General features: G+C 52.1%; 57 protein-coding genes, 8 tRNA genes, 1 rRNA gene and 1 pseudogene (2 of these 67 cut by a window edge). 59 read left to right on the top strand and 8 right to left on the bottom strand.

Annotation, left to right across the window (positions count from 1 at the left end; all coding sequences use genetic code 11):
- The 28 genes from JNUCC32_RS24420 to trxB all read left to right on the top strand — a co-directional run.
- Positions 1-122, top strand: a 23S ribosomal RNA gene (locus JNUCC32_RS24420) (it extends 2,806 nt beyond the left edge of the window).
- 82 nt (positions 123-204) lie between these two features.
- A tRNA-Ser gene (locus JNUCC32_RS24415) sits at positions 205-296 on the top strand.
- Between the two features lie 32 nt (positions 297-328).
- A tRNA-Met gene (locus JNUCC32_RS24410) sits at positions 329-405 on the top strand.
- Between the two features lie 9 nt (positions 406-414).
- Positions 415-490 (top strand) — tRNA-Val (locus JNUCC32_RS24405).
- Positions 491-514: 24 nt separating this feature from the next.
- Positions 515-590: transfer RNA gene (locus tag JNUCC32_RS24400), tRNA-Thr, on the top strand.
- A gap of 13 nt (positions 591-603) precedes the next feature.
- Positions 604-680 (top strand) — tRNA-Asp (locus JNUCC32_RS24395).
- Positions 681-886: 206 nt separating this feature from the next.
- Positions 887-959, top strand: a tRNA-Phe gene (locus JNUCC32_RS24390).
- A 12-nt stretch (positions 960-971) separates the two neighbouring features.
- Positions 972-1,057 (top strand) — tRNA-Tyr (locus tag JNUCC32_RS24385).
- 7 nt (positions 1,058-1,064) lie between these two features.
- Positions 1,065-1,137 (top strand) — tRNA-Lys (locus JNUCC32_RS24380).
- A gap of 152 nt (positions 1,138-1,289) precedes the next feature.
- Positions 1,290-2,504, top strand: coding sequence for a PucR family transcriptional regulator (locus JNUCC32_RS24375; RefSeq protein ID WP_192570117.1), 1,215 nt, complete (start codon positions 1,290-1,292; stop codon positions 2,502-2,504).
- A 108-nt stretch (positions 2,505-2,612) separates the two neighbouring features.
- Positions 2,613-3,737 (top strand): ABC transporter ATP-binding protein, encoded by a 1,125-nt coding sequence (locus tag JNUCC32_RS24370; RefSeq protein WP_012818391.1) that lies wholly within the window; start codon positions 2,613-2,615, stop codon positions 3,735-3,737.
- 524 nt (positions 3,738-4,261) lie between these two features.
- A complete protein-coding gene (gene hprK / locus JNUCC32_RS24365) occupies positions 4,262-5,200 on the top strand; it encodes an HPr(Ser) kinase/phosphatase (RefSeq protein ID WP_009595669.1) in 939 nt (312 codons plus the stop codon).
- A 21-nt stretch (positions 5,201-5,221) separates the two neighbouring features.
- Positions 5,222-6,361 carry a prolipoprotein diacylglyceryl transferase gene (lgt, locus tag JNUCC32_RS24360; RefSeq protein WP_192572724.1) on the top strand — a complete coding sequence of 380 codons (1,140 nt, stop codon included), beginning with the start codon at positions 5,222-5,224 and terminating at the stop codon, positions 6,359-6,361.
- 7 nt (positions 6,362-6,368) lie between these two features.
- Positions 6,369-7,019 carry a pyrophosphatase PpaX gene (ppaX, locus tag JNUCC32_RS24355; RefSeq protein ID WP_036663929.1) on the top strand — a complete coding sequence of 217 codons (651 nt, stop codon included), beginning with the start codon at positions 6,369-6,371 and terminating at the stop codon, positions 7,017-7,019.
- A gap of 13 nt (positions 7,020-7,032) precedes the next feature.
- Positions 7,033-7,539, top strand: coding sequence for an acyltransferase (locus tag JNUCC32_RS24350; protein ID WP_096777118.1), 507 nt, complete (start codon positions 7,033-7,035; stop codon positions 7,537-7,539).
- A 180-nt stretch (positions 7,540-7,719) separates the two neighbouring features.
- Positions 7,720-8,946: an acyltransferase gene (locus JNUCC32_RS24345; protein WP_012818395.1), complete on the top strand. Its 1,227-nt coding sequence runs from the start codon at positions 7,720-7,722 to the stop codon at positions 8,944-8,946.
- Positions 8,947-9,293: 347 nt separating this feature from the next.
- Entirely contained in the window at positions 9,294-10,487 is a 1,194-nt protein-coding gene (locus JNUCC32_RS24340; RefSeq protein ID WP_192570116.1) for an ATP phosphoribosyltransferase regulatory subunit, read from the top strand.
- 52 nt (positions 10,488-10,539) lie between these two features.
- Entirely contained in the window at positions 10,540-11,181 is a 642-nt protein-coding gene (hisG, locus tag JNUCC32_RS24335; RefSeq protein WP_012818397.1) for an ATP phosphoribosyltransferase, read from the top strand.
- 114 nt (positions 11,182-11,295) lie between these two features.
- Positions 11,296-12,579: a histidinol dehydrogenase gene (gene hisD, locus JNUCC32_RS24330; RefSeq protein ID WP_192570115.1), complete on the top strand. Its 1,284-nt coding sequence runs from the start codon at positions 11,296-11,298 to the stop codon at positions 12,577-12,579.
- A gap of 65 nt (positions 12,580-12,644) precedes the next feature.
- Positions 12,645-13,250: an imidazoleglycerol-phosphate dehydratase HisB gene (hisB, locus tag JNUCC32_RS24325; RefSeq protein ID WP_009595657.1), complete on the top strand. Its 606-nt coding sequence runs from the start codon at positions 12,645-12,647 to the stop codon at positions 13,248-13,250.
- Positions 13,251-13,253: 3 nt separating this feature from the next.
- Positions 13,254-13,862 (top strand): imidazole glycerol phosphate synthase subunit HisH, encoded by a 609-nt coding sequence (gene hisH, locus JNUCC32_RS24320; RefSeq protein ID WP_192570114.1) that lies wholly within the window; start codon positions 13,254-13,256, stop codon positions 13,860-13,862.
- A gap of 37 nt (positions 13,863-13,899) precedes the next feature.
- Positions 13,900-14,631, top strand: a complete 732-nt coding sequence (gene hisA, locus JNUCC32_RS24315) for a 1-(5-phosphoribosyl)-5-[(5-phosphoribosylamino)methylideneamino]imidazole-4-carboxamide isomerase (RefSeq protein ID WP_175320827.1) — start codon at positions 13,900-13,902, stop codon at positions 14,629-14,631.
- A 70-nt stretch (positions 14,632-14,701) separates the two neighbouring features.
- Entirely contained in the window at positions 14,702-15,460 is a 759-nt protein-coding gene (gene hisF, locus JNUCC32_RS24310; protein ID WP_096777122.1) for an imidazole glycerol phosphate synthase subunit HisF, read from the top strand.
- Positions 15,457-16,158 carry a bifunctional phosphoribosyl-AMP cyclohydrolase/phosphoribosyl-ATP diphosphatase HisIE gene (hisIE, locus tag JNUCC32_RS24305; RefSeq protein ID WP_192570113.1) on the top strand — a complete coding sequence of 234 codons (702 nt, stop codon included), beginning with the start codon at positions 15,457-15,459 and terminating at the stop codon, positions 16,156-16,158. The genes hisF and hisIE overlap by 4 nt, the downstream gene beginning before the upstream one ends.
- Before the next feature lie 12 nt (positions 16,159-16,170).
- Positions 16,171-17,010, top strand: coding sequence for a histidinol-phosphatase HisJ (gene hisJ / locus JNUCC32_RS24300; RefSeq protein WP_192570112.1), 840 nt, complete (start codon positions 16,171-16,173; stop codon positions 17,008-17,010).
- A 201-nt stretch (positions 17,011-17,211) separates the two neighbouring features.
- Positions 17,212-18,162 (top strand): ribose-phosphate diphosphokinase, encoded by a 951-nt coding sequence (locus tag JNUCC32_RS24295; RefSeq protein ID WP_012818404.1) that lies wholly within the window; start codon positions 17,212-17,214, stop codon positions 18,160-18,162.
- 89 nt (positions 18,163-18,251) lie between these two features.
- The gene (locus JNUCC32_RS24290) at positions 18,252-19,988 is read left to right on the top strand and encodes a tetratricopeptide repeat protein (RefSeq protein WP_430623444.1); all 1,737 of its coding nucleotides are present in this window, start codon (positions 18,252-18,254) and stop codon (positions 19,986-19,988) included.
- 123 nt (positions 19,989-20,111) lie between these two features.
- Complete coding sequence (gene trxB / locus JNUCC32_RS24285; RefSeq protein ID WP_192570110.1) at positions 20,112-21,065, top strand: thioredoxin-disulfide reductase; 954 nt, start codon at positions 20,112-20,114, stop codon at positions 21,063-21,065.
- Between the two features lie 121 nt (positions 21,066-21,186).
- Here the strand turns inward: trxB and JNUCC32_RS24280 are convergent.
- Together JNUCC32_RS24280 and JNUCC32_RS24275 are read right to left on the bottom strand one after the other, a co-directional pair.
- Positions 21,187-21,669: pseudogene (locus JNUCC32_RS24280) on the bottom strand (spore coat protein).
- A gap of 85 nt (positions 21,670-21,754) precedes the next feature.
- Positions 21,755-22,210 (bottom strand): GNAT family N-acetyltransferase, encoded by a 456-nt coding sequence (locus tag JNUCC32_RS24275; RefSeq protein WP_012818408.1) that lies wholly within the window; start codon positions 22,208-22,210, stop codon positions 21,755-21,757.
- Positions 22,211-22,397: 187 nt separating this feature from the next.
- Between JNUCC32_RS24275 and JNUCC32_RS24270 the strand changes: the two genes are divergently transcribed.
- The 16 genes from JNUCC32_RS24270 to JNUCC32_RS24195 all read left to right on the top strand — a co-directional run bounded on the left by JNUCC32_RS24270 (position 22,398) and on the right by JNUCC32_RS24195 (position 35,576).
- Complete coding sequence (locus JNUCC32_RS24270; protein ID WP_192570109.1) at positions 22,398-23,216, top strand: methyltransferase domain-containing protein; 819 nt, start codon at positions 22,398-22,400, stop codon at positions 23,214-23,216.
- A 123-nt stretch (positions 23,217-23,339) separates the two neighbouring features.
- Complete coding sequence (locus JNUCC32_RS24265) at positions 23,340-23,681, top strand: DUF2642 domain-containing protein (RefSeq protein ID WP_012818411.1); 342 nt, start codon at positions 23,340-23,342, stop codon at positions 23,679-23,681.
- Between the two features lie 278 nt (positions 23,682-23,959).
- Positions 23,960-24,454, top strand: coding sequence for a GNAT family N-acetyltransferase (locus JNUCC32_RS24260; RefSeq protein WP_036662817.1), 495 nt, complete (start codon positions 23,960-23,962; stop codon positions 24,452-24,454).
- A gap of 44 nt (positions 24,455-24,498) precedes the next feature.
- Positions 24,499-25,068 (top strand): GNAT family N-acetyltransferase, encoded by a 570-nt coding sequence (locus JNUCC32_RS24255; RefSeq protein WP_192570108.1) that lies wholly within the window; start codon positions 24,499-24,501, stop codon positions 25,066-25,068.
- 120 nt (positions 25,069-25,188) lie between these two features.
- Positions 25,189-25,602, top strand: coding sequence for a hypothetical protein (locus tag JNUCC32_RS24250; protein WP_192570107.1), 414 nt, complete (start codon positions 25,189-25,191; stop codon positions 25,600-25,602).
- A gap of 279 nt (positions 25,603-25,881) precedes the next feature.
- Complete coding sequence (locus JNUCC32_RS24245; protein WP_228468817.1) at positions 25,882-26,991, top strand: VanZ family protein; 1,110 nt, start codon at positions 25,882-25,884, stop codon at positions 26,989-26,991.
- Positions 26,992-27,036: 45 nt separating this feature from the next.
- Entirely contained in the window at positions 27,037-27,723 is a 687-nt protein-coding gene (locus JNUCC32_RS24240) for a cytochrome c oxidase subunit 3 family protein (protein WP_192570106.1), read from the top strand.
- A gap of 48 nt (positions 27,724-27,771) precedes the next feature.
- On the top strand, positions 27,772-28,248 hold the full coding sequence (locus tag JNUCC32_RS24235) for a hypothetical protein (protein WP_012818418.1): 477 nt from the start codon (positions 27,772-27,774) through the stop codon (positions 28,246-28,248).
- 184 nt (positions 28,249-28,432) lie between these two features.
- Positions 28,433-28,894, top strand: coding sequence for an NUDIX domain-containing protein (locus JNUCC32_RS24230; protein WP_012818419.1), 462 nt, complete (start codon positions 28,433-28,435; stop codon positions 28,892-28,894).
- Between the two features lie 70 nt (positions 28,895-28,964).
- Positions 28,965-29,168 carry a DUF4177 domain-containing protein gene (locus JNUCC32_RS24225; protein ID WP_009595662.1) on the top strand — a complete coding sequence of 68 codons (204 nt, stop codon included), beginning with the start codon at positions 28,965-28,967 and terminating at the stop codon, positions 29,166-29,168.
- A 25-nt stretch (positions 29,169-29,193) separates the two neighbouring features.
- Positions 29,194-29,943 carry a DUF3891 family protein gene (locus JNUCC32_RS24220; RefSeq protein ID WP_192570105.1) on the top strand — a complete coding sequence of 250 codons (750 nt, stop codon included), beginning with the start codon at positions 29,194-29,196 and terminating at the stop codon, positions 29,941-29,943.
- 103 nt (positions 29,944-30,046) lie between these two features.
- Positions 30,047-30,223, top strand: a complete 177-nt coding sequence (locus JNUCC32_RS24215; protein ID WP_009595674.1) for a hypothetical protein — start codon at positions 30,047-30,049, stop codon at positions 30,221-30,223.
- A gap of 317 nt (positions 30,224-30,540) precedes the next feature.
- Entirely contained in the window at positions 30,541-30,738 is a 198-nt protein-coding gene (locus JNUCC32_RS24210; RefSeq protein ID WP_012818421.1) for a hypothetical protein, read from the top strand.
- Between the two features lie 218 nt (positions 30,739-30,956).
- Positions 30,957-34,037, top strand: a complete 3,081-nt coding sequence (locus tag JNUCC32_RS24205) for a hybrid sensor histidine kinase/response regulator (protein WP_192570104.1) — start codon at positions 30,957-30,959, stop codon at positions 34,035-34,037.
- Positions 34,038-34,073: 36 nt separating this feature from the next.
- Positions 34,074-34,442, top strand: coding sequence for a LytR/AlgR family response regulator transcription factor (locus tag JNUCC32_RS24200; RefSeq protein ID WP_192570103.1), 369 nt, complete (start codon positions 34,074-34,076; stop codon positions 34,440-34,442).
- A gap of 120 nt (positions 34,443-34,562) precedes the next feature.
- The gene (locus JNUCC32_RS24195; protein ID WP_192570102.1) at positions 34,563-35,576 is read left to right on the top strand and encodes a serine hydrolase domain-containing protein; all 1,014 of its coding nucleotides are present in this window, start codon (positions 34,563-34,565) and stop codon (positions 35,574-35,576) included.
- 125 nt (positions 35,577-35,701) lie between these two features.
- Here JNUCC32_RS24195 and JNUCC32_RS24190 read toward each other — a convergent pair whose 3' ends face one another.
- From JNUCC32_RS24190 to JNUCC32_RS24175, 4 genes are read right to left on the bottom strand one after another with little or no spacing between them, the layout of a single operon-like run.
- Positions 35,702-36,313 carry a response regulator transcription factor gene (locus JNUCC32_RS24190; RefSeq protein ID WP_051425405.1) on the bottom strand — a complete coding sequence of 204 codons (612 nt, stop codon included), beginning with the start codon at positions 36,311-36,313 and terminating at the stop codon, positions 35,702-35,704.
- On the bottom strand, positions 36,246-37,472 hold the full coding sequence (locus JNUCC32_RS24185; RefSeq protein WP_192570101.1) for a sensor histidine kinase: 1,227 nt from the start codon (positions 37,470-37,472) through the stop codon (positions 36,246-36,248). Before JNUCC32_RS24185 ends, JNUCC32_RS24190 begins: the two co-directional genes overlap by 68 nt.
- A 20-nt stretch (positions 37,473-37,492) precedes the next feature.
- Positions 37,493-38,239 (bottom strand): ABC transporter permease, encoded by a 747-nt coding sequence (locus JNUCC32_RS24180; protein ID WP_012818425.1) that lies wholly within the window; start codon positions 38,237-38,239, stop codon positions 37,493-37,495.
- A 2-nt stretch (positions 38,240-38,241) separates the two neighbouring features.
- Positions 38,242-39,165 carry an ABC transporter ATP-binding protein gene (locus JNUCC32_RS24175; protein WP_192570100.1) on the bottom strand — a complete coding sequence of 308 codons (924 nt, stop codon included), beginning with the start codon at positions 39,163-39,165 and terminating at the stop codon, positions 38,242-38,244.
- Positions 39,166-39,477: 312 nt separating this feature from the next.
- On the opposite strand from JNUCC32_RS24175, the gene JNUCC32_RS24170 reads away from it, so the two are divergent.
- The 8 genes from JNUCC32_RS24170 to JNUCC32_RS24135 all read left to right on the top strand — a co-directional run bounded on the left by JNUCC32_RS24170 (position 39,478) and on the right by JNUCC32_RS24135 (position 47,609).
- Positions 39,478-40,428 (top strand): ROK family glucokinase, encoded by a 951-nt coding sequence (locus tag JNUCC32_RS24170; protein WP_009593637.1) that lies wholly within the window; start codon positions 39,478-39,480, stop codon positions 40,426-40,428.
- A gap of 51 nt (positions 40,429-40,479) precedes the next feature.
- Positions 40,480-41,388 carry an RNase adapter RapZ gene (gene rapZ / locus JNUCC32_RS24165; protein ID WP_009593644.1) on the top strand — a complete coding sequence of 303 codons (909 nt, stop codon included), beginning with the start codon at positions 40,480-40,482 and terminating at the stop codon, positions 41,386-41,388.
- 57 nt (positions 41,389-41,445) lie between these two features.
- Positions 41,446-42,387 (top strand): gluconeogenesis factor YvcK family protein, encoded by a 942-nt coding sequence (locus JNUCC32_RS24160; protein ID WP_175320789.1) that lies wholly within the window; start codon positions 41,446-41,448, stop codon positions 42,385-42,387.
- 5 nt (positions 42,388-42,392) lie between these two features.
- A complete protein-coding gene (gene whiA / locus JNUCC32_RS24155) occupies positions 42,393-43,322 on the top strand; it encodes a DNA-binding protein WhiA (RefSeq protein ID WP_009593666.1) in 930 nt (309 codons plus the stop codon).
- 101 nt (positions 43,323-43,423) lie between these two features.
- Entirely contained in the window at positions 43,424-43,693 is a 270-nt protein-coding gene (locus tag JNUCC32_RS24150) for an HPr family phosphocarrier protein (protein ID WP_006207570.1), read from the top strand.
- A 321-nt stretch (positions 43,694-44,014) separates the two neighbouring features.
- Complete coding sequence (locus JNUCC32_RS24145; RefSeq protein ID WP_192570099.1) at positions 44,015-45,811, top strand: ABC transporter ATP-binding protein; 1,797 nt, start codon at positions 44,015-44,017, stop codon at positions 45,809-45,811.
- 38 nt (positions 45,812-45,849) lie between these two features.
- Complete coding sequence (locus JNUCC32_RS24140; RefSeq protein WP_192570098.1) at positions 45,850-46,530, top strand: response regulator transcription factor; 681 nt, start codon at positions 45,850-45,852, stop codon at positions 46,528-46,530.
- Complete coding sequence (locus tag JNUCC32_RS24135; protein ID WP_192570097.1) at positions 46,530-47,609, top strand: sensor histidine kinase; 1,080 nt, start codon at positions 46,530-46,532, stop codon at positions 47,607-47,609. The genes JNUCC32_RS24140 and JNUCC32_RS24135 overlap by 1 nt, the downstream gene beginning before the upstream one ends.
- Positions 47,610-49,041: 1,432 nt before the next feature.
- Here JNUCC32_RS24135 and JNUCC32_RS24130 read toward each other — a convergent pair.
- Complete coding sequence (locus JNUCC32_RS24130) at positions 49,042-49,770, bottom strand: amino acid ABC transporter ATP-binding protein (RefSeq protein WP_192570096.1); 729 nt, start codon at positions 49,768-49,770, stop codon at positions 49,042-49,044.
- The gene (locus JNUCC32_RS24125) at positions 49,763-51,202 is read right to left on the bottom strand and encodes an amino acid ABC transporter substrate-binding protein/permease (RefSeq protein ID WP_430623471.1); all 1,440 of its coding nucleotides are present in this window, start codon (positions 51,200-51,202) and stop codon (positions 49,763-49,765) included. Before JNUCC32_RS24125 ends, JNUCC32_RS24130 begins: the two co-directional genes overlap by 8 nt.
- A gap of 272 nt (positions 51,203-51,474) precedes the next feature.
- Here JNUCC32_RS24125 and JNUCC32_RS24120 point away from each other — a divergent pair, with 272 nt between their 5' ends.
- The 7 genes from JNUCC32_RS24120 to JNUCC32_RS24090 all read left to right on the top strand — a co-directional run.
- Positions 51,475-52,236, top strand: a complete 762-nt coding sequence (locus JNUCC32_RS24120; RefSeq protein WP_096777142.1) for an SIMPL domain-containing protein — start codon at positions 51,475-51,477, stop codon at positions 52,234-52,236.
- A 406-nt stretch (positions 52,237-52,642) separates the two neighbouring features.
- The gene (locus tag JNUCC32_RS24115) at positions 52,643-53,614 is read left to right on the top strand and encodes an ABC transporter ATP-binding protein (RefSeq protein ID WP_009593655.1); all 972 of its coding nucleotides are present in this window, start codon (positions 52,643-52,645) and stop codon (positions 53,612-53,614) included.
- The gene (locus JNUCC32_RS24110) at positions 53,611-54,459 is read left to right on the top strand and encodes an ABC transporter permease (protein ID WP_192570095.1); all 849 of its coding nucleotides are present in this window, start codon (positions 53,611-53,613) and stop codon (positions 54,457-54,459) included. The genes JNUCC32_RS24115 and JNUCC32_RS24110 overlap by 4 nt, the downstream gene beginning before the upstream one ends.
- Complete coding sequence (locus JNUCC32_RS24105) at positions 54,460-55,266, top strand: ABC transporter permease (protein WP_096777144.1); 807 nt, start codon at positions 54,460-54,462, stop codon at positions 55,264-55,266.
- A 65-nt stretch (positions 55,267-55,331) separates the two neighbouring features.
- Positions 55,332-56,384, top strand: a complete 1,053-nt coding sequence (locus JNUCC32_RS24100) for an ABC transporter substrate-binding protein (protein ID WP_009593633.1) — start codon at positions 55,332-55,334, stop codon at positions 56,382-56,384.
- A 234-nt stretch (positions 56,385-56,618) separates the two neighbouring features.
- Positions 56,619-56,873, top strand: coding sequence for a hypothetical protein (locus JNUCC32_RS24095; RefSeq protein WP_192570094.1), 255 nt, complete (start codon positions 56,619-56,621; stop codon positions 56,871-56,873).
- 139 nt (positions 56,874-57,012) lie between these two features.
- Positions 57,013-57,671: the 5' portion of a PdaC/SigV domain-containing protein gene (locus JNUCC32_RS24090; protein ID WP_192570093.1), read on the top strand. It continues 415 nt past the right edge of the window; only the first 659 of its 1,074 coding nucleotides appear in the window; it begins with the start codon at positions 57,013-57,015; the stop codon falls past the right edge of the window.

Here is a 57,671-nt window from a genome sequence, read left to right as displayed (position 1 = left end):
CCCTCAAGATGAGATTTCCCAATTAGTAAGACCCCTTGAAGACGACGAGGTAGATAGGTTGGAGGTGGAAGTGCAGCAATGCATGGAGCTGACCAATACTAATCGGTCGAGGGCTTATCCAAAATATATTTCAATGTGCTGCAAATATCGTTTCGTATCTAGTTTTCAGGGAATCAATCTCTGTAACTGCATACAAGTTATGATGGAGAGATACCCAAGTGGCTATAAGGGGACCCTCTGCTAAGGGGTTAGACTGCGTAAGCGGTGCGAGGGTTCGAATCCCTCTCTCTCCGCCATTTGAATAACTTGGATGCAATAAGGTTTATATGGCGGTGTAGCTCAGCTGGCTAGAGCGTACGGTTCATACCCGTGAGGTCGGGGGTTCGATCCCCTCCGCCGCTACCATACATACCTGGAGGCTTAGCTCAGCTGGGAGAGCATCTGCCTTACAAGCAGAGGGTCGGGGGTTCGATCCCCTCAGCCTCCACCATGTATATTTTTATTACCTTGCCATGCCGGTGTAGCTCAATTGGTAGAGCAACTGACTTGTAATCAGTAGGTTGGGGGTTCAAGTCCTCTCGCCGGCACCATCTTTAATAATGCGGAACTGTGGTGTAGAGGCCTAACATGCCTGCCTGTCACGCAGGAGATCGCGGGTTCGAATCCCGTCAGTTCCGCCATTATTTACAAGCTTCAGGGATGAGAATCCATAACCGGGTTCGTCGGAGCATTTCCTCGTTAGCACAGACTTCGCAGTCTCGAACGAAGAGAGAGTATCCCGTCAGTTCCGCCATTATTACTCTTAAGGAATAAAAATGGTCGGTTTTCCACAGATTAAAGTGGGAAGTGTTGCACTCCGCACTTTATTTTAATGTTATTCATGTTTGGCTCGGTAGCTCAGTCGGTAGAGCAGAGGACTGAAAATCCTCGTGTCGGCGGTTCGATTCCGTCCCGAGCCACCTTTATATTTTGGAGGATTAGCGAAGTGGCCAAACGCAGCAGACTGTAAATCTGTTCTCGTCCGAGTTCGGTGGTTCGAATCCATCATCCTCCACCAGTAATAAGAGCCATTAGCTCAGTTGGTAGAGCACCTGACTTTTAATCAGGGTGTCGAAGGTTCGAGTCCTTCATGGCTCATCCGAAAGGGTCGTCAACGTTGTTGACGGCTCTTTTTGTGTTGTTTTTACTGAACTATTTCCCAAGGCACACGGACTTAAAGAGAAGGAATTGTCGTTTGTGCAGGATGATATGCTAAAATAAGAAAAAACGATAAAGTGGTGGAGTCATCAATGGTGGAGATGGAGCATATCGTTCAGAAACTGGAGCAGACCTTGGGTACCTCACTCGGCTTAAAAACATTGAATGAGCAGGAATCGCTATGGCTCACGGAATCGATGGCGATCACCTCGCGATTCGGTGACCGATTAGGTCGAGAAGAAAGTGCTGCAAGTTCAAATCGCCATGGGGAAAAAGCAAGCTCAAACACAACACGAATGGTTGATGGTGCTTATGTGCATAAGGAGCTTGGTGAGATTTGGTTTCCCGTTAATCAACAGGATCTGAGCCGAGTACTCGTGGCGGATTCCAATGCTTTGACGGAGTCGGAGATTGGGCTTGTCGCTCTTTTATTGGCGAACCTTCAGGAAGCGCCTTCAGGCGCGATGTCAAAGAATGCAGCCAAGGTTGAAGAAGAACGGCGCGCCCAGCAGTTGGGCGGTTGGTTGAAAGAGCGCCTTCAAGCCGGCGAGCTGCTTGCTGAACTGCCGGATGAGATGCTGATTCGGACAAGCTTGACGGAGGAAATGGTCCCCTTTCTACTCATTCATGAGAGCGAGCATGCTCCCACGCCAAGTTATAAAGCGTTGCTGCGGTTGTTGCGCAGTTATTTTGACGGGGATATCGTTCTTGTGCCGCTGCTGGATAAGGAATGGATTATCCTTGCCAATCAAGAGCTGTTGGGCGGCATAACGACGGATGATAAAGAGGAAGCATCCTCGGAAGCCGATCAGGATTTGCTGTCCTTATTCTGTATGGGGCTGTACGAGCTCATTTCAACGGAATGGGTGGGCGATTTTCATATTTCGGCGATCCCGGCAGTCAATGCGCTTCATGCTTTGCCGCAGACGGTTGGCATGCTGCGAGAGACCATGACCATCGGGCGTACTTTTCAGGTCAAGGAGCATATTCATCTGTCGACCGGTCTTCATCTGGAACGTCTGGTCTACAGCATTCCTGAGTATCAACGGAATCAATTCCTGCGGGAGTACGCTGCCGGACATACCGACTTATTCGAGGACAGTGAGACTTTGTCGACGCTGGAGTCTTTTTTTGAATTGGACTGCAATGTGAGCGAGACGGCCAAACACCTGTATATTCACCGAAATACGCTGCTGTACCGACTGGATAAGATCAAACAGGAGACGGGGCTTGACGTTCGCAGCTTCAGTGACGCGGTATTGGTGAAAATAACGCTTCTATTGTATAAAGTGACGAAAAGGAAATAGGTTTTTTGTGCAGATTGTGTATAGCAAGTCAGGTGCCTATGGGGTAATATAAGATTATAAATTAATTGTATTCGATTTCATAACATTCATATGAGGGGGCAAATGCACATGGCTGGTGTACGCTTAGAGCATATTTACAAAAAGTATGCAGGTGCGGATAAAGCAACTGTAATTGACGTTAATTTGGATATTAAAGATAAAGAATTCTTGGTATTGGTAGGTCCTTCCGGTTGCGGTAAGTCTACGACACTTCGTATGATCGCAGGTCTTGAGGAAATATCCGAGGGTAAACTTTACATTGGCGACCGCGTTGTTAACGATGTAGCACCTAAAGATCGTGACATCGCGATGGTATTCCAATCCTACGCCTTGTATCCGCATATGAACGTATATCAGAACATGGCATTCGGTTTGAAACTCCGTAAAGTGAAGAAAGACGAAATCGATAAGCGTGTACGTGAAGCAGCGAAAATCCTGGATATCGAGCATTTGCTCGAGCGTAAACCGAAAGCTCTTTCCGGTGGTCAGCGTCAGCGTGTCGCCTTGGGCCGTGCGATTGTCCGTGATCCACAAGTCTTCTTGATGGATGAGCCGCTTTCCAACTTGGATGCGAAACTCCGCGGTCAGATGCGTGCTGAAATTACTAAGCTGGTGAAGCGTCTTGAAACCACTTGTATCTATGTAACGCATGACCAAACAGAAGCTATGACGATGGGTGACCGTATCGTTGTTATGCAGGATGGCATCATTCAACAAGCGGATTCTCCAGAGCAGCTGTACAATAATCCGAACAACCTGTTCGTTGCTGGTTTCATTGGTTCCCCAACCATGAACTTCATCAACGGTAAATTGTCCGAGCAAAACGGTGGCGTATACTTCACTTCCCAGGGCTTGAACGTTCAAGTTCCAGGCGGTAAGGCACAATTGCTCAAAAATAAATCCATGATTGGCAAAGAAGTAATCATGGGTGTTCGTCCGGAAGATATTCATGAAGAGCCAGTATTCCTGGAAGCTTCCCCGAACACAATCTTCACAGCGAAAGTGGACGTAACCGAGAACCTTGGTCACGAAATGCTCTTGTACCTCAGCGGCTTGGGCACCGACACAGTTATCGGCCGTGTAGACGGACGTTCGACTACTCGCGAAGGCGACAATGTGAAATTGGCACTCGACATGAACAAAGTTCATATCTTTGATAAAGAGTCTGAATTGAACGTATTGCTCGAAGATTAATCTTCAGCAATCGAGATCTCTTGAAAACCGCCCCTCAAGGGGCGGTTTTTTTAGGAGAAAAAGACATAAAACTAGGCAGTTTCTGCCCTTATCCGAAGGGTTCAGGCAATTCTAGCAGACGGTAGAAGTGGTCCTAGTAAAAGTGTGTAAAGCAGACAACCAATTGTCGATATAGAAAGAGAGTTATCTTTAGTAATAGAACATCTGTTTTTTAGTCGCAGTATGCCATAGCAGCGTAGCTTCACTCCTGGATAAGTCCAATGTCCTGCTATCGGATAGCCGGTTAGAATTGCATTCATTGGCTTTTTTCGATAAGATAAGCACAAAGCAAGGCATACATAAGCATTGAACGTATGGGTTGTTGGGGCGTATTCCATGAAGCATGACCGACCGCCGGCAAGGCTTGTGACGTCCTATTTAATTAGTAAAGTAACCGATCATGAAATATATCATCCAAAACGAACCGTGCAGCATGCCGGTTGCGTTGTGATGTCAACATACAATGGAAGAAGAGGGGTAAGACCATGGCCAAGAAAGTGAAGGTATCCGAGCTGGTCCAGCAGTTTCAGCTGGAGGTCATCGCAGGTGAGGAAGGCTTGAAACGTCAGATTACAACGGACGATCTGAATCGCCCGGGATTGGAAATGGCCGGTTATTTTGAATACCATCCGCGGGAACGGGTTCAGCTTATGGGGCGCACGGAGCTGGCTTTCTTCGGAATGCTGAAGCCGGAAGAGCGGAAAGAACGCATGCGCAGCCTGTGTACGGAAGAAACGCCTTGCATCGTGGTTACGCGTTCCCTGGAAGTGCCGGAAGAGCTGGTGGAGCTCGGCAATGAAAGAGGTTTGCCCGTGCTGCGCAGCAGCATGGCGACGACCATCCTGACAAGCCGATTCACGAGTTTCCTGGAACGCAGACTTGCGCCAACGACGACCATCCACGGGGTATTGTGCGATGTGTATGGCGTGGGGATGCTGATCACGGGCTCGAGCGGTATCGGGAAAAGCGAAACGGCTCTGGAGCTCGTCAAACGCGGACACCGCTTAATCGCGGACGACGCGGTGGAGATCCGCCAGACGTCGGATTTTCAGCTGCATGGAACAGCGCCTGAGCTGATTCGCCATCTGCTGGAGATTCGCGGGGTCGGTATTATTAACGTTATGACGTTATTCGGTGCAGGCGCCGTTCGGAATAATAAACGGATTACGCTTGTTGTTCGATTGGAGGCCTGGCAGCAGGATAAACAGTATGATCGTCTGGGATTAGATGAAGAGACAACACGAATTATAGAGACGGATATCCCTCTGGTCACCATTCCGGTTCGTCCAGGACGTAACCTTGCGGTTATTATTGAAGTGGCAGCTATGAACTACAGATTGAAGCAAATGGGACTGAATGCTGCACTGCAGTTTACGAACAAGCTGACGGCAACGATTGCTGAAGATATGGACGATTTGGACTAGGACTAGGGAGGGTTATAAGTGATGCAAACATTGCTCATCGATCCGGTGGCGTTCTCCATCGGATCGCTGCGTGTTCATTGGTATGGCTTGATTTTGGGCCTGGGTGCCTTGGCAGGTCTGCTGCTGGCCATTCGCGAAGGGAAGCGTTTTGGCATTCCGCAGGAATTTTTCATGGATTTGCTCTTGCTTGGGGTTCCTTCCGCTATTATCGGTGCTCGTATTTATTATGTAGCTTTTAAATGGGAAGACTATAAGGATAACTTCCTGGATGTGTTCAAAATATGGAATGGCGGGATTGCGATATTCGGCGCCTTGATCGGCGCCATTATCTGTGCGTTGATCTATGTTCGCCGAAAAGGCTACAACTTCTGGCGAATTGCCGATATCTGTGCGCCGTCCTTGTTGGCCGGCCAGATCATTGGACGCTGGGGTAACTTCGTTAACCAGGAAGCCTATGGCGGTCCTGTCAGCGAGTCTTTCTTGCGCGGAGAGCTGCATTTGCCTGATTTTATCGTGAATCAAATGAACGTACAGGGCGTATTCCATCACCCTACCTTCTTATATGAATCGCTGTGGAACCTGTTGGGTATCGTCATACTGCTTATCATTCGCAGACAGAAATTTCTGCGGGCAGGCGAACTCTTCATCGGGTACTTCATCTGGTATTCCATCGGCCGGTTCTTTATTGAAGCGGTGCGGACGGACAGCTTGGCTTTTCAAGGGGCCACAGGACTTGCCGATTTCATTAACAATACGTTATGGGCACCGATGACATGGATGGGCTTTGAACTGGGCCACCTGGATCCGGCTTATGGCAACATTCGAATCTCCCAGCTGCTGTCCGTGTTGATCGTCATTGGAGGCATCGTGCTGATCATCGTGCGCCGTGTGACGGGCCGCGCCAATGTGCGTTATTTGGACCCGATCGTGTCGACGAAGACGGGAGCAGGTCCAACGCCGGAAGCCGATCTTCAAACGAACAAAACCGTCAAGTCTTCTGCGCCGGCTCCTGCTAAACAGCATAAACAGGCCGCAGAACCGGAGGAAATGGCGGATAAAGACGTTGTTACCCAAGCAGAGGAGACAGAGGTCAAATCCTCACCACGGGCAGAAGAAGACACTCCGACAATAAAACCGGATACGGAGGACAAAAAGGAGTAGTTGCAGCATGATCGAAACCGTACTGTTTGATTTGGACGGCACCATTATCGACACGAATGAATTGATTATCTCATCGTTTATGCATGTTTTCGAGGCGCAGGCTCCGGGACCGTTGACCAGAGAGCAGATCATTCCGCATATGGGAACCACGCTGGAACAGCAGCTGCAGGCTTTCTCAGGGGGCGTCGAGGATGTCAGTCCGCTTATCAAAGCCTATCGCTCTTTCAACACGATCCATCATGATGACATGGTCAAACCATTCCCGCATGTGAACGAAGTCGTGGAGCGTCTTCATCGTCACGGGCTTTCGCTCGGGATCGTAACCACGAAGATCCGTCCTTCCACCATGATGACGCTGGAGAAGTACGATCTGGAGCGCTTCATGTCGGCGATTGTTACGGTAAACGACGTGGAGCATCCGAAACCGCATCCGGAGCCCGTTCTGACGGCGATTGAGCAGCTGGGGGCCAATCCGGCCACCACTTTGATGATCGGAGACAGTCCAGTGGACATTCAGTCTGCCAAGGCGGCGGGCGTGAAGGCCGCCGCTGTAGCTTGGTCCCTCAAGGGTGAGCAAAAGCTGATGGAGTACGGGCCGGATTTTATATTGAAGGATATGAGAGATCTGTATGAAATCGTAGGACTTCAAGAGGAATAGGAGTTTTGGCAGCATGGCCAGAAAGATTACCCGTTATCCTGTAGAAGGCCCCAACGCGTTATGGCAAATCTACCGCACCGTGAGCCCGTTCAAGGGCGTCAAGAACTTCATTTTTATCCAGATCGCCCGGTATTGTCCTATCCTGCCTATGAAGAATTGGATCTATCGCCATATGCTCGGGATGAAAGTGGGGAAGCATACCGCGTTTGGATTGATGGTCATGGTGGATGTGTTTTTTCCGGAGAAAATAACCATCGGCGAGAATTCGGTCATCGGCTACAACACGACCATTCTGGCTCACGAGTATTTAATAAAGGAATATCGTTTGGGTGAAGTGCGGATCGGGGAGAACGTGCTCATCGGCGCGAATACCACGATTTTGCCTGGCGTAACGATCGGAGACGGCGCGGTCGTTGCTGCCGGATCTGTCGTACATAAGGATGTGGCACCAGGTGTTTTTGTAGGCGGGAATCCATTGCGAGAGCTGAAGAGGACATCGACGGAAAGCGAGTCAATTTGAGGTAATGTGACAAGTCAGGTTCTCAAGCTTGCTGAATTGTTGTAGAATGAGTAAAGGATAACCTGACACAAAGCGAACAATAGTCCCCGGGGTATGATGGCCTTGAGGGACTTTTTTGCCCGTCCATTCGCATACATTGACTCTATCAACAAACTCGAAAACAAGGAGGCGACGCCTGACATGGGTGCAACGCTGAACAAAAAGGAAAGGCTGCCGCAGCTCGATATCTATCGTGCGCTGGCCATCCTGGGCGTGCTTCACGTTCATGCGACTTCATTTGCAACGGTGGATGCGATTGATTCGCGATTCTATTATATTATTAATTTTTTGAATATTTTCTTTAAATACGGTACGCCCTCTTTTATATTCCTAAGCAGCTTTGTGCTGTTCTATAACTATGCGGACCGGCCGCTGACCAAGGACTTGATCAAAAACTTCTACAAACGGCGGCTCTTGTACATTTTGCTGCCGTACGTGTTGTTCTCGATCATCTACTTCTTTGTGCGGATGTATCAGAACGGGATGCTGAACAGTTCGTTTGATCTATGGGCACAGATGCCGCTATTCTTTGAACGCTTGGCTCGAGGGCAGAATTATACGCACTTATACTTTGTATTTATCAGTTTGCAGTTCTATATTCTGTTTCCGATCTTCCTCAAGCTGTTCAAATCCTCACGGTTTCTCGTAAGGTGGGCGGTGCCGATCGGATTCCTGCTGCAATGGGGTTTCATCATCTGGAACAAATACGAGCTGCAGTACACGTTTAAAGGCAGCTTGGCCATTTCGTATTTAGCCTACTATATGCTGGGCGCTTATCTGGCGATGAATTACGATAAATTCAAGGGCTGGCTGACGTCATCATGGAAAAAGCAAACCTCTGGTCAAAGAGCAGGCACGATCGTTTTATGGGCCGGCTGGCTCGCGATGGCGCTGACGCATGTGCAGATTTGGTACAATCAGAGATTGCATGGCGCCAAATATGATTCCCTATTGTACGAGTTGTTGTGGAATCTGCACACCGTGTTCTCCGCGATAGTGCTGATGCAGCTGGCGAGCTGGCTGTATAGCAGCGGCTGGAAACTCATCGTAAAAGTGCTGACGCGGATTGGCGAGCTGTCTTTCGCGATCTATCTCGTGCACCCGCTCTGGCTGTTCCTGTATCGGGAATTCGATCCGAAGCTGAATCCGGTAACCGATGATTATCTGATCTGGATATACGGGGGGATGGTAACGGCATTGATCGTCAGTGCGTTAGTGGTGCAGACGGTGTTCCGGTGGATTCCAGGGTCGTGGATGCTGCTGGGCAGCGTTCCTCGATCATTGAAGCCATCCTCGAAAGCACCTGCGACACCATCGCAGAGAAAAGACACCGTTACGGGCGACAGCAAGAAATCGGTCGATCTATAGGAACATCAGGCCTAATGTTAAAACTTCTTATCCTTCATCATGAAGCAAAGCCGTCCGGGCTGCCGGGCGGTTTTTTTATTGGCGCCATCCGGATCTATGCAGGGGTTCAGCCAATTAGACAAGCAAGCCACGCTGGTCCGTTCTTGTGTTACAATTATACCCAGAAGTTAGACGGATCTATTGATGCGTAAGGCGGGTACCGACAGAGAACGATACATAGCAGAACGCATGCGTATGCATTGACGATCAGGCAGGATTCATGGTAATATAGCCAATATCCTTTAATTTATTAGCAAGGTACCACTTTACCATATTAAAGACTTTTACTGAATTTGAGGTGGAGCGTCATGTCTAAACCGAAAGGCTTCGAGAAACCGGCAGGTGTTCGTGATTATCTTCCTCATGCGGTCACCAAGCTGCGTCGGATTGAACGCGAAGTGCTTGCATGCATGGACCGCTGGGGTTACCGGCAGATTATGACACCAACGATGGAATATTACGATACGGTAGGCGTGGCAAGCTCTACGTCGGACCAGAAGCTGTTTAAACTATTGAATAAACGCGGAACGACGATGGTGCTGCGTTCCGATCTGACCGCTCCCATAGCGCGGGTCATGTCCTCGCTGCTGAAGGATGAGCCGCTTCCGGTGCGTTTGTCTTACCATGCCAATGTATTTCGCGCCATTGAGGAGGAAGCGGGGCGGGAAGCGGAATTCTTCCAGACCGGCGTCGAGCTTGTGGGCGATGATACGCCGGAAGCCGATGCCGAAGTGATTGCGCTGGCCATCGAATCCCTGAAGGCGGCAGGCGTGGAGAAATTCAAAATCGCGATGGGTCATATGGGTTATCTGAATGGCCTGCTTCAAGAAGTGCTGCCGGATCGGGCGGAGGATCAGGAGAGCCTGAAGCAGGATTTGCTGAACCGCGACTACGTCGGATACCGCAACACCATTGCCAGCCTGAGCCTGACGGAGGTACAGCAGGACCAGCTGGAGGGAATCCTGAAGCTGCGCGGAGGCAGGGAGATTGCTGGGCAAGCTCTCGAGATTAGCAGCAATGAACTCGCGAGAGCTTCTATCGAGCATCTGAGCAAGGTATGGGAAGTGCTCGAGGCTTACGACGTCTCCAGACATGTTCTGTTTGACTTGACGATGCTCGGGGACTTCTCCTATTACACGGGAATGACGTTCGAGGGTTATGCTGCGGAGCTGGGCTCTCCCGTCGCAAGCGGCGGTCGTTACGACAAGCTGCTTCGGCAGTTTGGCCGTGCCGTTCCGGCAACAGGCTTTGCACTCAAGACCAATCGCATTCTCGATGGGGTGCAAGGAGAGGAGATTGTCGAGGAATTGCCCATTCTGATCCGGTACACGGCTTCCCATCGAAAGGAAGGACTGGCTAAAGCCTCAGAACTTCGGGCGCAGGGACATTCCGTCATCACTTCGATCATACCGGATTCGGCCAATATCCGAGATGCCGAGGTACCCGTTGTATCCGGCAGTCTGCTCAATAGAGGATACCGAGAGGTCATTACCCTTCGATAGGAAGCGGATCTATACGATTATCATATAAGTTTAAGGTCAGGAGGATTCGAACGTGGCGGAAACGTTGAAAGTAGCGATGCCCAAAGGGCGCATATATAAAAAAGCATCCGCGCTGTTCCGTTCAGCCGGACTTCCGATACCCCTCGACGTGGATGAGACGCGCAAGCTGGTCATTCCCTTGCCGGAGGCAGGAATGGAATTTATTCTGGCGAAGCCGGTGGATGTGCCGACTTATGTGGAATACGGCGTGGCGGATATCGGTATCGTCGGCAAGGACGTGCTGATGGAGGAGAACAAGGACGTTTATGAGCTGCTTGATCTCGGCATTGCGCGGTGCAGGATGTCGGTCATCGGCTTGCCGGACTGGAAGCCGGGCATCAGGCAGCGGGTTGCCACCAAATATCCGAACGTGGCTTCACAGTATTTCCGTGAGCAGGGCCAGCAGGTTGAAGTGGTTAAACTGAACGGTTCCATCGAGCTTGCACCGCTCATCGGCTTGGCAGACCGGATCGTGGATATGGTGGAAACAGGCCAAACGCTTAAAGAGAACGGACTTGTAGAGATGACCAGCATCTTTGAAATTACAAGCCGCCTGATTGCCAATCGCGTCAGTTATCGGATGAAGAATGATGAAATTCAGGCATTGTGCGATCGGCTGCAAACGGTCATTATGTCTGAGGGAGCGAATATTTAGCGCTAAGAAATAAGGCACCAACTGGATGAGCATGGATGATCGAATGGATCATCCTTCATTCATTAAGAAACGCTATGCATGTAACATGATGGAGCGGGATTGGGGGAGATTAAGATGAAGGTAGTGTCAGCACGGGACTTTGAGCTGAAACGGGAAAATGATTACGGCACACCAGAGCAGAATGAAGTCGTGAAGGCGATTGTGCGGGATATTCGGTCCGAAGGAGATGCAGCCTTGCTGCGGCATACCGAACAATTGGACCGTGTCCGTCTGACCGCAGGTCAGCTTCGCGTAACGGATGAGGAGCTCAAGGCAGCTTATGATCATGTGGAGCCTTCGTTCGTGAAGGCGATACAAGCCGCGGCAGACAACATTCGCGCATTTCATGTGAAGCAGAAGCGGAATTCCTGGATGGATCTACAGCCGGACGGCAGCATCTTGGGACAAATCATTCGTCCGTTGAAACGCGTCGGTGTCTATGTGCCCGGTGGAAAGGCAGCCTATCCTTCATCCGTGCTGATGAACGTGATCCCGGCTCAAGTGGCAGGCGTGCCCGAAATCGTCATGGTCACTCCCCCGGCAACCGGCGGGAAGGACGGAATCAATCCCTATATTCTGGTGGCTGCAGCGGAGGCAGGCGTTACGGAAATCTACCGCGTAGGAGGAGCACAAGCCATTGCGGCATTGGCCTACGGCACGGACACCATTTCCCCCGTGGATAAGATTTGCGGGCCCGGCAATATTTACGTTGCCCTGGCCAAACGTGAAGTGTACGGCGCAGTCAATATTGACAGCCTGGCCGGTCCAAGCGAGATTGCGGTATTGGCCGATGAACATGCAGATGCTTCGTATATTGCAGCGGATCTGCTTTCCCAAGCTGAGCATGACGAGATGGCATCGGCCATTCTCGTGACGCCTTCCCGAAAGCTGGGCGAAGCCGTTGCCGCCGAAGTAGAGCGGCAGCTTGAGCTGCTGCCGCGGCGGGACATCGCCCGTGCTTCCGTGGACAGCTACGGCGCCGTGATTGTCACGGAATCCCTTCAGGAAGGGATTGAAGTCATTAACCGTTTAGCGCCGGAGCATCTGGAGATCGTGACGGAGGAGCCGATGGCGATCGTGGGCCAGATCGAGAACGCAGGCGCGATCTTCCTGGGACCGTACAGCTCGGAGCCGGTAGGCGATTATTTTGCAGGACCGAACCATATCATTCCGACGAATGGGACGGCACGGTTCGCATCGCCAGTGGATCTGGACGATTTCATTAAGAAATCGAGCTTGATCTACTACAGTAAAGAAGCGCTGCTGCGCGACGGCGAACAGATCATGGAGCTGGCCCGGCGCGAGGGGCTTGAGGGCCATGCCCGGGCGATCGAAATCCGGCTTGAACAAGAACGATAAGAAATCAGACCAGAACAAGCATCATTTGTTCATCATAAATATTCCGTATAGAGGAGGCAATCCACGTGAGCAGTTTGGATGCAGCAGCAAGATCAGCCGGCGTGAGCCGCAAAACCAATGAGACCGACATTGCCCTGGATTTCAATGTCGATGGGACCGGCATTTCGGAATTGGAGACCGATGTACCGTTTCTGAATCATATGCTTGATTTGTTCACAAAGCATGGCCAGTTTGATCTTCGCGTCAAGGCAAAGGGCGATATCGAGATCGATGACCACCACACGGTGGAGGATATCGGGATCTGCTTAGGGCAGACGTTCCGCGAAGCGCTGGGCGATAAAAAAGGCATCAAACGTTATGCCAGCGTGTTTGTGCCGATGGATGAGGCGCTTGCTCAAGTCATCGTGGATATCAGCAACCGCCCGCATTTTGAATACCGGGCGGAGTATCCTTCGCAGCAGGTAGGCTCTTTTCATACCGAGCTTGTCCATGAATTTCTGTGGAAATTGGCGCTGGAGGCCCGAATCACGCTGCATGTCATCGTTCATTACGGACACAATACCCATCATATGATTGAAGCGGTGTTTAAGGCGCTCGGCCGTGCATTGGATGAGGCGACCACCGTGGATCCGCGGGTGACCGGCGTACCGTCCACGAAGGGAGTGCTCTAAACGATGGCCATTGCAATCGTGGATTACGGCATGGGCAATCTGCACAGCGTGAGCAAAGCGGTAGAGCGGCTTGGGTATCAGCCGCTCGTTACGGGGGAGCGGGAGGAACTTCTGGCGGCGGATGGCATCATTTTGCCCGGAGTCGGCGCATTCGGAGATGCCATGGAGCAGCTCCGCGAAGCCGCACTGGACTCGGTCATGAAGGAAGCAGCGGAGTCGGGAAAACCGCTGCTGGGGATCTGTCTCGGCATGCAGCTCCTGTTCAGCCGGAGTGAGGAGCATGGCAAGTATGAAGGGCTGGATATCCTGCCCGGATCGGTTGTGCGGTTTGCGGGTGGGGACTACAAGGTGCCGCATATGGGCTGGAATTCATTGCAGTTCGAGAAGCGGGAGCACCCGCTGTTTGCGGGACTTGAGGAAGGTCATGTGTATTTTGTCCACTCGTATCATGTTCTTCCTGAGGTTCAGGCTGATTTGCTGGCGGTTACCGATTACGGTCAGCCAGTAACGGCCATCGTGGGCCGCGGTTCGGTGTACGGCATGCAGTTCCATCCCGAGAAGAGCGGTGAGCTTGGGATGAGCCTGCTTCGCAATTTTTTGGCTTTAACGTAAGACGAACGAATAGACCAATTGGAAAGTGGGAATGGGGATGTCCTCTTTTATCATATATCCGGCAATCGATATTCGCGGCGGCAAATGCGTCAGGCTGGTCCAAGGCGATTATAATCAAGAAACGGTGTACAATGACAATCCGCTCGAGGTAGCCAAATCGTGGGAAGAGCAGGGCGGCACATTTATTCATCTCGTGGATTTGGACGGCGCGAAGGCAGGTCAGCCGGTGAACGACGACATTATCGGGAAGATTGCATCCAGCGTCCAGGTTCCGGTTCAAGTAGGCGGAGGCCTGCGCACGCTGGCGGATGTGGAGCGGCTGCTGTCGCTCGGCGTCAGCCGGGTTATCATCGGCACGGCAGCGATCGAAGACCGCGTCTTTACGGAAGAGGTGCTGGGCAAATACGGGGATAAGGTGGCCATCGGCATCGACGCGCGCAACGGATACGTCGCAACGAGAGGCTGGCTGGAAACGTCGGAGGTTCAAGCCGAGGTGTTGGCAAAAGAATTAGCGGCCAAAGGAGCGGAAACCTTCATCTTCACCGACATTTCCCGCGACGGAATGATGCAAGGACCAAACGTAGAGGCGATTGTCTCGCTGGCCAAAGCCAGCGGCCGCTCGGTCATCGCTTCGGGCGGCGTGACGAAGCTGGACGATCTGCTGGCGCTCAGCGCGCACAGCGGGGACGGTGTAGGCGGAGCGATCGTGGGCAAGGCGCTGTATACAGGCAATATTGATCTGAAAGAGGCTATTACGCGAATCCAATGAGGATTTGAACCAGTGTCTGTTCGAATCATCATGGATCGATAGAGTTCATATAGGGGAAGAGGGGAAAGGCATGCTGGCAAAACGGATCATACCTTGTCTGGACGTGAAGGACGGCCGGGTGGTGAAGGGCGTAAACTTTGTGAATCTCCGCGATGCGGGCGATCCCGTGGAATTGGCGGCGCTCTACGACCGGGAAGGCGCAGATGAGCTTGTCTTTTTGGATATATCGGCTTCGGTCGAAGGCCGGGCGACGATGGAAGAAGTCGTTCGGAGAACGGCAGGGGAAATCGCCATTCCTTTTACCGTGGGCGGAGGCATTTCGTCCGTGGAGGACATGAAGCGGATTCTGCGGGCAGGCGCGGATAAAATCGGAATGAATACGGCGGCGGTCAAGCAGCCGGAGCTCATCTCCGCCGGGGCGCGCAAATTCGGGTCCCAATGCATCGTCGTGGCGATTGACGCCAAGTACAACGATGCGTGGGGAGAATGGGAAGTGTACACGCACGGCGGACGTACGCCTTCCGGCATCAAGGCGCTTGATTGGGTGAAGCAGGCGGAAAGCCTGGGTGCGGGCGAGATTCTGTTGACCAGCATGGATGCGGACGGAACGAAGGACGGCTTCGATCTGCCGCTGACATCGGCCGTCGCCTCGACCGTTCAGATCCCGGTCATTGCGTCCGGCGGTGCCGGCAAAGAGGATCACTTCTATGACGTATTCACTCAGGGCAAGGCGGATGCGGGTCTTGCCGCCACGATTTTCCACTATAAAGAAATCTCGATCCCTCATCTCAAGTTGCAGCTTAGCCAAAAAGGAGTGGATATACGGTGAGCGAAGATATGTTGAAAGATTTATCCCTGGAGCAAGTCAGCGAGCATATCCGTTGGGATGCCGCGGGCCTGGTGCCGGCGATTGTACAGGATGCAGAGAGCAAGCAGGTGCTGATGATGGCTTATATGAACCGGGAATCGCTGCGATTGACGCTGGAGAGCGGCGAGACTTGGTTCTGGAGCCGTTCGCGCGAAGAGCTGTGGCATAAGGGGGCAACTTCCGGGAATGTACAGACCGTGGTATCGATGACATACGATTGCGACGGAGACACCCTCTTGCTGCAGGTGAATCCGAATGGACCTGCCTGTCATACCGGACAAACGACCTGCTTCCACAATGAGATTATCGCTCAAGGGCAGAAGAGCGAGCCAGCTAATCAAGGTACAGCGGTACCCGGCGAGCGCTTCGCGGTACTTGCCGAGCTGGAAGAGGTCATTGCCCAGCGTGAAGTGGAACGGCCGGAAGGGGCCTATACGACCTACCTGTTCGATAAAGGCGTGGACAAAATCCTTAAGAAGGTGGGCGAAGAAGCTTCGGAAACGATCATCGCCGCCAAAAATAAAGACAATGCCGAGCTTAAGCTTGAAATCAGCGATCTGATCTATCACCTGCTGGTGCTTCTCCAGGAGCGGAAGCTCCCGCTGGATGAGATCATGGATGAGCTGAGCCGCCGCCATGAACGGCCGCGCCGCGATTAGGAGGCCTGCTCGATGCATATTGATTACCATACCCACCATGCCCGGTGCGGGCATGCTGAGGGGCAGCTGGAGGAGTACGTACGACGCGCCATTGAACTCGGGATGGATCAATTGGGCTTGTCGGATCATATGCCGTTGATTCACGTCAACCCGGAAACGTATTATCCGGAGATGGCCATGCCGATGGATGAGCTGCCGCGTTACGTGGAAGAATGCCTGCAGCTGAAGGAACGCTACAAAGGGCAGATTGACATTCGGATCGGTCTTGAAGGCGACTATATTGAGGGGTACGAAGAACAGATTGAGCGGATCGTGAAGGACTATCCGTGGGATTATGTCATCGGATCGGTTCATTTTCTTGGCGAATGGGACATCACGGATTACCGCCAGACCCAGGGCTGGGAGGGCAAGGATCCGCTTGAAGTCTATCGACAATATTATGATGCGGTGCAAAAGGCTGCCGCAACCGGCTTCTACGATATCATGGGCCATCTGGACGTGATCAAGCGGTTCGGTTATGGGCCGGGCCCCGAACAGAAGCCGGACGTGATCGCATTGGAGCAAGCAGCGCTTGCGGCCGTGGCCCGGAGCGGGAAGGCGATGGAGCTGAACGCATCCGGTTTATCGAAGGCCTGCGAGGAGATGTTTCCAAGCCGGCGAATGCTGGAGGAAGCGATCAAGCTGGGCATTCCGTTGACTTTAGGGTCGGATGCTCATCAGCCCATGAAGCTTGGCGAGCATCTGGATCAGGCCCGGGCACTGTTGTCGGAGCTTGGCGTTCGGGAGCTTGCGACCTTCCGTAACCGGAAGCGGGAGATGGTGCTTTGGAATGTGGAAGGAAACGATGTATAATATGGTGCTTTGGAATGTGGAAGGAAACGATGTATAATAAAGACAAGCACTAATTGCAAACAGGTTCATTGCAGACGGCTGTTTTCCCCTCCAGACTACCCTCGACGGGTTGCGGAGGCGGGAACGGCCTGATTTGACGATAACGCTTTCAATCCATCGTTGCATCGGCCGACTACTAACCACTCTCGTCAGGAGGTCCTCATGTATCGTTCATTACGATTGTTCGCCGGAACTTCCAATCCGGCGCTTGCCGCCAGCATCAGCCAGCAGTTGGGCGTTGAATTGGGAAAGATCAAGATTTCCCGCTTTCAAAGCGGCGAGGTTTATGTCCACTATGAAGAAAGCATCCGCAATTGCGACGTTTTTCTGCTGCAGTCCTTTTCTCACCCTATCAACGAAATGTTCGTAGAGCTGCTCGTGATGATTGATGCCGCCAAGCGGGCTTCCGCCAGAACGATCAACATCATTGTTCCGTATTACGGTTATGCCAGACAGGAACGAAAGGCCGCGCCGCGAGAGCCGATATCGGCCAAAATGGTAGCCGACGTGCTGACCACAGCCGGTGCCAACCGCGTGATAACCATTGATCTGCATGCACCTGCCATCCAGGGGTTCTTCAATATACCGGTGGATCATCTGACTGCGCTGGATTTGATTACGGAGTATCTGAAGTCCAAGAATATCGAGAATCCGGTTATCGTTTCTCCCGATGCCGGACGGGCGAAGACGGCCGAGAAGCTTTCGAGCCGCCTAGGATCGCCGTTTGCCATGATGGTCAAGCAGCGTCCTGCCCATAACGAAGCGGTTATTACCCATGTCATTGGGGACGTGGCGGGACGCACGCCGATTATTATCGAAGATCTGATTGACACGGGAACCACCATCGTGCAGGTGGTGGAAAGCTTAAAGGAACGGGGAGCCAATGATGCCATTGTGTGCGCGACCCATGGCCTGTTCTCCGGTGAAGCACTTGACCGTCTCGACCATGCTCATATCGAGGAGATCGTGGTCACGGACTCCATCGTGCTCCCGGACCATCACTGCAAGATGCGGTTAAAGGTGCTGTCTGTTGCGCCTATGCTGGCCCAGGCCACTCACATTATCATCGAGGGCGGATCGATCGCCACTTTATTCAAAGACGCCGGTGTGTAAACTGGTGTCTTTTTTCTGCAAATGACGTCGTAACTTGTGTTATACTGTTGTGGATAGAGGAGCAAGTTAAAGGAGGTGCCTTGCTTTTCGTGAATGGTCATCCATATGGGTCCAGTGACCCCCACAATGTTATATCTATCGAAATGAATGCTAATTTCTTCTTCGATCGCGCGGTTCGTTCGCTTGATCGTTACCAATATGACAAGGCTCTGAAATATTTTCGCAAAGCTGTTGAATATGAACCCGATAATCCGGTGAATCATTGCAATATGGCGGGTATATTATCAGAGACGGGAGATTATAAAGCTTCCAACGATGTGCTGGCTCATATTCTGGAGCAGGTTGACCCGTTGATGACGGAATGCTATTTCTATATGGCGAACAATTATGCCAATATGGAACAGTTTGAGAAGGCGGAAGAAGCGCTTGTCACCTACCTGGAGGAAGATCCTAACGGTCAATTTCTGGATGAGGCCGAGGAAATGATGGAGCTGCTCCATTACGAGCTGAATCGTCCTGCCAAGCTGAACCGGATCAAGAGCCGCGAAGGCGTGGTCGAGCATGAGCATGCCCGGGCACTGCTGGAGGAAGGGAAATTCGCCCAAGCGGTCAAGCTGTTGGAGGAAATCGTCAAGGATAATCCGGATTTTCTGGCTGCTCGCAATAATTTGGCCCTGGCTTACTACTATATGGGACGTTTCGATACCGCGAAGCGCACCATTGGCGAGGTGCTGGATCAGGAGCCGGGCAATCTGCACGGTTTATGCAATCTGGCCATCTTCTTTCAGCATGAGGGAAATCAGGAGCAGCGCGACCGATTGATGGACATGCTAACGGTAACGGTTCCTTTTCATCTGGAGCATGTGTTTAAGCTTGCGACGACGATGGGCATATTGGGGCAGCACGAAATTGCCTACGGTCATTTTCGCCGATTGCTGAAAGAGGATGAGTTTAGCGGAGATCCAAGCCTGTATCATTATACGGCCGTTGCGGCCTGCAACAGCGGTTATTACGACAAGGCCGAGAAATATTGGCGGCAGGCGCTGAAGCTGGACGGAGATTCGGTGATTCCGGATTTCTATTTGGCCCAGCTGCAAGAGCGTAAAGAAACCGGTACCGATCAGATGAAAGTGAGTTACCACTATCACCTTCCGTTCGAAGAGCAGTTCAAACGCTGGGAGCATGACGGCGATAAACTGACGGAGGAAGCGAAGCAGAATCCGCTGATTCGTTCATCGTTCTTCTGGGCGCTCCGGCATGGCGATCCCCAGACCAAGCTGCAGGTGATCCGGACGCTGGAATTGATAGCCGATGAAGAGGTGCAGCATGCGCTGCAATCGTTCCTGCAGGAGCCGGGAGAGGACGCGGAGCTGAAGGATGCCGCCCGCCTGGTGCTCCAGCAGATGGAGGCCGCAAGCAATCGGTTGAAGGAGCGTCGCGAAGATCGCGATTCATCCGTGGGCAAGACCCGCGAGGTGCTGCCGGATTGGCTGCCTTCCTGGAAGGCGGTGCTGGAGAAGGCCGAGCAAACCATGGACATGCGGGTTGACGCCTTTTGGAAAAAAGAGATGGAGAATCTCTGGTCCGAATTCCTGAGCCGGCTGTACCCGGATATTCCGAACATTCGGAATGTCGAGGGCTGGGCAGCGGCATTGGAATATCTGACGGCCAAGAAGCGCGGACGTACCCTGACTTATGAACAGGTGGCTGTCCGTTACGGGATTTCCCCATCCACCGTGAGCCGTTATGCACGTCAAATGGATAGCGTATGTGAAACGAAAGCACAACCGGATGATAGTTTCCGGCCATTTACGGAAAACATTTAAGTAAGAGCCCATATTCGGATACTTAGGAGACCTTGGTACATGATGGTACATGAAGATTCCGTAAGTCCTGAATAGGATAATAGCATGCAACAGAAATCGACACCTTAAAGGAGGCCGTATTCTATGTACAAATCAATCGTAATCGGAACAGGACCTGCCGGATTGACGGCAGCCATCTACTTGGCACGCGCAAACCTGAAGCCGCTCGTGATCGAAGGAATGCAACCGGGAGGCCAGCTGACGACAACGACGGAGGTCGAGAACTTCCCTGGATTCCCGCAGGGCATCATGGGTCCCGAGCTGATGGATAATATGCGTCAACAAGCGGAACGCTTCGGTGCAGAGTTCAAGAGTGCCTGGGTCGAGTCCGTTGATTTCTCCGAGCGTCCGTTCAAGGTGAATGTCGAGGGTATGGGCGAGCTTCTGACCGAGTCCGTGATTATCTCGACGGGAGCTTCCGCGAAGTATCTCGGAATTCCGGGAGAGCAGGAGAACGTTGGACGGGGCGTAAGTACATGCGCCACATGCGACGGGTTCTTCTTCCGCGGGAAAAAAATCATTGTCATCGGCGGCGGCGACTCCGCAATGGAGGAGGCCAGCTTCCTGACGCGTTTCGCTTCCAGCGTAACGGTGGTGAACCGCCGCACCGAGCTGCGTGCATCTAAGATCATGCAGGATCGCGCGCGCGAGAACGAGAAGATCCAGTGGGCTTTGGACCGCACGCCGGTTGAGGTGGTAACCAGCGAAACCGGAGTTAAAGGGCTGAAGGTCCGCAACAACGAAACGGGCGAGGAAGAATTGATCGAAGCAGAAGGCGTGTTCGTGGCCATCGGACATACGCCGAACACGGGCTTCCTCGGCAATCAGATCACAACCGATCCGACCGGCTACATCCTGGTTAAACCAGGAACGACCGAGACGAACATCCCGGGCGTATTCGCCTGCGGCGACGTTCAGGATACGCGTTATCGCCAAGCCATCACGGCTGCAGGAACAGGCTGTATGGCCGCTATGGATTGCGAGAAATATCTCGAGGGCCACATGGTCCATGATTGGAGCGAGACGCTGAATAAGTAATTCCTTGCCTAAGGGATTATCTATTGGAAAGAAGAAGCCCCAGAGCTATACGGCGGACGGGTTTGCGAGAGAACATCTCGTAAAATCCGTACCTGTTTAGCCAGGGGCTTTTTTTGCTGAGTTACAAGCTCAGCGCTTTGTTCGCATTTTTCACGTCATTCTCCAGCAGCTGCTTCAAATTGTAAGACGGATACAGGCCGCGCGCATACATGAAGTAGAAGATTTTTCCGTGCAGTTCAATGGCTTTGTTCAACTGCTTCTGAAGTGTTTCTCTTACGCTTGGAGTTGCTGCCTCGGTAATGGCAATGGCGTAGCTTCAGACCGAGGTTTTGGCAAACCCCAGCAGATGACCTGCGTAATACGCCGTCAGATCGGGACCGGAGAGACTGCGGGTTCCCGTGGGCGCTTCCGAATAATAAGGCAGAAGCTCCTTCAGGTTCTGTTCAACCCCTTGAATCGCTTCCATATACAGTCCATGGAGCTCCGGGTCTTTGATATCATGCACTGACATCTTGAACGCCATCAAGTGATTCGCCTGAAAGGCAGTTAATTCATGAATCTCCAGTGTTTCGTGCCAAGCGAGATGTCTCGGATTGTGACTCATGCTCAATAGGTTCTCCTCCAAAAATCAATATGCGATAGCCTATTCACCGAATGGAGGAACGGTGCATAGCACAACCCGAATCACCTTACAAATCTAAGGACATCCGCACCATGTCCCGGAGCCGCATGCCGTTCTCGTAAATTTCTTCATCATAATGACGGACAAAAAAGTCCCGGTCGATGCCTGTCATTCGAAATCCGCATTTCTGGTACAGCGCCAGCTGTGCCACCCCGGTACTTCCTGTTCCTACTTCAATCGTGGCATATCCGAGCTCCCGGGCCTGATCAACGGCATGATTCACGAGCTGTTTGCCATAGCCCCGGCCGTGCAGATTCTCGCTTACGGCAACGTTCACCAGCTCGATGGTATCGGGTCTGGTGGGCAGCAGGACATAGACCCCGATGGGTTGTGAGCTTTCTTCAGCGACATAGCAGTGACCGCGGTTTACGTATTCTTTGACAAGCCTTATCGATGGATCCGCAAGAAGGAGCAGGTCCATAGGGGGCGTTTCTTCATGAGTATTCAGCTTTCTAATGTTCACGAGCGTTCTCCCTTATGATTTCGATAGTGGTGTTACAAACAGGTTTATTGTACCACGCCTGCATCGCCAAGTTCCTGGAATTGGATGATTTCAACGGGCGGTTGAATTCTTCCGGGATTCAATGACCAGGTTATTGTATGCCCCGCGCAACGTCCCTACAATGTGGTTATATAGGAGCGTGATCCATATGAGAGACATGTTGGCCAAAAATATTAATCGTTACCGTAAAGAACGAAGACTTACCCAGGAAGGATTGGCGCATAAGCTGGGCGTTACGTTCCAGGCGGTATCCAAATGGGAGACCGGGCAGACCATGCCCGATATCGCGCTGCTTCCGGAGCTGTCCCGGCTGCTGGACGTCAGCATCGATAAGCTGTTTGGTTATTCTTCGACGGGCAAGCCGATCAGCATCTATGAAGAAGAGTACAAAACGCCGGAGTACTATTGGGGCACGGAACCGAACGCAGCCTGTTATCAGGTGCTTGAAATGATCCCGCCGACAAAAAGAGTAAGGCTGCTGGATATCGGGTGCGGGGAAGGGAAGGATGCCGTGTTTTTTGCCCGCAACGGGTATGAGGTCACGGCATTCGACATTTCGGATGCGGGGATCGAGAAAACGAAGCGATTGGCCGATCACATCGGGGTACACGTGAACGTATTCAAGGCGGACATATCGGATTACCGTCTGGATTCGGAGTTTGACGTGCTGTATTCCAGCGGCGTGCTGCATTATATCCGACCCGAGTATCGCGAGGAGATTTTTGCCAATTACAAAAAATTCACCTCGGCAGAGGGATTCCACTGCCTGAATGTATTCGTGCAGAAGCCGTTCATTGCGCCTCCTCCCGAGGATGAGCCGTATGCTTATGACTGGAAGTCCGGAGAGCTTATGATGCATTATCACGATTGGCTGATTCACAGCTGCCCGGAGGTCATTTTTGATTGCAACTCATCGGGTATACCGCACCGGCATGCGATGAGTAAGTTGATGGCTCAGAAGGCGTAACGGGCGGCGATTGAGATCAAATCCATCCTTGCTTTTTTATACAAATATGAGGGGGATAACATAGCGGGCCCTTTCCGGTCATACATAAAGATGTAGGATTCATATCGCAAGGGAGGTCTTACATTGAACAACCATGTCAACACAGCCGGTTATCCAGCGCCGTCTGCAGGTTATGCACCGGGATACTATGCCTACCCTCCGCTCCAGCCCATACCGCCGTATTACGCGCCCCGGACCCCGGCAATCCCGCAGCCGATGCACTACGCAACGTTGGTTGAACCGGTATTTATTGACCATCTGCTCCGGCATAAAGGAGCCAAGGTGGTCATCATGACCACCGCGGGAAAAGTAGAGGGGATTCTATCCGGTGTGGTGGTCGACCATGTCCAACTGACGATCGGGGACAACAAAGCACTGCATATTCGGCTGGCCGAGGTGGTGTACTTCGAGGGAGTTCCATTCTGATAAACAGGGCTCCAAAATAGTTTAAACGAAAAAATACCGGCTGATAGGGAAGGATTAGTCCGGTGAATCGCCAATTCATACAATACAGATCCGAAGGCGTTCCGATTGGGGACGTCTTTTTATTCGATTGCAATTGAGGCCGAACGATTGGATGGGTCGGTATGGAGGAACGATGGAGATGATTCTAGATCATTTCGGGACGGTCCGATTTGGCTGCGGAAAGACTCGCGTTACGGACGGCGCTGACAGAGATGATCTAGGCGGAAAGGGAGATGTACATGAATTCATATCATATTCGAGTCGCAGGCCGGGAGGACGCACCCTTTTTGCGGGAGATGCTGTACGAGTCCCTGTATGTGCCCGAGGGAGGGGAGCCTTTTAGCCGGGATATTCTTGAGGAGCCGTTCATGAAAAAATACGTGGAGGACTGGGGGCGCGCGGGCGATCTGGGCTACATTGCCGTGAATGCAGCAGGGAAGCCGTCAGGCTCAATTACCATCCGGTATTTTGATGAAGGGAACAAAGGGTTCGGTTACGTGAGCGATGACATCCCGGAGCTGGGCATGGCGCTGATTCCCGAATCCCGCGGGCAAGGGCTAGGAACCGCCCTGATGAAGGAATTGTTCAGAGGGATGAAGGAGCGGGGGATTCAAAAGGTATCGTTAAGCGTCGCTCCGGACAATGCCGCAGCTATGAAATTGTATGAGCGTTTCGGATTCCAGGAGGCAGGCATGTGCGGAACCTCTATTACGATGGTTGCGGATGTAATCTGAAACGAACAATGGGATGATCCCATGAGAAGGATGGAGGAATAACGATGCTGGTATATGAGGCAGGGCCGATTACGGTTCGCGAGCTGGAGGAGAAAGATGAAACGTCCTTAGCTTCTTGGCTGTCCAATCCGGATGTGCTGCAGTATTACGAGGGACGGGACAATCCTCACGACGTGGAGCGGGTGCGGGAGCATTTCTATGTGGATGATGATGAGACTCGCTGCATTATCGAATATGAGGGGAAACCGATCGGGTATATCCAGTTCTATCTTCTCGATGAAGATACGTTAGGCGAGTATGGGTATGACGGGAACGATGCGGTCGGCAGAACATTCGCCACGGATCAATTCATCGGGGAGCCGGATTATTGGAATCGAGGCATCGGTACGAAGCTTATGACTTCCATGGTGGATTACCTCGTGTTTCAGAGGCAGGCCGACCGAATCGTGATGGACCCGCAGGCTTGGAATGAACGGGCCATCGCTTGTTACGAGAAGTGCGGCTTTCGGAAGGTCAGGCTGCTGGAGAAGCATGAACGGCATGAAGGAGAGCTGCGGGACTGCTGGATTATGGAGTATCGGACGGAGCGCGGCAGATCCGGTCCGAGTCGATGATGACCACCAACAATCCTCCATTATTTAAAAAGTTGAAAAACCATTTCATTCTTTTGCTCGTTATCATGTATATAAGCCTAATCGAGATAGCTGGTCGTTCCGCGTGAGGAGGGGTGTCCCGTGAATCGAAATAAAACCATGACCTTGATAGGTAAGGGTGAGTCTTGGAAAGCGACTTATGTCGTTTCCCATCAGGATAGGGTCAATGCGAAGCTTACCGTGTTTCAGGATGCGCTTGGCGGAAAGCTGAAGCTTCAGTACTCGGGGAAGGAGCCTCTGGAACATGGGCAGATTAACTATCGGCTGGAGGACATGACGGGCCGCTTCCAGGAAGGCGGAATCGTCGTGGGGACCGACCATGCTGCCATGAAGGAGACCAAGGGTGGGCTGGATTTGGCGCATCTGCTCGATATGATGAACCCGAACAAGGATCTAACGATCCAGATAGAGTGGAATGGGCACCGTGAAGAATTCAAGCTGGGACTTCCGCGAAAGATTAGCTTTGGAAAAGCCGTCGGCAAACGGAAGGAATAACGGGACTTCATGGAAGCAGGACTGGGGCCGACTCCCGCCAACATAAACGCGTAAGGCGGGAATAACGACCATGTTATTCCGATGACATTGAATCCATGCGTCTTTGTATATGGTGACCTGCCCACACTGATGGTGTGGGTTATTCGGTTTGCGACGCGCGAGGCTGACAGGCATGTCGGCCTTGATGCGGTTATGCGTTTTTTAAACGCATTTTAAACGAAGGGATCCCCGTCATTTAAACTTGGTCCTGTACTTTATAAGTAGAACATCACGGAGGGAGTGAACGAGAGCATGCTGGAAGCCTATCTATTTCCGATATCCTATGCATTTTTAACCTTTCCCATAGCGGCTTTGCTGTGCGCAGTTCCCTTTCTGATCGTGCAGTATCGCAAATATGGTTATTTTAATAAATTCCGGGGATTTCTGCTGTATTTATTCCTGCTGTACATGATGAACGCAGTGTATCTTGTGCTCCTTCCTTTGCCTGCCTCGCGCCATAATGCTCCGATGGATGTGGCCTCGGTTATGCAGTGGATGCCGCTGAATTTCATACAGGACATCTTAAAGGAGACCAAAGTGGTATGGGGCGTGCCATCGACTTACACGCATTTGTTGAAGGAGAGAGCCTTCTTGCAGGTCGTGTTTAACGTCTTACTCGTGGTGCCGTTCGGCATGTTCCTTCGTTATTATGCGAGAGCGTCCTGGGTTGCGTGTCTGGCGGCCTCGTTCGGCTTGTCGTTGTTCTTTGAGGTAACCCAGGTGACCGGCATTTACGGCTTCTATGATCACCCGTACCGATTGTTTGACGTGGACGATCTGCTGATGAATACCCTGGGCGGAATGATGGGCCTCGTGCTGGCCGATTGGATGAAAAATCACCTGCCCCGCCTGGATCGTCTGGATGAGAAGGTGGATCTGTCGCAGAAGCGGGTCAGTTATACGCGCCGGGCCATTGCTTTTGGCATTGATGCAGCGGTCATACTGCCGATCATTGGCGTGCTGACCGTAATAAACGTGAGGGGTGCATACTTCTTTGCCGTGATTTTATATTATATCGTGCTGCCTTATATGATGCAGGGGCAGACGCTGGGGAAATGGGTCGTCCGGGTCCAGATCCGCGGAGCGGGCGAACATCTGAAGCTGAAGGAAGTGATTGTCCGCAACGGCCTGCTCTATGTGGTATGGGGCGGGTTCCATGCCTTGTTCATTACGGTTAATGTTACCGGTTCTAATGTCCTGCTTGCGATGTACGCGCTGGGGATATTGCTGCTGGACGCAGTTGTGTTCCTTCACGTGCTGTTATGTCTCATTCATCGCGACCGGAAGCTGCTGCATGAGGCCAAGAGTGGAACAAGGCTCGCTATCGTAGAGAATAAAACCCGTGGATAAAGCGGATTAAAGCAGGTTACCACGGGTCTTCTTATTTGTTATAATGTGGAAAATGGATTCGTCGAGGAGGAGATACAACTGAAAGGCAAAATCCTCTCCATTTCTGCCATCATCCTGGGTTTGCTCTTCATTTCCAATCAGCATCTGGGCTATTCGTTCGGGGATGATCTGTTCCGCTGGGCAGGGATTTCCCCATGGACTAAGCAAGGCAACTATGGTCTTCATCTGCCCGTTATTGCAGGTCTTATCTTATTGACGATCGGCATTCTGCGGGTAACGAGCATTTATCGCCCGCTTTATCCGAAGATTTTGAGCCGGGTAATGATCGGCTGTGTCGCATGGATCGTCGTTTTTCCATTCGTATCGGAGTCCGTCATGTTTGTGGCGAATTTCAATTCGAGCGGAATATCCAGCGTCGCCTATACCAAAAAAGACAGCAAATGCGATTATCGTACAGAGAACGAGGCTATTCTGGCACGCTGCCAGATTCAAATTTACAGTTACGGCACCGAGCGGCAGGTAACGGTACGCCCGCTAAGCCTTGATATTGGCGGAAGGACGATTGATTTCGAGCCTAAGGTGGTTACGGTTCGGCCGCGAGGCCGGATAGAGATTCGCGAAACCTTTGACGGTTTCTTGGATCAGCCGGACCCTTCCTACAGTATGTCCGGCGGAACGAACGAGCCGGGCATCGAGCTGATCGTCGATGGCAGGAGCAAGCAGGTGAAATAGCCTCCCGTTACGAACGAAGGTACATGACTCTGATATCCGAGGTGGACCATGCCGAATTTTCTTCGCACGGAAAGGTATATGAAAATATCGCTGATTACGCTTCTGTTGTTGGTCATGTGTTCATCGCCCGCTGCGCTTGCCTCATGGGCTTATTCGTTTGTCGTGAATGACGGGAAGATCTATGTCATGTCGGAAAATCCCGTGGAAGCGTCTGCGCTTGGAGACGTGGTGGGAAAGGTCACCTACCATACGGATCGGGAAGGGACCTACGGCGGTAACTTCTCCAATGTGTACCCGAAGGGTACGAAATACTATGCGGTCCAGGGAATCGCCCCCGAAACCGCCATAGCGGTTGAGACGCAGGCCGGCTATCTTATGGCTCATTATGAGGGCGAGTATGGGGGTGCCCGTGTTTCGTGGATGGTCATCAAGGATTGGATTGCCGCAGGGCTGATCCTGTTGATCGTTGGGTGCGTGGCGGTCATCGTATTAAAGAAGCGGAAGGATGGCTCATACAGGCGCTAGCAAAAAGAGCCGGACCGAGAGTTATGCTTCCAGCGCAAAACAAGCCGGTATTCTTTGAGCATGCTCATGGTATACCGGCTTGTTATCGGTTTGTACCAATATGCAGACAGTGGGTTCGCCTATAGAGGATTTATTTTTGCTACAATAGAAAATAGAAAGAAACGTTACGATAAGGAGATTGCCCATGAAACCGATTCGAAACTCGGCCAAAGCGATGATTGTCCGAGATCACCAAATCCTTTTAACGAAGAATGTAGACCAATGGGGGGACTTCTATCTGTTCCCTGGCGGCGGGCAAGAGAAGGGCGAAACCTTGGTGCAAGCCGTGGTTAGGGAGTGCCTGGAGGAAATCGGGCGCAGGGTGGAAGTTCAAGATCTGCTGCATGTCCGTGAATACATAGGGTCCAACCACGAGTTCGCGGAATGGGATTCCGACGTGCACCAAGTGGAGTTTTATTTTGAATGCCGTTTGGCGGATGAGGGGGATCTGTTTCAAGGACATAACCCGGATGAATACCAGGTGGGCGTGGAATGGATCGATTTGTCTTCATTGGATGGGATACGAATATATCCCCGCTCGCTGGTCAAGCCGCTGATGGATAAAGCGGGACGCTCAGCGGTTTGCTATGTCGGGGATACGAACTGATGGATGTCTGCAGGTTGGAAGGTCTCGAGGTTTGTTGTCAAAATCAATGGGATAACGGGGGATGCCGACTATGGATCAATGGGAATACAAAACGCTGAAATACAAAACCGGAGGATTCCTTGGGGGGAAAGTGAACGAAGAAGAATTCGAAGATTTACTGAACAGCTACGGGATTGACGGCTGGGAATTGATCTCGTGTTTCGATACGAGCGTGCATCAAGGCCAGTCCAGAGATATCATTGCCGTGATGAAACGAAAGGCTTATCTGGGGTAAGGACGAATCGAAGGGAGATGATCGGATGATCATTCGCGAGACGGAAGATGCTTTTGTTATGACGACCCAGGACGACCATGGCCGCTTCTCCGGCGATGTGGCCCGGGGCTTTCGGAGAGAGCTGTTTATGGATGAGACGGTTAGGGAAGAAGTGCTGCTGGCTATAACCGAGCATGACCGCGCCTGGCTTCGGATGGATGATACGCCGATCTGGAATGATGCAAGCCGGACTCCGTTCACTTTTATCGATTATCCGGTCATGCCGAAGATGCTGATGTATACCAGGGGCGTAGATGAGATCGAAGCGATGAGTCCGTATGCAGGGTATCTCTGCAGCCTTCATTTCGCGTCATTTATGAAAAACGCCACCGAAGCGCCGCTGGTGGAATTCTATCATGAAGAGCTGGATCGGCAAAAACGGCTGCGTGATCATTATTCGTTTCCGGGCGAAGCCGTGATTCACAGGCAGTTTGGCCTGCTGCAGCTGTGCGACGACATCTCGCTCTATGTGAACATGAACGCGCCGGGTGTTTCCAAGGATCAGGAGCATCCATGGTTCAAAGAGGGCTTCGATATGACGATCGATGGGGAAAGGGTCTTGGCGGCTTGGGCCAGCGAACATGAAATCAGATTGAGTCCGTTTCTGTTCGAAGGAGCATGGTCGGCTACGGTGAAGTGGAAATACGTGCTGAAGGCGGAGATTGTTGCTCAGGGAGTGGCGAAGGCTTTTGATGGTGCGCCGTGGACCGAGCAGACGATAACATTTATACGGTAGCCTGAATAAGCAATCATACTTCGCAGCCCAAAATATGATATGATCACGACAGCGGCACGTAGACTGGACAGACTTGATTCTGTAGGAATGTAGAGGATGAACAATGAAGAAAAAAGAATTTTTGATCGTGGCACTGCTTAATTTTTTGGCCGCGATAGCGTTCTTGGTGGTTGTTTTCATAACGGATCGAAGCTCATGGCAATGGGGATTCGGAATCGTTTCCTTGTTGTTTGCGATTGGTGGAGTAGGAAACTTGGTATTGCATGCCAAGAACAAATAACCCCCCTCCCCGCAGGGTGGTCCGGATTAGATTTCAGGAAAGAAGCATACACCAGGGAGCCGCAGGCTTCCTGGTTTTGTGCCGGTTCCAGGTTTGATCTTATCCGGAGAAGGGGGAGGTTCCGATAACATGGATCATAAACGATTCATGTCTTTACTTGTGATCGTATTTATGTGATAATATTCACAAATAAAAATCCGGCATCCATGATTGCTTTTTAATGGCGGTCGGCCGGGCTTCGATTCATCACAGCATGTTAACCGATATAGAAATGTCTTGATGTCGATGTTGTTTTAACAAGCAAAGGAGCGTTAATCATGAGGAATCATGGGATTTGTGTCAGCTGCGGCGGTAAGGTATATGCTGCCTCCAATCGTTGCGTTCAATGCGGAATACCGCAGCCGTCCGGTCCATCCAAACAAGCATTTATGCTGCAGGTCGCCGCGATGATCGGGGTCGGTTTGCTTATTTTTGCGGTCCCGGTAATTCTGCTGACCATGTGGGCGAAATATTAGTCCAATATGTAAATTGTATAAGTCAGCCCTTCTAGCAAGCCGTGAATCGGATTCATAAATGATGAATTCGCCACGGTTGGCAGGAGGGTTTTTTTCATGCTTGCAGAGAATAGTTTATAGGGGATTCTTCATCTTGATTCCAAATGCCGATATATGGGGTAGCTTTGCAGCTCTATGTTGGCAGAATCCTAACATTTATATAGAGAAGTAGGTCAGTCATGAACAAAAAGCGGCGCGTGATGTTTGCGGGGTTGGCATTGGTTATACTCTTGCCCATATGGTTTATCGTTCGGTTTATCGTGACCCCGAATGTAAGTCCTGAAGCTTTCCAAGGAAGACTTGATTTAACAGCGTGGGACTTTTCGAAGGAAGGCGGGGTCCCGCTCAACGGGGAGTGGGAGTTCTATCGGGGACAGCTGTTAACCCCGGAGAGCTTTGGACCCGGAACACCGAATGAGAAGAGGCCGTCTCCCACAAGCGTCGTATCGATACCCGGCAAGTGGAACCGCTATGTTACGGAGAACGGCGAGTCCGGGCCTGAGGGTGTCGGAACGTTTAGGATGGTTGTTCGATTAAAGGCGGAGGAAGGCATTTACGGCCTTCATACCGGCAACATACGGACGGCTAACCGGATCTTTATGAACGGTCAGGAGATCGGGGCCAGCGGCTCCCCCGGCATGTCGGAAGCGGGGAGCACACCGAACAATATTCCCTACGTCGGTTATGCCCAGATAAGCGGGAAGGAAGTTGAAATCCTGGTCCAGGTGACCAACTTTATCTATTCTTCAGGCGGCATCTATTCACCGCTGATATTCGGGGATATGAAAGCGGTGATGAAGAGCCGTGAAACCGCCGTGTTTGTCGATCTGATGACCCTCGCGGGCTTCCTGATTCCTGCTATGTACTTTTTGTTGCTGTATCGAATGCAGCGGAACGAGAAAGCGCTCCTGTATCTGGGGCTATTCTGTCTGTCCTCGATGATCTACGTGGCTACGCACGGCCAGAAGCTGTTGTCTTCGGTATGGCCCGATCTTTCATATGAATGGTTCATCCGGATTCAGCTGGTTTTTTCCGCCTTCGTGTATTATTTTTTGCTGCGGTATATAGCGGAAGCCGTTCAGGGCCTTGTTCACCGATGGGCCCTGCGTTTAAGCAATGCGGCAACGATGATAGCCGTTGGAATCGGGCTTGCATTGCCCACGGTTGTCTTCTCGAAAATGGAGCCGGTCATTTATATGTTCTCGGTATTTATCATTGGATATATCACGTTCGTGATGGGAAGGGGAATTTGGCGAAGGTCTGCGGATACGGAATTTATGGTGATCGGCATTCTGAGCATTATGGTGGTGATTGCCGTCCATGTACTCAGCTTAATGGGAGTTTACAACAGCCTGGCCATCGTTCCGCTTGAGATGCTGCTGTTTGTGGTAACGCAGGCGATGCTGCTTGCTCAGCGCTTCTCCAGGGCGTTTACCGACGTAGACCAGCTTTCCCGAAGACTGCTGACCTTGGATGGTTTGAAGGACGAATTTATGGCGAATACATCGCATGAACTTCGAACGCCTCTGCATGGCATCGTGAATATTGCCCAGTCCCTGATGGACGGAAGCTCAGGCTCCGTAAGCGATCGACAGTCCAGGGAGCTTTCCATGATTGTGTCCACCGGCAAGCGGTTATCCACGCTCGTGAATGATATTCTCGATTTTAGCAAATTGAAAAATGGGGAGATTGTGCTTAAACGGCAGCCGGTCGACCTGAAAGCCGTCACCCAATCCGTGCTCGAAGTGGTGACGCACCTTGCCGCGGGCAAACCGCTTTCCCTGAAGCAGGAATGGCCGGACAATCTGCCATGGCTGGATACCGATGAGGATCGATTGCGGCAAATTCTGTATAACCTGCTTGGGAATGCAGTGAAATTCACGGAGACGGGGACGGTACAGGTCACCGCTCATGCGCTGAACGGCCATGTGCGGATATCGGTGACGGATACGGGGATCGGCATCTCACCGGAGCGGCTGATCGATGTGTTCAAATCCTACGATCAGATCGGATATGCATCCGATCGGGAATATAGCGGCACTGGCATCGGACTGAGCATTACGAAAAAACTGGTAGAGCTGGGCGGAGGGGAGATTTGGGCCGAGTCTATGCCCGGTGCGGGTTCAGCCTTTCACTTTACGCTGCCGTCTACGCAAATCCCCCCGCAGGCAACATTGGCCGGCTTCGGAGGAACGGGGGAAGTCCTGGTCGCCGCGGCAAAGGAACGCGTTCCCGAGCAGGATGAGCCTAGGCAGCATTCGAAGGGGTCTACCGTGCTGCTGGTTGACGATGATCCGGTTAATCTGCAGGTGCTTCGCAGCCTACTATCGGCGGAAAATTACCATTTGATTACCGCAGGCAACGGAGCCCGGGCACTTGAGCACATCCGGTCGGGGCAAGGGATCGATTTGGTCATCACGGACTGGATGATGCCGGGGATGTCCGGATTGCAGCTGTGCTTGACGGTCCGGCAGCAATTCACGCTCTTCGAGCTGCCCATGCTCATGCTGACAGCCCGAAGCTTGCCCGACGATGTTCGAACAGGCCTGCAGGCGGGGGCGAACGATTTCCTGAGAAAGCCGGTGGAAGCCGATGAGCTGCGAGCGAGGGTCCGGAATCTGCTGGAGCTCCGGCGGTCCGTTCGGCAGACCATTTCGGCGGAGATGGCTTTCCTCCAAGCCCAGATCAAGCCGCATTTCATGTCGAACGCGTTGAATACCATTCTGGCCGTGCTGTATACGGATCCGGACAAAGCGACGCGGCTGCTGATCGAGCTGAGCCATTATCTGCGTGGCAGCTTCGACTTCCAGAACCGCGACCAGCTTGGCCCGCTGCAGAAGGAAATGGCCTTATTGCAGTCTTACTTGTTCCTGGAACAGGCGCGGTTCGAGGATCGTTTAACCGTTGAATATGATGTTCATGCGCCATTAGATGCCTTGGTACCGCCGCTCAGTATACAGCCGATCGTGGAAAACGCGGTGCGGCATGGGATTACGAAGCGGATATCCGGGGGAACGGTCCATATTTCCATTCATGAACGCGAAGGGCACATTACCATTTCCGTTTCGGATAACGGCGTCGGCATGAGCGAGGAGAAGGTTAACGCCTTGCTCTCCGCCGCGTCCGATTCGGATGGTGGCGTGGGGCTTCGAAACATACACGCCCGATTGCTTACGCTGTACGGCAAAGGCCTTCAAATTGAGAGTCGGCCCGGGAACGGTACTTCCGTAAGCTTTGAGGTGCCTTCTTCTCGTCCGTGATGTGACGAACAACGAATAGGGGGAGGGATTGACGACATGAAAGCCATCGTGATTGATGATGAGAATCCGGCGCTGATGCATATGCAGCGGCTCATTGAACGTGATGGGCGCCTGCAGGTGGCAGGCATGTTCACTCGGGCTCAGGATGCAATAGAGCAATGGCGATCCTGCAAGGCGGATGTTGTATTTTTGGACATCGATATGCCTGGAATGACCGGGCTGGAAGCAGGCGAAAGACTGGTACTGCTTGAGCCTGACGTTCATATCGTCTATGTGACGGCCGAAGCCGCGGATTCGCCGGAGTGGGATGCCCGCCATTATTTATTGAAGCCGGTGGATCCGGAACGTTTCAGCCTCACGGTTACGCAGTTGGTGCAGCGCAGACATGAGCGGAGTTCCCTCTGATGGGCGGAACGCAATTCCGGAATTCGGGGTATTTTTTCGTTAAACTGGTCTTGTACCGGGATCCCCTTTACTCATTCATGTTAAAATATGCCTATCCTAGATAAAGGATGGGATCAACAGATGATACATAAAATGGAGGAATGGGCTGCTAACAGCCATTTTTCGGGAACGGTGCTCTTAACGGATCAAAATCGCAACATCATATGGAATGCCGCCTTCGGCTATTCCAATCGGGCCGACCGCATCCCGAATCAAGCGGACACCAGGTTCGGCATCGCTTCAGGCTGCAAGCTGTTCACCGGGATTGCGGTTTGTCAGCTTATTGAACAAGGCAAGCTGTCGCTGGACAGCAAGCTGAGCGAGTGTCTGGATATTCGCCTGCCGCATGTTAGCCCGGAGATTACGGTGTTTCATCTACTGAGCCACACCTCAGGCGTTCCGGATTACTTTGATGAAGAGGTCATGGACGACTTTGAGGATTTGTGGAAGGCCGTGCCGATGTATACGCTCCGGAGTGGAAGGGACTTTCTCCCTTTGTTCCAGAATGAGCCCATGAAATTTCAACCCGGCGAGAGATTCCACTATAACAATGCAGGCTTTGTGTTGCTTGGCCTGATCGTTGAACAGCATGCCGGCCTGTCGTTCCCCGATTATGTCCAGCAGTTTGTCTTTGAGCCTTGCGGCATGAACGATTCGGGATATTTCCCGCTGGATCGCCTGCCCGCGAATACGGCTTACGGGTATATCGATGAGGAGGACGGTACGTGGAGAACGAATCAGTATGCCATTCCGATTCAGGGTTATGCCGATGGCGGGGCGTATGTGACGGCGCCGGACATGGCAAAGCTATGGAGAGGGCTCTTGTCCAATACGCTGCTCTCGGCATCGATGACGGAGCAGCTGCTGGCTGCCCATTCGCACGACCCGGACAGTGACCTGAAATATGGGCTTGGCGTCTGGATCACCGAGAAGAATGGAAATGTGTACAAATATCATGTCATGGGCTACGACCCTGGCGTGAATTTCCGATCCGCGTATTATCCGGACACCGGGCATACGTTGGTCGTGGCATCCAATGCCAGCGACGGCGCTTTTGAAATGATGCAAACCATAGAGGAAGCTTTATTCAATTGATACCGTGATAAAAACAGCCCCGGGCAATGAACACGCCCGGGGCTGTTTCTCTATGGGACGGTCGTTTACAAACCGTATTAAGCCATACCGCTCGCGCCTCGCAAAGGCTTCCAGGGGCTGCCGGCCTATATCCATCCCTTCTCTTCCGCCAACGAGATGGCCTCGATCCGGTTCTTGGCATTCAGCTTGCTTAGAATCTCGGACATATAGTTGCGGACCGTTCCGTAGGACAAGTGCAGCTTCGCTGCGATATCATTGGAGCTGTTTCCGTCTGCGGCCAGCCGCAGCACTTCCCGTTCGCGTTCGGTAAGCGGGTTGGCACCCGCACCGGACAACGTCCCGAATACGAGTTCAGGGGAAACTTCCCGGCGCCCATCCATCACTCTCCGGATGGCTTCCGCCAGCCGTTCGCTGGGCTCGTCCTTGAGCAGGTAGCCCTGGACGCCGGCCTGTACGGCCCGCTCGAAATAACCGGGCCTGGCGAACGTAGTCAGGATGATAACCCGGCTGGCATACCCGCGCCGCTTTACTTCCTCCGCCACCTCGAGGCCGCTGCGCACAGGCATTTCGATATCCAGCAAGCAAACATCCGGTTGATGGATGGCAATCTGCGATAGGGCTTCCTCGCCGTCGCCGGCTTGACCGATCACATCGATATCGTCTTCAAAATCAAGCAAGGAAGCCAGAGCGCCGCGCAGCATTCGCTGGTCCTCGGCTATCAGCACTTTGATGCTCATGGGTGGTGTCCTCCTTCCGGTTCTTGATGATGATCGGAACGCGAATGCTCAATTTCGTGCCTTGCGGCCCGGAGACGGCCTCAACGGTGCCCCCGATGAGGGACAGCCGTTCCGCCATCCCCTTCAAGCCATTGCTGTCGGTACTGGATGCCCCAGCATCTTTGCCCTTAAGGCCGATTCCGTTGTCCGCCACCAACAGCCGCCATTCATTATCCAGCGACTCGATGTCGATTCGGCACTGGCTTGCCTGGCTGTGCTTCACTACGTTGGTCACGGCTTCCCGCAAGCAGAGGCTCAGAATGTTGTGGGCCAAGTCGGATATGCCCTCCAGCTTGGGATCACCGGTGGAGACCAGCTGGATATCGGCGCTCTCCAGAATGATCTGGGCCTCCAATAATTCCTCGGGCAGGGTGGCGGTCCGCATGTCGGATACCAGTTCACGCACTTGGCGAAGCGCAGCCCGCGAGGTATTCTGGATCTCCCGGGCTTCCAGTTGGGCCTTCACGGGGTCCTTAGCCGCCAGCTTCTCCACAAGCTGGCTCTTCAACGTGATGAGAGACAGGGTATGACCCAAGGTGTCGTGAAGATCCCTGGCAATACGCATCCGCTCTTCGCCTTTAATCAGATTGCGGATTTGCTCGTTAGCCTCGGCGAGCTCCCTCTCCAACTCCTGTCGCCGGTTCAGCGAGCGGATGCCGAAGGGCGAAAACAGCATGATGAGAAAGAAAGGAATCATAAAGAGCAGATCCTTTCCCAGCATGCTCGCGTTCTTGATTAAAGGAATCGTCTCGATGATGCCAAACAGCACGAGGGATATCGTGAATTTGCGCCGGTCGGTATACCAGCCGATGAAATTGGCCGTAAAAAAGCCCATGTACATGTAGGTCGGGTGATACCACATGCAGAGAATGAAAATGATGGACATCTGAATGCCCAGCCACACAAAGAAACGAGGGGTACCCGCGGCGAAGTAGAGCTGGCGGTAGGTGACAAGAAACAAGCCGATCAGCGCAAAGCCGATCCCCATCTTCCAGCCTTCCTCGCGCAGCATGTTGATCACGGGAAGGGACATATAAATGAGCCATAAATAGGGGAAAAACCCCAGCTGCGTTGGAAACACCTCGAACCCCGCGGATTTTGCCTCTTTCAATTTTTTCATGAAGCCATCATCCTATCTCCTTAATCGGCTTGTTGTTTTTTCCGAATATAGGTGGATAGTAACATAAATACGACCAAATATCCTGCCAAAACCATGAAATTGTCCAGGCCCGGCGCTTCTCCGCGCACGATCGACCAGGCGCCTCCGCCGAAATGGTAGGAAGGCATCCACTTGCCGATGGCCTGCATGATGGAAGGCATCGCTTCGATCGGGAACCACATCCCGCCCGTAACGGCCAGTCCCAAGTAGATGCCGTTGCTGACGCCGCTTGCCGTATCGACCCGTTTCATGGAGCCGATCAGGGTGCCGATGGCAAGAAACGGAACGGATGCGATCAGAATCCACAGTCCGCTGAGCAGCCACTGTCCGAAGGTGAGGGAGACGCCGTTAATCAGGTAGCCGGCTACGAAAATCACGATAATGCAGAGCAGATGCATAACCGTCTGCACAAACATTTTGCCGAAGAAGTACACGCTGCCGGGAAGCGGCGTTACACGCATGTATACGGCCCAGCCCTGTACTCGTTCCTGAACGAGTCGTATGCCGAGGGACATGATGGCGGTCCCCATGACGCTGAAGGATGCCATCGACATGAGATAATGCGCCTGCCATTGTCCGGCATCGTCCGCCCCCGTATTCACGACGCGGGTAAAAATGAAATAAAACAGGATCGGCATCGCCAGCGACCAGAAAATATAATACGGATTGCGTACCATTCGAAGCAATTCCATTCTGCATTGTAAGGTAATCAGTTTCCAGGTTGTCATGATTATACGGCCTCCCCTTGATCCATCGTTAATAGGTCAAATGCTTCATCCAGACTTCCTTGATCGATGCGAACGTCGCGTACGGCGAGCCCGGCCCGGAACAAGGCAGCCAGCGCCGTGTCCGTATCATCCGTGACGGCGTTCAAACGGCCATTGTTCTCAAACACATCGGTGACGCCGGGTACTTCACGCAGCAGCTCCTTGACCTGCCGGTGGTCTGCATCCACGATAAAGGAGACCGACCTTCGGGTCAGCTTGGCTTTGATCGCTTCCGGCGTGCCGTCTGCAGCCACCTGACCCTGATGGAACAGCAGTATGCGGTCTGCCATATCGTCCGCCTCTTGCAGGTAGTGCGTGGTGAACAGGATGGTTTTTCCCTGATCGGCCAGCTTGCGCACCGTCTGCCAGAATAACCGGCGTGCCGAGGTATCCAGGCCGACCGTCGGCTCGTCGAAGAATAACAGCTCGGGGTTGCCTGCAATCGCCAGCGCAAAGCTGAGTTTGCGTTTCTGGCCGCCGGACATTTTAACGGCCCATTTGTTAAGCTCTTCGGGTGTGAGCCCGCTTAGCAGGGCGATGTCGTCAAGCGACAGCGGATTCGGATAATAGCCGCGAATGAGGTTGATGATCTCGCGTGTGCGAAGCCCGTCCATGACGCTGACTTCTTGAAGCATGGCGCCGATCTTCTCTCTGACCTTCAAGTCCTTCGGGCTTTGGCCGAACAGGAGAACCTTGCCTTCGCTGGCGTCCTTAAGGCCCAGCATCATGGAGATGGCGGTTGATTTGCCGGCCCCGTTAGGACCGAGAATGGCTGTGATGGATCCTTTTTCTATCGTAAACGACACTTGGTTGACGGCTTTTTTGCTCCCGAACATCTTGGTTACCTGCCGCAGCTCTGCAATAGGTTCATGGATTGGGTTTGTCATGGAATCGCTCCTCCGTAATCGAAATGATCTGTTCTCATCATACGAAAGCGAAGGAGTTGCCGTTAGTAAAGGATGTCATCACTTCGGAGTGACTTTTGTCATGTTGGATTTATCGGGGGGAGTTGGGGAAGCAAGATTATGAACAAACAGGGGCGATTTCGAATGTGAGTGTATGCGTTTACACATGCGAATTTAAAGGGCTGGTTCGAGTTTCACGTCCGGTTGTCTTCTCTTGACCGCAGGAGTGCCTTCAATTATAGTGGGTACAGTAGGAGCAATCTATAATATAGAAGGAAAAAGGTGGCTTGAAACATGTCTGAGAACATCTACGTCGGTGTCGATCTTGGCGGAACAGCTATTAAAGTTGGAATATGTAACGAAGAAGGGCATCTTCTGCAGAAGTACGAAGGGCCGACGGAAACAGCCAAAGGCGTTGACACGGTTATCGACAACATTGAGAAATATGTGCGTCACATTGTGGAAGAATCGCCATACAGCTGGGATCAACTTGCTGGTGTGGGAGCTGGTTTCGCCGGGTTTACGAATATACGTGAAGGCATCATCATTCTGGCACCGAATGTAGGATTTAAAGATGTACCGATTCGCGCACTGCTTGAAGAGCGTCTCGGCAAGCCCGTCAAAATAGACAACGACGCCAATGTGGCTGCCCTGGGTGAGGCTTGGAGCGGCGCAGGACGCGGCGTGGAGAACTGCGTATGCTACACGCTCGGAACCGGCGTGGGCGGGGGCATTATCGTAAACGGCAAAATTTATCAAGGCTTTGGCGGCATGGCCGGCGAGCTTGGGCACATCTCGGTCGTGCCTGATCTGGAAGCCATTCAATGCGGATGCGGCGAAATGGGCTGTCTGGAGACGGTTTCATCGGCAACCGGCATTATCCGCATGGCGAAGGATGCCGTTGAGCGCGGCGATCGCACTTCCCTTGCGCATGTGGAGAGCATTGCGGCGAAGGAAGTGTTTGATGCTGCGAAAGCGGGCGATGAAGTCGCCATTCGCATCGTGAATCGCGCAGCCTATTACCTCGGCAAATCCATGGCAGCCGTAGCTGCCGTGTTAAATCCCGAAGCGTTTATCATCGGCGGCGGCGTTTCCAAAGCCGGGGACATTCTGTTTAATGAAGTTCGTGCCGTATTTGCTAAACTGACGCCGGAACCGCTTCAGCGCGGCGTACGGATCGTTCCAGCTGAGCTTGGCAACGACGCCGGCGTTGTTGGCGCAGCCGGTTTGCACTTGCGTTCGTAGTATTATTCACCATACATCGTCTGATCTAAACTTATAAGGGAGGGAAAGCTGATGCTGGAAGCAGCCGACCGCGGCAGCAACACATCATCCATGGCCACCCTGATCATCATCACCGGGATGTCGGGAGCAGGTAAGACCTTGGCCGTACAAAGTCTGGAGGATCTTGGATTCTTTTGCGTCGATAACCTGCCCCCGGTGCTCATTCCGAAATTCGCGGAGCTGATCGATCAATCGAAGGGTAAGATCGGCAAGGTTGCATTGGTCATCGACCTGCGTGGCCGCGAATTCTTCACCGCTTTATCGGAGTCGCTGAATTACATCAAGGACCACTTCACCATCCACTGCGAGATTCTGTTCCTGGATGCCACGGACTCCGTGCTTGTTCAGCGTTACAAGGAAAGCCGTCGCCGCCATCCGCTCGCTCCGGAAGGCATGCCGCTCGACGGTATTCGATTGGAGCGCAAAATGCTGGATGAACTGAAAAATTCGGCCACCCAGGTCATCGATACCAGCAACATGAAGCCTGTGCGGTTGAAGGAGAAGATCATCTCACGCTTCACGCATTTGGAGAGCAGCACGTTATCGGTCAACATTACGTCTTTTGGATTTAAGTACGGCATTCCGATTGACGCCGATCTGGTGTTTGATGTGCGTTTTCTGCCCAATCCGCATTATGTGGAGCATCTGCGGCCCAATACCGGCCAAAACAGCGATGTATACGAGTACGTCATGAAATGGCCGGAGACGCAAGCTTTTCTGACCAAACTGCTCGATATGCTGCATTTCTTGATCCCGCAGTACCGCAAGGAAGGCAAGAGTCAGGTGATCATCGGCATTGGCTGTACCGGCGGGAAGCATCGTTCCGTAGCGATTGCCGAGTATCTCGGCAAAATGCTGGGCGTCAGCGAAACGGAGACGGTATCGGTGAGCCACCGCGACTCTGAGCGGGATCGGCATTAATTAAGGGAAGTGATAAATGTGGCTGTGCAAGCTAGAAAGCGCCCCCGCATCGTCGTGATGGGTGGAGGAACCGGGCTGTCCGTCATGCTGCGGGGACTCAAAGAAAAGCCTCTCGATATTACGGCCATCGTCACCGTTGCGGATGACGGGGGTAGCTCCGGCATACTGCGTAGCGAGTTGCAGATGCCGCCTCCGGGAGATATTCGTAATGTACTGACAGCACTCGCGGATGTGGAGCCGCTGTTATCCGATATATTGAAATACCGTTTCAAGAATGGCTCGGGACTGGCCGGGCACAGCCTCGGCAATTTGATCCTGGCTGCCATGACGGATTTGCACGGTGATTTTGTCACGGCAGTCAAGGAGATGAGCCGGGTTTTTGTTGTTCGCGGACAGGTGCTGCCCGCAGCGGGCGAAGCTGTCATTCTGCATGCGGAGATGGAGGACGGCACGATTGTGACCGGCGAATCCAAAATCCCGGAGGCCGGGCGCCGCATCAAGCGGATCTTCCTGGAGCCGGAACATGTGGAACCGCTGCCGGAAGCGCTGGAAGCGATTCAACAGGCCGATGCGATTCTGATCGGTCCGGGCAGCCTGTACACCAGTATTTTGCCCAATTTGCTGGTTCCCAAGCTTGCCGAAGCCATTGTCTCGTCCGAAGCGATCAAAATGTTTGTGTGCAACGTGATGACGCAGCCGGGAGAAACCGATAATTATACGGTGAGCGATCATTTGCAGGCCGTTTACGACCATATTGGTCTTCATCTGTTCGATTATGTTATTGTTAATGATGGTGAGATTCCGCCTCAGGTTCAGGACAAGTATGCACAGAAGGGCGCGAAGCCCGTGCTGCTGGACCGCGATGAGGTGACCAGCCGAGGATATAAACTTATTGCCGATAAGCTTGTGCTATTTAGAACATACTTAAGGCATGATGCTGACAAGCTGAGCAATCATATATTTCAGCTGGTACAGGATTGGATTACACGAAAGGGGTGAGTACCTTGTCCTTTGCGGCACAGACGAAGAAAGAACTGACGATGATCGAAAGCCAGAGCTGCTGTGAAAAAGCCGAACTGTCCGCGCTAATTCGGATGAACGGCTCTGTTCAGCTTTCGAACAAAAAGGTAATCCTGGATATTTCGACGGAAAATGCCGCGATTGCAAGACGTATTTATTCCTTAATTAAGAAGCATTTCCAGGCGCATACCGAACTTTTGGTGCGTAAAAAAATGCGTTTGAAGAAGAATAACGTATATATCGTTCGTATTCCCGCCCAGGTTCAGGAGATCCTGAAAGAGCTTCGCATCGTCTCCGAAGGCTTTCTGTTTCAATCGCGCATCGACGAGCAGATCGTTCGCAAAAATTGCTGTAAGCGGGCTTATCTGCGAGGTGCCTTCATGGCAGGCGGATCCGTGAACAACCCGGAGGGGTCTTCGTACCATCTGGAAATTGCCTCGATGTATGAGGAGCATTGCCAGTCCCTGGTGGACCTGGCGAATGAATTTCATCTGAACGCACGCTGCATCGAGCGGAAGAAGGGCTTCATCTTCTACATCAAGGAAGGCGAAAAAATCATCGAATTCCTCAATTTGATCGGTGCCCATCAGGCCTTGTTCAAGTTTGAGGATGTCCGGATTATGCGGGACATGCGCAATTCGGTGAACCGGATCGTAAACTGCGAGACCGCCAACCTGAACAAAACGATCGGCGCGGCCGTCCGTCAGATTGAGAACATCAAGCTGCTCCAAAAGGAAGTGGGTCTTGAGAATTTGCCCGATAAACTGCGGGAAGTGGCAGAGATTCGGCTGGCTCATCCGGATATGAACCTGAAGGAAGTCGGCGAATTGCTCAAAGGAACCGTCAGCAAATCAGGCGTCAATCACCGTCTGCGCAAAATCGATGAATTGGCCGAAAAGATTCGGAATGCTTAAGATTTTTTCTTCTAGTGTCCTGTATGGTAAAATGGTATAATATTATAAAATGTCAATCGCGCTTTCAATGCAGCAGATTTATTAGATAGGGGGTAATTTTCATGACAAAGCACCCGGTAGTCGTTCGGTTAAAGACGGGTCTTCACGCCAGACCGGCCGCGCTGTTCGTTCAGGAAGCGAATAAATACTCATCTGAAATTTTTGTTGAAAAAGATGATAAAAAAGTAAATGCCAAAAGTATCATGGGAATTATGAGCCTTGCGATCAGCTCAGGAACGGAAGTTTACATTAGTGCTGAGGGAGCTGACGCTGAGCAAGCGGTTACTTCACTCGTGAACTTGGTGAGCAAAGAGGAACTCGAGAACCAATAGGGTAACCGTGATTCAAGTTTAAGAAAAGTCTTGTTACAGCAAGGCTTTTTTTGCTATCAGGCGCTGCCTTGGGGTTCTCGCTCGCTTGTCGCGTACATAAGAACATGATTGAAGAGAAGGGGCGGAGACATCCGTCCTTTTTTAATCCGTTTTGGGGTCGCCGCAAAGCATTGGGAATAAGCATCGAAGCATAAGCTCCACTTGGTGGGGTTATTTTGCGTTGTTTTCCGAATCGTAAGCCATCGTTTAACTTCAGTTTAACTTGCTGATATATTCTCTTCTTACAGACAATATAAAGGGATGGGAAGGGAAGGGAGTACAATGAGTCCAACGGGTACTGCTATACAGGAAATCAAGCGCGAAGAACGGGCCGGGAGCAAGAAGGCAGGTTCTCAGGCGTTCTTCCGGTTATTGAAGGAAACGAAACCGCCGATGCTGCTGCTGATCGGGGCGATCCTGCTGAATGTGATCTCAACCTTGGTCGGGCTTGTCATACCCATGTTTACGAAGAGCCTGGTGGATGGCTTCTCGCTGACGGATATGAATCGGTCCCATATGATTGGGCTGGGCATCGCGTTTGTGGTGCAGACGATTGCTGCCGGGGTCTCGATTTTTCTGTTAAGCTATACGGGACAAAAGATGGTGGCTGCCCTGAGGGAGCGGCTGTGGAAAAAGCTGCTTGTGCTGCCGATCCGCTATTTCGATCATAACCGTTCGGGGGAATCGGTCAGCCGGATGACGAATGATACAGGAGTGATCAAAAGCCTCATATCAGACCATGTGGCCGGATTCTTCAGCGGAATCATCTCCATTGTGGGTTCCATTGGGGTGCTCCTTTATCTAAACTGGAAAATGACGCTGACGATGTTTATCGTCATTCCGATAGCGGCGCTGATCCTTGTCCCGCTCGGCAGGAAGATGTACAAAATATCGCTGGGCATGCAGGACGAGACGGCGTCGTTTACGGCGAATATCAGCCAGGTGCTGTCGGAGATTCGGCTGGTTAAAGCCTCTAATGCGGAGAATAGAGAGTATGAGAACGGGAACAAAGGCATCACCAACCTGCTGAATTTCGGTATCAAGGAAGGCGTAGTCTCTGCCTGGATCGCACCGCTGATGTCTTTTGTGCTGATGATGCTGCTGGTGGTGGTGATCGGGTATGGCGGATTGCAGGTATCCACCGGAGCGCTGACCGCGGGAGAGCTGGTTGCGTTCATCCTGTACCTGATTCAGATCGTCATGCCGATGACGCAGTTAACGACGTTTTTTACCCAGCTGCAGAAGGCGAAGGGAGCGACGGAGCGAATATTGGAAACCCTGGATGCAGACGAAGAATCCATTACGGCCGGTGACGAGGTGGAGGATGCCAACCAGCGGGTGTCGATCGAGAACCTTTCGTTCGGGTATAAGCCCGATGAGCTTGTGCTGCATGATATCAGCTTTCAGATGGAGCCGGGGACGGTCACGGCCGTGGTCGGGCCGAGCGGCGGAGGGAAAACGACGCTGTTCTCCATGCTGGAGCGCTTCTACCTGCCGCAGAAGGGACAGATCCGCTTGGGCAAGACGCCCATAGATACCTTCTCCTTACGCTCCTGGCGCGGATTGATCGGCTATGTATCGCAGGAAAGTCCGATGATTGCCGGAACCATACGCGACAACTTATGTTACGGAATGGACCGCGAAGTGAGTGACGCTGAGCTTCGAAGAGCGGCAGAAATGGCGTATGCCGATGGATTTATTGATGAACTGCCAAGCGGCTTTGATACGGATGTGGGCGAACGGGGCGTGAAGCTCTCGGGCGGACAGCGGCAGCGGATTGCCATCGCCAGGGCTCTGCTGCGGGATCCCAAGATCCTGATGCTGGACGAAGCCACCTCCAGTCTGGACAGCCGTTCCGAGATCGAGGTGCAGAAGGCACTCAAGAACCTCATGGCTGGACGGACGACGATCATTATCGCGCACCGGTTATCCACGGTGGTGGGGGCCGATCAGATCATATTTATAGAAAAAGGAACGGTGACCGGCCGGGGAACGCATGATGAATTGATCGGGCAGCATGATATGTACAGGGAGTTTGCCGTTCAGCAGCTGCAGATGAATGAGGCAATCGAGGCTTAAAGGCAGCTTGTAGAGCCATAGAAGGAAGGGGGGCCATCATGGCAAAAATATTGGTTGTGGACGACGATCCGAACATCCGCGAACTTATCAAGGTGTTCCTGGAGGAGGCGGGGATGGAAGAGGTGATGGAGGCCTCGGATGGCGTCGAGGCCCTGTCCGTGATGGAGCAAGTTTCGGTCGATCTGGTCGTGATGGATATCATGATGCCTAATATGGACGGATGGGAGCTATGCCGGGAGATTCGGAGGAATACCGGCATTCCGGTGTTGATGCTGACGGCAAAAGGGGAGACGAGACAGATCGTGAAGGGTTTTGAGCTGGGCACGGACGATTATCTCGTGAAGCCTTTTGAGCCCGCGGAGCTTGTCGTACGCGTCAAAGCGCTGCTGAAGCGATATCAGGTAGCCGCATCGCAGACGGTCACGATCGGTAACCTGCAGATGAACCGTAAAACTTATGAGGCCAAAGCCGGCGATGAGGTTTTTACCTTGCCGTTAAAGGAGTTTGAGCTGCTCTTCAAACTGGCCAGTTATCCGGGGAGCACGCTGCCGCGCGACCGGCTGATCGAGGATATATGGGGGTATGACTTTGAAGGGAACGAACGCACGCTGGACGTTCACGTGAATCGCCTGCGAGAACGGTTCCCGGAGGAGAAGTACCGGTTCAGGATTCGAACGGTTCGCGGCCTGGGGTATCGCCTGGAGGCAGGTGAGAGCTGATGAGGAGACCGCTTAAAATCTTGTGGAAAATCGTTCGGGAGACGATTCAGACCATCCTAATCTTCGCGGTCTTGGGAGCGTCATGGACGGCGGCGACCTACGTGACGCGGTTTCTTTACAACTGGACGGGAACGCCGCCATGGGATTATGCCGTCCAGCTGATCGACTTGTTTGTCGGCGTCATCATTTTCTTCCTGTGCATGCTGGTCGTGGGGATGTTCTTCAAGCACCGGCAAATGGCCATGCTGAATTCCATTACGGATGCTATGCGCCGGATCTCCCAGGGGGATTTCAGTGTGAAGATGGATGAACACCAATGGCGCGGGGAGTTCAGGATGATTGCTTCCGGCATTAACGACATGGCCGGCGAGTTGGGGCGCATGGAGACGATGCGGCAGGATTTCATCTCCAACGTGTCCCATGAAATCCAATCCCCGCTCACTTCGATTCGGGGTTTTGCAAGGGCGCTCCGAAATCCGCGTCTCACCGAGGAGAAGAGAGCCCGTTACCTGGAGATCATCGAGGGAGAGGGCCGCCGTTTGTCGCAGCTGAGTGACAATCTGTTGAAGCTGTCGTCTCTGGAAGGCGATCAGCCTGCCTTCGAAAGGGCCCGTTACCGGCTCGACGGGCAGCTGCGAGCCGTCGTGTTGGCGCATGAGCCGCAGTGGCTGGCGAAACGGATTCAGGTGGATCTGGATCTCGCCGAGGTCGAGATTGAGGCGACGGAGGATCTGCTGAGTCAAGTGTGGACCAACTTGCTGCACAACAGCATCAAGTTCACGCCCGAGGACGGCATGATCACCATTGTGCTGAAAGCAGGGGAAGACGGAGCCGAGGTTACCATGACCGATACGGGGGTCGGGATGTCGGACTCGGATCAGCTGCATATCTTCGAGCGCTTCTACAAAGCGGACAAATCGCGTAATCGCGCGGCTGGCGGCAGCGGGCTTGGGTTGTCGATCGTGAAGCGGATCGTGGACATCCACCAAGGGAGAATTACGGTCCAATCGGAGCCGGGGAAGGGATCGGCTTTTACCGTGGTGGTGCCATACAAGAGTTCCGGCGATACAAAGCAGTGATCGTGTGCGGCTTGGTGCTTGGAGTTATAAAGTTTGAGGCAGCCGGAGCTGGATAACCCAAGAAATCGGTGATGGTTGCGGGCTCTCCTTCAGGAACTGGGGAGGGCATGGGGCGGAGTGTTTTGTCTTTTCTGAGCAAAGGTGGTCACTGCGTGGGAACATGGCTGGCTTCCGGGCACTTTTAGTAGGGGGCGGGTCATAGCCATAAATAAGGAGTAAGGACTTGTCGTCCTTACTCCTTATGGAGTTATACGCGATGCGATATGTACAAGCTTTCCGTTGACGGGGAGAGTATGTGATTAGCTAAAACCGAGCAGATAGCAGCACGTTCGTACAAGCAGTAGCAATACAAGTCATATGAGCATATGAGCAATTCAACCATTAATAGGAATACAGGAAGTCAAGCATTACCAAAAGCAATCAATGCAAGCAATACAAAAAACAGGTAGGGATGCAAATGATTCAAGCAATGCAAGTGATTCAAGCATAGGAGTACACGCAATACAAGCAGTACAAGCAATACAAGCAATACAAGCATTATACGCAATATAAGAAACAAGCGATATAAGCCAAACCAGTAATACAAAGTAATTCAGACATTACAAGTAAGTCAACCAACTCAAGAAACCCAGCAACTCCAGCAACAAGTGATTCAAGGCATTACAGGGATGATACGAGAGCAATATAAGCTTTTCCTGGCAATCTTGGGGATTTATCGGACACCATAGACCTTATTTGCCAAAATCACGGCCATATTTGGAAATAGCGGACACTAGATCCGTTATTCAAGAATTTGTATCGGCAAATGCCGCTTTTTTGAAGGAATAACGGATCCTCGGTCCGGTAATTTTCGAAAAGTCCCTATTTTCCCTCGAATAAGGTCCTCTCGGTCCGTTAGCTGCTCTAAAGCAGCATGCAGCCATCGTATAACTATCGAAGTGGGCTCTAAATGATAATATGCAGATGCCATTCCATAGTCGTACGATAACAAGCAGATGCCATTCCATAGCCGTACGATAACAAGCAGATGCCAACCATAGCCGTACGATAACAAGCAGATGCCAACCATAGTCGTACGATATCATGCAGATGCCATACCATAACCGTACGATTATAGGCAGATGTCATTCCATAGCCGTACGATATCATGCAGATGCCTCATAGTCGTACGATAATATGCAGATGCCATACCATAGCCATACGATATCATGCAGATGCCATAGCCACACGATAACATACAGATATCATTCCATAGCCGTACAATAACCGGCTGGTTCACTCTATCGGGCCAGCCGGACCATAGGTTGCAGCTTTGAACTGTCGACAGCCATCCAAGCGCACCCAGAAGCCACTCACCGTGCGCACAGGTGTAGTAGGCACGGTGTATGCAGCCGCACGGCAACAGATCGGTGAAGCTGGTTCAGCTGCACCGTTACAGCACCTTCTCCAGAAAGCTGATGGTCCGCTCATGCTTCGGGCTGCCGAACACCTCTTCCGGCGGACCTTCCTCTACGATATACCCGCCGTCCATGAAGATGACCCGGTCCGCAACCTCGCGGGCAAACCCCATCTCATGGGTAACGATCATCATCGTCATGCCCTCGCGCGCCAGGTCCTTCATGACGCCGAGCACCTCGCCGACCATCTCCGGGTCCAGCGCCGAGGTCGGCTCGTCGAACAGCATGATGTCGGGATTCATCGCCAAGGCCCGGGCGATCGCCACGCGCTGCTTCTGGCCGCCGGACAGCTGGCTCGGGAAAGCCTGTGCCTTATCGGAGAGGCCTACTCGGTCCAGCAGCTTCAGCGCCGTGGCACGTGCCTCGGCGGCGTTTTGCTTGCCCAGCTCGACCGGGGCGAAGGTAATGTTCTTCAGCACGTTGAAGTGCGGAAAGAGATTAAAATGCTGGAACACCATGCCGATGTTCTCGCGCGCCTTATTGATGTTCGTTTTAGGGTCATTGATATCCTGATCATGGACAAAGACCCTGCCAGCCGAAATTTCCTCCAGCCGGTTGATGCAGCGCAGAAAGGTGCTTTTGCCCGAGCCCGATGGCCCGATCACGCAGACAACCTCGCCTTCCTGGACTTGCATATCGATTCCCTTCAGCACCTCGTTCGTGCCAAAGCTCTTCTTCAGTCCTTCTATGCGGATTTTATCCATGACGCACCTTCCTTTCCAGACGGTCCGAAATTTTCGTCAGAATCGTGATCACGACCAGATACATGATGGCCACCACGAGCCAGATATCAAACGAGGCGAACGTTCTCGCAATGATGATCTTCCCGGATTGGGTCAGCTCGACCAGACCGATCACCGACAGGATGGACGTATCCTTCAGCGTGATCACCAGCTGGTTAATAAAGGTCGGAATCATGACTTTGATCGCCTGCGGAATGATGATTTTCATCATGGCTTTGCGGTATGGCAGTCCGAGCGAGCGGGCCGCCTCCAGCTGTCCGGGGTCAATGGATTGAATGCCGCCGCGAATAATCTCCGTGACATAAGCGCCGGCATTCAAGCTCAGCGTCAGGACCGCTGCGACGATCGGCGACATCGTGAAGCCGAACGCCTGCGGAATGCCGAAGTAGATGAAGAAGGCAAGCACCAGCAGCGGAATGCCGCGGAAGATGTCCACGAATACGGTGGCGATGCCCCGGAGCCATCGATTGCGACCGACCTTCATGAAACCGAAGATCAGCCCTAGGAAAAACGCAAAAAACAGCGACACGATGGTCAGCAGCAGCGTATTGCCAAGGCCCTTCAGCAGGGAAGGCAGCGACTCCACGATTAGTCCCCAGCGGCTTTGACTCGGTGCGCTTACGGCATTCTCCCCGATATATTTTTCCTTAATGCGATCGTACTCTCCACTTGCCTTCAGATTCACCAAACCAGCGTTGAACTTCTGCAGAAGCTCCTGGTTCCGTCCCTTGCTGACGGCGAATCCGTAGGAGGCGCCGGGCTCCATCTCCGTAACGATCTTTAGACCGTTGTTCTGTTCCACTCCATAAGCGAGTACGGGAAAATCGTCAAAGCAGGCAACGGAATTGCCGGTTTTGACATCGTCATACATTTGGGCCGAATCGTCAAAAGGCACGATGGTGAAGCCGTACTTGGAGGATATGGATTCCGCGAAGCTGTAACCCTCCGTACCGGTTTTGACAGCAACCTTTTTCCCCCTTAAATCCTCATAGGATTTGATGGATTCCTGGTCCTGGCGGATGGCCATGACAACGCCCGAATCAAAATAGGGATCGGAAAAATCGAATTTCTGCTTCCGTTCATCCGTGATACTCATGCCCGCGATGACGCCGTCCACCTGATTGGCTTCCAGCGCCTGAACCGCCGCATTGAAGCCGAGCGGCTTGATCTCGTATTTGAAGTTCTGGTCTTTCGCGATCGCATCCAGCAGATCCATATCGATGCCGACAAATTTGCCGCTCGCATCCTGGAATTCAAACGGGGCGAACGTAACGTCCGTTCCGATCTGATAGGTTTTGCCGGAGGCTGGCTCTCCCGCCGCGCTTACCGATCCATAGGGAACGCCAACGGCCATGAGGAGCAGCAGTGACATGAACACGTAGAATACACGCAATGATTTCATAATGACCTCCTGTTCTTAACACCGTGTAAGTTAGTTACCCATTAAGGCTTCCATGTTAAACAGCAGCTTCCGGCTTCATTCGGTATCTTATTTGGCTAAATAGCCAATCATGCCTAGAAATACCAATGAATTGGGCGTAAAAAATTTATTGCAAGAAAAATATCAAAACGCTCCGATTCGGATGCAACATTTACCAATGCCCTCACGTTAGAAGGGTAAGGCAAGCATGGCAGCGATGCCAATATCGAAGGAGGCTGACAAAGATGAAAAGATGGGTCAAACAAGTAGGTTCTATCATGATTGCAGGCGCACTGCTGACTGGCAGCACGGCTTGGGTCGGGTTGAGCGGAGCAACCGAGGTGCACGCGGCGGAGGCAGCACAGCAAAACCTTCTTACCGTACTTGGTAAAGGCGAGATCTCGGTGAAGCCAGATATCGTTTATCTTTCCATCGGGGCAGAATCATATGCGGAAACCGCAAAATCCGCACAGAAGAGCAATGCGCTGAAAATGGATAAGATTACGAAGCTGTTGAAAGAAACCTGGAAGATCGACGACAAGGATATCAAAACCGAGCAGTTCTATGTACAACCGAACTATACGTACTCCGATGAGAATGGACGTAAAGTGAAAAATTACACCGCCTATCATTCCCTGGAAGTTACGCTTCGCGATCTGAGCAAAGTCGGGGACCTGCTCGATGCAGCATCCGATGCCGGCGCCAATTCCATCGGCAACGCCCGTTTCTCGGTTGAGAACCGCGATGCATTCGAAGCGCAAGTGATTGATAAGGCGATGGCGAACGCGGACCTGAAGGCACAAGCGATGGCGAAGGCGTCCAAGCGTCAACTCGGTATCGTACTGAACATTGTGGAAGGTTCCGTTGGCGTAGATACCATCTATGGCCTCGAAAAAATGGCGATGGAGGCTCAGTCCACGGCAGCGGACGCTGGAGCAAACACATCCGTGAAGCCGGGCGAGATCAAAATCACGACACAGCTGTACGTGCAATACCAGTTGAAGTAGTCGCTTTAATCGACGCAGCATGCGAAAAAACCGTTCATTCCGGTCTTTATCGGGCGAACGGTTTTTTAGCATGTCTGTTAAAAAATGAAATACCATTATCCGGTGCCATATCCGGCCCTTCCCCTGTCGAAATACACAGAAAAGTGTTGTGTATAGGGGGAAAACGAGGTATAGTGAATATGCGAAAAACTGAACTTTGATCTAACGTTTAAAGCCATACCCATGGATATGGCTTTTTTTTCTTAGTAGAGACTTCTAACCGCCTCCACCCTTAAGAAACGGATTCTGCCAACCTGAGCATAATAGGCAGTAGGACCGTTTCTTCTTAGTGGAGAACGTTTTTGTGCATACTGGTAATAGGATGTACACATGGAAACGAACAGGTCACATTTTGAAGAAGGGGTTGATGCATGTGATTGAACTTGTCCAGATCGAGAAGCATTTTCAGGGACAAGCGGTCGTGCATCCGCTGTCGCTCTCCATTAAAGAAGGGGAATTCCTGACTTTGCTGGGCCCCAGCGGCTGCGGCAAAACGACGATTCTCCGAATGATAGCAGGATTCGAGCAGCCGACCGAAGGACAGGTATGGCTGGCGGGTCAGAATGTGACGGATATGCCTGCGAACAAGCGGGATTTGAATTTGGTATTCCAACACTATGCTCTGTTTCCGCATATGACCGTAGAAGACAATATCGCTTTTGGACTGAAAATGAAAAAAATGCCGCGCCAGCTCATCAAGGAGCGCGTGGACGAGGCTGTTGCGATGACGCAGCTGACCGCCTTGCGGGAACGCTTCCCGCACCAGTTGTCCGGCGGACAGCAGCAGCGCGTGGCCATTGCGCGCGCCATCGCCAACAAGCCGAAGGTGCTGCTGCTGGATGAACCGCTCGGCGCGCTGGATTTGCAGCTGCGGAAGAACCTGCAGTCCGAGCTCAAGCATTTGCAGCGGACGCTCGGGATCACGTTTGTATATGTAACGCACGACCAAGAGGAAGCCATGATGCTATCCGACCGGATCGTCATCATGAACCATGGACGGGTAGAGCAAATCGGCACGCCGCGCGAGATCTATGCGAGACCGCAAACGCTGTTTGCCGCCACGTTTGTAGGGGAGAATAACGTCTTCTCCTCGCCCGAGGGGCTTTTTGCCGTACGGCCGGAGAAACTCATTCCCCAGCGGGAATCGGGTGCCAAGAAGAGCGGCGTGATTGAGGATGTGCAGTACCTCGGCAGCGTTCATAAGCTGCTGGTCCAATTGGACGATGAGCCGATGAAGGTCACGATTGCCCTCGATATCTCGGATGACCATCCGTGGGAGGTTGGCGAACGGGTTGGGGTGAACTGGAACGCCAAGGATGAGGTGATCATCGGGCCATGAGGAAATCAAGGTTCCTGTTGACTCCGGTGCTGCTGTGGTTATCCCTGTTCTTAATCGTTCCGATGCTGATCGTGGTCGGCATTTCCTTTCTCTCGCGGGATTCGCTCGGGAATGTCGTGTTTTCCTTCAGTCTGGAAGGATACAAGACTTTTTTTGATCCATTATATTTGGGCATCTACTGGGATACCTTGGTACTGTCGCTGCTGACTACGGTGATCTGCTTGTTAGTCAGCTATCCTTTGGCCTATTATATAGCCAACGCTTCCCCGCGTATCCAAACCTGGGGATTGATTCTGATCACGGTTCCGTTCTGGATCAACTTTTTGATCCGAACCTATGCGTGGGTTCTGCTGCTCCGGACGCAAGGCGTAGTGAACAGCCTGTTGCTGTGGGTTGGATGGATCGACGAGCCGATTCAGATGCTGTATACGTACGGCGCCGTACTGCTCGGGATGGTGTATAACTTCATTCCGTTCATGGTGCTGCCGATTTACGTGGCCTTGGAGCAGATGGACAAACGTCTGCTGGATGCGGCCAGCGATCTGGGCGCTTCCAGATGGAAGGCATTTCGGCATATTACCTTGCCTCAGAGCAAGTCCGGCATCATGACGGGTGCGGTTCTGGTCTATGTATCGACTTCCGGGATGTTTGTCGTCACGGATATATTGGGGGGCGCCAAGTCCTCCATGATCAGCAATATCATTCAGCAGCAGTTCCTGGGTGCGCGCAACTGGCCCTTTGGAGCGGCGTTATCGGTTATTTTTGTGATTACGTCCTTGGTGCTGATCCTGCTCTTTAACCGGGCGATGCAAGCCCGCCATCAACGCGTAGGGGAGGGGAGATAAGTGAAAAAGAAGAATCACCCGCTGCTCGGGGTTCACTCTTTCCTTATGATGGCTTTCATCTATGTACCCATCGTCATGATTATCATCTATTCCTTTAACGATACGCGGCTTAGCGGCAATTGGGAAGGCTTTACGATGGATTGGTATGTGTCGCTATTCCAGAATCGGCACGTGATGGAAGCGCTGATGAACAGTTTGACGGTGGCCGTCATCTCGACGATCGTTTCCACCCTGCTCGGGACTGCAGCAGCGCTCTCGCTTCGGAATTTGGGGCGTAAAGGCCGCAGCGGCATGAATGGCCTGCTGTATCTGCCGGTCATCATCCCGGATATTATTATGGGGCTGTCGCTGCTGGTGCTGTTCAGTCAACTGAACATGCCGCTTGGCAAGGCAACGGTGATCATCGCCCATATTACGTTCAGCCTGTCGTACGTCTATGTCGTGGTAACGGCCCGACTGTCGGGGATGGGCAAACAGCTGGACGAGGCTGCCCAGGATTTGGGCGCCACGCCTTGGCAAACGTTCCGGCACGTCACGCTGCCGCAGATTGCACCGGGCATTATCTCCGGCGCATTGATTGCTTTCACGCTGTCGCTGGACGATTTTATGGTCAGCTTTTTCGTCGCCGGCCCAAGCTCAACAACGCTGCCGATCTATATATACGCTCAGGTGAAGCGCGGCATCTCGCCAGAGATCAACGCGCTGTGTACGCTGCTCATACTGGTCAGCATCACGCTGATCCTGTTAGCCCAATATATTCTTAACCGCGGCAATGGGCAGAAGAAACACAAAACATTACCGATCTAAGCGATAGAAACGCTTTTTTCGAAATAAAATTAAAACATGCAAGTGGAAAGAGAGGAGATATTGAATTGAAAAAATCAAGATGGACCCGCCTGCTGACGGCAGGCATGGTTGCGGTATTGTCTGTAGGACTGCTGGCCGGCTGCGGCTCGGATAAGGAGACGCTTCATATTTACAGCTGGGCGGATAACTTCGATCCCGAGGTGCTGAAGGACTTTGAGGAGAAGTTCGACGTGAAGGTAACCTACGACAACTACGCGAACAATGAAGACCTGCTGGCTAAGATCAAGGCTGGCGGCAGCGGTTATGACCTCATTCAGCCGTCCGATTATATGGTCAAAACGATGATTGAATCGGAGCTGCTTGAGCCGCTTGACATGAATAATATCCCGAACTTCGTCAATATTACGGATACTTTCAAAGATCCGTCTTATGACCCGGGCAATAAATATTCGATCGTTTACACGTCCGGCGTAACGGGAATTGCATATAACAAGAAGTATGTGAAGGACGAAATCAACAGCTGGGAAGACCTCTGGAATCCGGAATACAAGGGCAAAGTCCTGCTTCTGGACGACAACCGGGAAATGATCGGCATGGCGCTGAAAAAGCAAGGGAAATCCAACAGCAGCACGGATGAGGCGGAAATCACGGCTGCATCCGATGAGCTGAAGACACTGCTGCCCAATGTCCTTGCGTTTGATACGGACAATATTAAGCAGAAGATGATTCAGGAGGAAGGCTGGATTGCCACGGTTTGGTCCGGAGACGCGGCGTTCATCGCGGCGGAGAATCCGGATGTAGCGTATGTGGTGCCTGAAGAAGGAGCGACCATATTCTCGGACAACTACGCGATTCCAAAAGGCGCGAAGAATAAGGAGCTGGCCGAGAAATTCATCAACTTCATGATGGAGCCTGAAGTCAGCGCCAAAAACTATGAATTTATCGGATACAGCAATCCGAACACGAAAGCGATGGAATTCCATAGCGAGGAATACCGCGCCAATACGATGATCAACCTGACGGAAGAGGAGCTGGGCCGTACCGAGTGGCTCGATAATGTCGGTGACTCGCTCTCCGTCTATGATCGTTTATGGACCGAACTGAAGAGCGGTCGTTAGTATAAGCTTCAGTTCTTCATCTTTTTGTAATAAAGGAAGCCTGTCCCCTAAAGGGGATGGGCTCTTTTTTTTGCAGAGCAGAATGAGACATTAGTCCCAAAGTGGGAAGAATTGGCCGATTTTCAGGAATTCCACCACAACTTCAGGATCCTTTTCGTTGTTATATATAAGGAGGTTGTATACGGTTTAGGCCCGTTTTTTATAAATGGGGTATCCCAGAAAGGAAGAAGCAGCTTGAGTGATCTGACGAGCATGGGGTTTATTGCTTTGATTGTTGCAGGCATCGCTGCTGTTTTTTTTCTGAATTTTTTCAGGAAAAGCGCGCTGCATCTGCTGCTGACGAGCATTCACAGTGCACTCGTTGGCATCGGTTTGATTCTTCTTGCTTACGTTGTCCAAGGCAGTGAACTACTGCTGCTTGCGGGTTCAAGTGCTCTCTTGTTCGGTGTGTTTCTTAGCGCAGCGGCGTTCGTCCGGAAAGAATCATGAGAATGTATAGGTCCTATGGCATGGAGTCAAAATTGTCATTCACTTTGTTACCAATACATTGAAAGCTTTCCTTATAATGATTAAGGGTAATAGATTAACAACTAACGGAAACTTAATTTAACAAAGGTGGAATTCTGATATGAATCCTAAATTTCGTGTATGTGCATCATTAATTGCAACTAGTGTCCTGCTTGGTAGTCTTGGTTTGAGCGGACAGGTCATCGATGCAAGCGCCGCTAAGGCACCCGTTTCCGCCAGCCAAAAAACGTCGAAAAATGAAGTTGTACTGAAATGGAACGGCAAAACCTTGTCACAAAAAGGTCTAGTGCTGCATGGGGTAACTTATGTGCCAGCGACAGCTTTGCGGGATGGTCTGGGGATGCCTCTTAAATATGATTCCAAAAAACGCACGTATACACTGGGTAACGGCTATAACAAGCTGAGCGCCGCCGTGTATGCTGCAAGCGAAATCGGCATTCTGGTGAACGGTTCGTATGCCGGCGAGCCTGGCGGACAGATCATCAATGGACGTCTGTATCTGCCGTTCAAAACGATCAGCGAATACATGGGCGTTCAGGGACAATGGAATCCTTCCTTGAAAACACTGAGCATGACACAGAAGAAGCTGAATGACATTACCATTAAATCGGTTGCGCTCAAGAAGAATATTCAGGGCGTAGACGCTGTTGTGAATTATCCTGTAATCAGCGGACTCGATAATGCGGAGGTCCAAGCCGAAATCAACAAAGTGTTGAAAGAAAATGCGTCCGGCGTAATCACCGGCGCGGAAGGAAACGC

The sequence above is a fragment of the Paenibacillus sp. JNUCC32 genome, from assembly GCF_014863545.1.
Taxonomy (GTDB): Bacteria; Bacillota; Bacilli; order Paenibacillales; family Paenibacillaceae; genus Paenibacillus_AQ; species Paenibacillus_AQ lautus_A.
The sequence above is the reverse complement of the archived record's forward strand: the minus strand, read 5'-3'. Positions and strand labels throughout refer to the sequence as shown.

Excerpts from the sequence above, each read along its gene's own strand:
- JNUCC32_RS24270 (WP_192570109.1), top strand. The coding sequence starts at position 22,398 with ATGAGAGACATGTTGGCCAAAAATATTAATCGTTACCGTAAAGAACGA.
- JNUCC32_RS24350 (WP_096777118.1), top strand. The coding sequence starts at position 7,033 with ATGGCCAGAAAGATTACCCGTTATCCTGTAGAAGGCCCCAACGCGTTA.
- JNUCC32_RS24200 (WP_192570103.1), top strand. The coding sequence starts at position 34,074 with ATGAAAGCCATCGTGATTGATGATGAGAATCCGGCGCTGATGCATATG.
- JNUCC32_RS24190 (WP_051425405.1), bottom strand. The coding sequence starts at position 36,313 with ATGAGCATCAAAGTGCTGATAGCCGAGGACCAGCGAATGCTGCGCGGC.
- JNUCC32_RS24205 (WP_192570104.1), top strand. The coding sequence starts at position 30,957 with ATGAACAAAAAGCGGCGCGTGATGTTTGCGGGGTTGGCATTGGTTATA.
- JNUCC32_RS24220 (WP_192570105.1), top strand. The coding sequence starts at position 29,194 with ATGATCATTCGCGAGACGGAAGATGCTTTTGTTATGACGACCCAGGAC.
- JNUCC32_RS24230 (WP_012818419.1), top strand. The coding sequence starts at position 28,433 with ATGAAACCGATTCGAAACTCGGCCAAAGCGATGATTGTCCGAGATCAC.
- JNUCC32_RS24225 (WP_009595662.1), top strand. The coding sequence starts at position 28,965 with ATGGATCAATGGGAATACAAAACGCTGAAATACAAAACCGGAGGATTC.
- JNUCC32_RS24340 (WP_192570116.1), top strand. The coding sequence starts at position 9,294 with ATGTCTAAACCGAAAGGCTTCGAGAAACCGGCAGGTGTTCGTGATTAT.
- rapZ (WP_009593644.1), top strand. The coding sequence starts at position 40,480 with ATGCTGGAAGCAGCCGACCGCGGCAGCAACACATCATCCATGGCCACC.
- hisF (WP_096777122.1), top strand. The coding sequence starts at position 14,702 with ATGCTGGCAAAACGGATCATACCTTGTCTGGACGTGAAGGACGGCCGG.
- JNUCC32_RS24215 (WP_009595674.1), top strand. The coding sequence starts at position 30,047 with ATGAAGAAAAAAGAATTTTTGATCGTGGCACTGCTTAATTTTTTGGCC.
- hisD (WP_192570115.1), top strand. The coding sequence starts at position 11,296 with ATGAAGGTAGTGTCAGCACGGGACTTTGAGCTGAAACGGGAAAATGAT.
- JNUCC32_RS24145 (WP_192570099.1), top strand. The coding sequence starts at position 44,015 with ATGAGTCCAACGGGTACTGCTATACAGGAAATCAAGCGCGAAGAACGG.
- hisH (WP_192570114.1), top strand. The coding sequence starts at position 13,254 with ATGGCCATTGCAATCGTGGATTACGGCATGGGCAATCTGCACAGCGTG.
- JNUCC32_RS24175 (WP_192570100.1), bottom strand. The coding sequence starts at position 39,165 with ATGACAAACCCAATCCATGAACCTATTGCAGAGCTGCGGCAGGTAACC.
- JNUCC32_RS24295 (WP_012818404.1), top strand. The coding sequence starts at position 17,212 with ATGTATCGTTCATTACGATTGTTCGCCGGAACTTCCAATCCGGCGCTT.
- JNUCC32_RS24370 (WP_012818391.1), top strand. The coding sequence starts at position 2,613 with ATGGCTGGTGTACGCTTAGAGCATATTTACAAAAAGTATGCAGGTGCG.
- JNUCC32_RS24210 (WP_012818421.1), top strand. The coding sequence starts at position 30,541 with ATGAGGAATCATGGGATTTGTGTCAGCTGCGGCGGTAAGGTATATGCT.
- hprK (WP_009595669.1), top strand. The coding sequence starts at position 4,262 with ATGGCCAAGAAAGTGAAGGTATCCGAGCTGGTCCAGCAGTTTCAGCTG.
- trxB (WP_192570110.1), top strand. The coding sequence starts at position 20,112 with ATGTACAAATCAATCGTAATCGGAACAGGACCTGCCGGATTGACGGCA.
- JNUCC32_RS24345 (WP_012818395.1), top strand. The coding sequence starts at position 7,720 with ATGGGTGCAACGCTGAACAAAAAGGAAAGGCTGCCGCAGCTCGATATC.
- JNUCC32_RS24150 (WP_006207570.1), top strand. The coding sequence starts at position 43,424 with ATGACAAAGCACCCGGTAGTCGTTCGGTTAAAGACGGGTCTTCACGCC.
- JNUCC32_RS24135 (WP_192570097.1), top strand. The coding sequence starts at position 46,530 with ATGAGGAGACCGCTTAAAATCTTGTGGAAAATCGTTCGGGAGACGATT.
- JNUCC32_RS24110 (WP_192570095.1), top strand. The coding sequence starts at position 53,611 with ATGAGGAAATCAAGGTTCCTGTTGACTCCGGTGCTGCTGTGGTTATCC.
- JNUCC32_RS24260 (WP_036662817.1), top strand. The coding sequence starts at position 23,960 with ATGAATTCATATCATATTCGAGTCGCAGGCCGGGAGGACGCACCCTTT.
- JNUCC32_RS24115 (WP_009593655.1), top strand. The coding sequence starts at position 52,643 with ATGCATGTGATTGAACTTGTCCAGATCGAGAAGCATTTTCAGGGACAA.
- JNUCC32_RS24170 (WP_009593637.1), top strand. The coding sequence starts at position 39,478 with ATGTCTGAGAACATCTACGTCGGTGTCGATCTTGGCGGAACAGCTATT.
- JNUCC32_RS24255 (WP_192570108.1), top strand. The coding sequence starts at position 24,499 with ATGCTGGTATATGAGGCAGGGCCGATTACGGTTCGCGAGCTGGAGGAG.
- lgt (WP_192572724.1), top strand. The coding sequence starts at position 5,222 with ATGCAAACATTGCTCATCGATCCGGTGGCGTTCTCCATCGGATCGCTG.
- JNUCC32_RS24195 (WP_192570102.1), top strand. The coding sequence starts at position 34,563 with ATGATACATAAAATGGAGGAATGGGCTGCTAACAGCCATTTTTCGGGA.
- JNUCC32_RS24180 (WP_012818425.1), bottom strand. The coding sequence starts at position 38,239 with ATGACAACCTGGAAACTGATTACCTTACAATGCAGAATGGAATTGCTT.
- hisA (WP_175320827.1), top strand. The coding sequence starts at position 13,900 with ATGTCCTCTTTTATCATATATCCGGCAATCGATATTCGCGGCGGCAAA.
- JNUCC32_RS24160 (WP_175320789.1), top strand. The coding sequence starts at position 41,446 with ATGGGTGGAGGAACCGGGCTGTCCGTCATGCTGCGGGGACTCAAAGAA.
- hisJ (WP_192570112.1), top strand. The coding sequence starts at position 16,171 with ATGCATATTGATTACCATACCCACCATGCCCGGTGCGGGCATGCTGAG.
- JNUCC32_RS24140 (WP_192570098.1), top strand. The coding sequence starts at position 45,850 with ATGGCAAAAATATTGGTTGTGGACGACGATCCGAACATCCGCGAACTT.
- JNUCC32_RS24235 (WP_012818418.1), top strand. The coding sequence starts at position 27,772 with ATGCCGAATTTTCTTCGCACGGAAAGGTATATGAAAATATCGCTGATT.
- JNUCC32_RS24185 (WP_192570101.1), bottom strand. The coding sequence starts at position 37,472 with ATGAAAAAATTGAAAGAGGCAAAATCCGCGGGGTTCGAGGTGTTTCCA.
- ppaX (WP_036663929.1), top strand. The coding sequence starts at position 6,369 with ATGATCGAAACCGTACTGTTTGATTTGGACGGCACCATTATCGACACG.
- JNUCC32_RS24130 (WP_192570096.1), bottom strand. The coding sequence starts at position 49,770 with ATGGATAAAATCCGCATAGAAGGACTGAAGAAGAGCTTTGGCACGAAC.
- JNUCC32_RS24120 (WP_096777142.1), top strand. The coding sequence starts at position 51,475 with ATGAAAAGATGGGTCAAACAAGTAGGTTCTATCATGATTGCAGGCGCA.
- JNUCC32_RS24375 (WP_192570117.1), top strand. The coding sequence starts at position 1,290 with ATGGTGGAGATGGAGCATATCGTTCAGAAACTGGAGCAGACCTTGGGT.